At 68.7% G+C, this 55,508-nt stretch carries 52 protein-coding genes, 1 tRNA gene and 1 riboswitch (2 of these 54 only partly in view); of the genes, 20 read left to right on the top strand and 33 right to left on the bottom strand.

The window, feature by feature from the left end; translation table 11 throughout:
- The 6 genes from QZW52_RS00265 to bcsD form a co-directional block, all read right to left on the bottom strand.
- Window positions 1-589, bottom strand: the 5' end (the start) of a protein-coding gene (locus tag QZW52_RS00265) for a cellulose biosynthesis protein BcsC (RefSeq protein ID WP_293993841.1). Its footprint begins 3,566 nt before the window's first position; the window shows 589 of its 4,155 coding nt (coding positions 1-589); it begins with the start codon at window positions 587-589; its stop codon lies beyond the left edge, outside the window.
- Window positions 586-1,875 carry a cellulose synthase complex periplasmic endoglucanase BcsZ gene (bcsZ, locus tag QZW52_RS00270; RefSeq protein ID WP_293993842.1) on the bottom strand — a complete coding sequence of 430 codons (1,290 nt, stop codon included), beginning with the start codon at window positions 1,873-1,875 and terminating at the stop codon, window positions 586-588. The genes QZW52_RS00265 and bcsZ overlap by 4 nt, the downstream gene beginning before the upstream one ends.
- Window positions 1,841-4,237 (bottom strand): cellulose biosynthesis cyclic di-GMP-binding regulatory protein BcsB, encoded by a 2,397-nt coding sequence (locus QZW52_RS00275; protein ID WP_293993843.1) that lies wholly within the window; start codon window positions 4,235-4,237, stop codon window positions 1,841-1,843. Before QZW52_RS00275 ends, bcsZ begins: the two co-directional genes overlap by 35 nt.
- 65 nt (window positions 4,238-4,302) lie before the next feature.
- On the bottom strand, window positions 4,303-6,453 hold the full coding sequence (gene bcsA, locus QZW52_RS00280) for a UDP-forming cellulose synthase catalytic subunit (RefSeq protein WP_434738249.1): 2,151 nt from the start codon (window positions 6,451-6,453) through the stop codon (window positions 4,303-4,305).
- A gap of 144 nt (window positions 6,454-6,597) precedes the next feature.
- Window positions 6,598-7,035, bottom strand: a complete 438-nt coding sequence (locus tag QZW52_RS00285; RefSeq protein ID WP_293993845.1) for a hypothetical protein — start codon at window positions 7,033-7,035, stop codon at window positions 6,598-6,600.
- 52 nt (window positions 7,036-7,087) lie between these two features.
- The gene (gene bcsD, locus QZW52_RS00290) at window positions 7,088-7,555 is read right to left on the bottom strand and encodes a cellulose biosynthesis protein BcsD (protein ID WP_293993847.1); all 468 of its coding nucleotides are present in this window, start codon (window positions 7,553-7,555) and stop codon (window positions 7,088-7,090) included.
- Between the two features lie 268 nt (window positions 7,556-7,823).
- Between bcsD and QZW52_RS00295 the strand changes: the two genes are divergently transcribed.
- The 4 genes from QZW52_RS00295 to QZW52_RS00310 are packed head-to-tail and all read left to right on the top strand — an operon-like array spanning window position 7,824 to window position 11,654.
- Window positions 7,824-8,630 (top strand): response regulator, encoded by an 807-nt coding sequence (locus tag QZW52_RS00295; protein ID WP_293993849.1) that lies wholly within the window; start codon window positions 7,824-7,826, stop codon window positions 8,628-8,630.
- A gap of 15 nt (window positions 8,631-8,645) precedes the next feature.
- Window positions 8,646-10,472, top strand: a complete 1,827-nt coding sequence (locus QZW52_RS00300) for an ATP-binding protein (protein WP_293993850.1) — start codon at window positions 8,646-8,648, stop codon at window positions 10,470-10,472.
- Window positions 10,473-10,494: 22 nt separating this feature from the next.
- Complete coding sequence (locus QZW52_RS00305) at window positions 10,495-11,418, top strand: branched-chain amino acid transaminase (protein ID WP_293993851.1); 924 nt, start codon at window positions 10,495-10,497, stop codon at window positions 11,416-11,418.
- 23 nt (window positions 11,419-11,441) lie between these two features.
- Entirely contained in the window at window positions 11,442-11,654 is a 213-nt protein-coding gene (locus QZW52_RS00310; protein WP_293993852.1) for a zinc-finger domain-containing protein, read from the top strand.
- Window positions 11,655-11,691: 37 nt separating this feature from the next.
- Here QZW52_RS00310 and QZW52_RS00315 read toward each other — a convergent pair whose 3' ends face one another.
- Together QZW52_RS00315 and QZW52_RS00320 are read right to left on the bottom strand one after the other, a co-directional pair.
- A complete protein-coding gene (locus QZW52_RS00315) occupies window positions 11,692-12,399 on the bottom strand; it encodes an anti-sigma factor (RefSeq protein ID WP_293993853.1) in 708 nt (235 codons plus the stop codon).
- Between the two features lie 3 nt (window positions 12,400-12,402).
- The gene (locus tag QZW52_RS00320) at window positions 12,403-13,056 is read right to left on the bottom strand and encodes a sigma-70 family RNA polymerase sigma factor (protein WP_293993854.1); all 654 of its coding nucleotides are present in this window, start codon (window positions 13,054-13,056) and stop codon (window positions 12,403-12,405) included.
- A 130-nt stretch (window positions 13,057-13,186) separates the two neighbouring features.
- On the opposite strand from QZW52_RS00320, the gene QZW52_RS00325 reads away from it, so the two are divergent.
- From QZW52_RS00325 to QZW52_RS00335, 3 genes are read left to right on the top strand one after another with little or no spacing between them, the layout of a single operon-like run.
- Window positions 13,187-13,603, top strand: coding sequence for a YybH family protein (locus tag QZW52_RS00325; RefSeq protein ID WP_293993855.1), 417 nt, complete (start codon window positions 13,187-13,189; stop codon window positions 13,601-13,603).
- Window positions 13,604-13,619: 16 nt separating this feature from the next.
- Window positions 13,620-14,636, top strand: a complete 1,017-nt coding sequence (locus QZW52_RS00330; RefSeq protein WP_293993856.1) for a YheT family hydrolase — start codon at window positions 13,620-13,622, stop codon at window positions 14,634-14,636.
- Window positions 14,637-14,651: 15 nt separating this feature from the next.
- A complete protein-coding gene (locus QZW52_RS00335; protein ID WP_293993857.1) occupies window positions 14,652-15,197 on the top strand; it encodes a DUF2946 family protein in 546 nt (181 codons plus the stop codon).
- A gap of 46 nt (window positions 15,198-15,243) precedes the next feature.
- On the opposite strand, the gene QZW52_RS00340 is transcribed toward QZW52_RS00335, so the two are convergent.
- Complete coding sequence (locus tag QZW52_RS00340) at window positions 15,244-15,765, bottom strand: c-type cytochrome (protein WP_293993858.1); 522 nt, start codon at window positions 15,763-15,765, stop codon at window positions 15,244-15,246.
- Window positions 15,766-15,915: 150 nt separating this feature from the next.
- Here QZW52_RS00340 and QZW52_RS00345 point away from each other — a divergent pair.
- From QZW52_RS00345 to lysM, 4 genes are all read left to right on the top strand, one after another.
- Window positions 15,916-15,991: transfer RNA gene (locus QZW52_RS00345), tRNA-Arg, on the top strand.
- A gap of 74 nt (window positions 15,992-16,065) precedes the next feature.
- Window positions 16,066-17,094, top strand: coding sequence for an alkaline phosphatase family protein (locus QZW52_RS00350; RefSeq protein WP_293993859.1), 1,029 nt, complete (start codon window positions 16,066-16,068; stop codon window positions 17,092-17,094).
- Window positions 16,994-17,470 (top strand): alkaline phosphatase family protein, encoded by a 477-nt coding sequence (locus tag QZW52_RS00355; RefSeq protein WP_293993860.1) that lies wholly within the window; start codon window positions 16,994-16,996, stop codon window positions 17,468-17,470. The genes QZW52_RS00350 and QZW52_RS00355 overlap by 101 nt, the downstream gene beginning before the upstream one ends.
- A gap of 160 nt (window positions 17,471-17,630) precedes the next feature.
- A complete protein-coding gene (gene lysM, locus QZW52_RS00360) occupies window positions 17,631-18,140 on the top strand; it encodes a peptidoglycan-binding protein LysM (protein WP_293993861.1) in 510 nt (169 codons plus the stop codon).
- A gap of 98 nt (window positions 18,141-18,238) precedes the next feature.
- Here the strand turns inward: lysM and QZW52_RS00365 are convergent, their stop codons facing one another.
- From QZW52_RS00365 to QZW52_RS00410, 10 genes are all read right to left on the bottom strand, one after another.
- Window positions 18,239-20,365: a xanthine dehydrogenase family protein molybdopterin-binding subunit gene (locus QZW52_RS00365; RefSeq protein ID WP_293993862.1), complete on the bottom strand. Its 2,127-nt coding sequence runs from the start codon at window positions 20,363-20,365 to the stop codon at window positions 18,239-18,241.
- Between the two features lies 1 nt (window position 20,366).
- Entirely contained in the window at window positions 20,367-20,834 is a 468-nt protein-coding gene (locus tag QZW52_RS00370; RefSeq protein WP_293993863.1) for a (2Fe-2S)-binding protein, read from the bottom strand.
- Between the two features lie 121 nt (window positions 20,835-20,955).
- Window positions 20,956-21,681, bottom strand: a complete 726-nt coding sequence (locus QZW52_RS00375; RefSeq protein WP_293993865.1) for a pirin family protein — start codon at window positions 21,679-21,681, stop codon at window positions 20,956-20,958.
- A gap of 52 nt (window positions 21,682-21,733) precedes the next feature.
- Entirely contained in the window at window positions 21,734-21,901 is a 168-nt protein-coding gene (locus QZW52_RS00380) for a hypothetical protein (RefSeq protein ID WP_293993866.1), read from the bottom strand.
- Window positions 21,901-22,668, bottom strand: coding sequence for an AAA family ATPase (locus QZW52_RS00385; RefSeq protein WP_293993867.1), 768 nt, complete (start codon window positions 22,666-22,668; stop codon window positions 21,901-21,903). The genes QZW52_RS00380 and QZW52_RS00385 overlap by 1 nt, the downstream gene beginning before the upstream one ends.
- Before the next feature lie 117 nt (window positions 22,669-22,785).
- A complete protein-coding gene (locus QZW52_RS00390) occupies window positions 22,786-23,130 on the bottom strand; it encodes an NIPSNAP family protein (protein ID WP_293993868.1) in 345 nt (114 codons plus the stop codon).
- Window positions 23,127-23,537, bottom strand: coding sequence for a GFA family protein (locus QZW52_RS00395; RefSeq protein ID WP_293993870.1), 411 nt, complete (start codon window positions 23,535-23,537; stop codon window positions 23,127-23,129). The genes QZW52_RS00390 and QZW52_RS00395 overlap by 4 nt, the downstream gene beginning before the upstream one ends.
- An 81-nt stretch (window positions 23,538-23,618) precedes the next feature.
- Window positions 23,619-23,834 carry a DUF4287 domain-containing protein gene (locus QZW52_RS00400; RefSeq protein WP_293993872.1) on the bottom strand — a complete coding sequence of 72 codons (216 nt, stop codon included), beginning with the start codon at window positions 23,832-23,834 and terminating at the stop codon, window positions 23,619-23,621.
- Window positions 23,835-23,945: 111 nt separating this feature from the next.
- Window positions 23,946-24,449, bottom strand: coding sequence for a hypothetical protein (locus QZW52_RS00405; RefSeq protein WP_293993874.1), 504 nt, complete (start codon window positions 24,447-24,449; stop codon window positions 23,946-23,948).
- Between the two features lie 39 nt (window positions 24,450-24,488).
- Entirely contained in the window at window positions 24,489-28,142 is a 3,654-nt protein-coding gene (locus QZW52_RS00410; RefSeq protein WP_434738248.1) for a DUF748 domain-containing protein, read from the bottom strand.
- A 104-nt stretch (window positions 28,143-28,246) separates the two neighbouring features.
- Window positions 28,247-28,379: riboswitch (TPP riboswitch) on the top strand.
- A gap of 80 nt (window positions 28,380-28,459) precedes the next feature.
- Between QZW52_RS00410 and thiC the strand changes: the two genes are divergently transcribed.
- From thiC to QZW52_RS00435, 5 genes are read left to right on the top strand one after another with little or no spacing between them, the layout of a single operon-like run.
- Window positions 28,460-30,340 carry a phosphomethylpyrimidine synthase ThiC gene (gene thiC, locus QZW52_RS00415; protein ID WP_293993878.1) on the top strand — a complete coding sequence of 627 codons (1,881 nt, stop codon included), beginning with the start codon at window positions 28,460-28,462 and terminating at the stop codon, window positions 30,338-30,340.
- Window positions 30,337-31,428, top strand: coding sequence for an FAD-dependent oxidoreductase (locus tag QZW52_RS00420; RefSeq protein ID WP_293993880.1), 1,092 nt, complete (start codon window positions 30,337-30,339; stop codon window positions 31,426-31,428). Before thiC ends, QZW52_RS00420 begins: the two co-directional genes overlap by 4 nt.
- Window positions 31,429-31,432: 4 nt before the next feature.
- Complete coding sequence (thiS, locus tag QZW52_RS00425; protein WP_293993882.1) at window positions 31,433-31,639, top strand: sulfur carrier protein ThiS; 207 nt, start codon at window positions 31,433-31,435, stop codon at window positions 31,637-31,639.
- A gap of 4 nt (window positions 31,640-31,643) precedes the next feature.
- Entirely contained in the window at window positions 31,644-32,459 is an 816-nt protein-coding gene (locus QZW52_RS00430; RefSeq protein WP_293993883.1) for a thiazole synthase, read from the top strand.
- Window positions 32,456-34,108, top strand: a complete 1,653-nt coding sequence (locus QZW52_RS00435) for a bifunctional hydroxymethylpyrimidine kinase/phosphomethylpyrimidine kinase (RefSeq protein WP_293993884.1) — start codon at window positions 32,456-32,458, stop codon at window positions 34,106-34,108. The genes QZW52_RS00430 and QZW52_RS00435 overlap by 4 nt, the downstream gene beginning before the upstream one ends.
- Before the next feature lie 35 nt (window positions 34,109-34,143).
- On the opposite strand, the gene QZW52_RS00440 is transcribed toward QZW52_RS00435, so the two are convergent.
- Complete coding sequence (locus tag QZW52_RS00440; RefSeq protein WP_293993886.1) at window positions 34,144-35,472, bottom strand: GGDEF domain-containing phosphodiesterase; 1,329 nt, start codon at window positions 35,470-35,472, stop codon at window positions 34,144-34,146.
- Window positions 35,473-35,680: 208 nt separating this feature from the next.
- Between QZW52_RS00440 and QZW52_RS00445 the strand changes: the two genes are divergently transcribed.
- Entirely contained in the window at window positions 35,681-36,793 is a 1,113-nt protein-coding gene (locus QZW52_RS00445; RefSeq protein WP_293993888.1) for a hypothetical protein, read from the top strand.
- A gap of 16 nt (window positions 36,794-36,809) precedes the next feature.
- On the opposite strand, the gene QZW52_RS00450 is transcribed toward QZW52_RS00445, so the two are convergent.
- Window positions 36,810-37,766 carry a caspase family protein gene (locus QZW52_RS00450; RefSeq protein WP_293993890.1) on the bottom strand — a complete coding sequence of 319 codons (957 nt, stop codon included), beginning with the start codon at window positions 37,764-37,766 and terminating at the stop codon, window positions 36,810-36,812.
- Between the two features lie 276 nt (window positions 37,767-38,042).
- Here QZW52_RS00450 and QZW52_RS00455 point away from each other — a divergent pair, with 276 nt between their 5' ends.
- Complete coding sequence (locus tag QZW52_RS00455; protein WP_293993892.1) at window positions 38,043-39,020, top strand: GMP reductase; 978 nt, start codon at window positions 38,043-38,045, stop codon at window positions 39,018-39,020.
- Here the strand turns inward: QZW52_RS00455 and QZW52_RS00460 are convergent.
- From QZW52_RS00460 to QZW52_RS00480, 5 genes are all read right to left on the bottom strand, one after another.
- On the bottom strand, window positions 38,968-41,862 hold the full coding sequence (locus tag QZW52_RS00460; RefSeq protein WP_293993893.1) for an EAL domain-containing protein: 2,895 nt from the start codon (window positions 41,860-41,862) through the stop codon (window positions 38,968-38,970). The two genes, QZW52_RS00455 and QZW52_RS00460, sit on opposite strands and share 53 nt — an antisense overlap.
- A complete protein-coding gene (locus QZW52_RS00465; RefSeq protein WP_293993895.1) occupies window positions 41,859-43,256 on the bottom strand; it encodes a FecR domain-containing protein in 1,398 nt (465 codons plus the stop codon). The genes QZW52_RS00460 and QZW52_RS00465 overlap by 4 nt, the downstream gene beginning before the upstream one ends.
- A 119-nt stretch (window positions 43,257-43,375) precedes the next feature.
- A complete protein-coding gene (locus tag QZW52_RS00470) occupies window positions 43,376-44,320 on the bottom strand; it encodes a Dyp-type peroxidase (RefSeq protein WP_293993897.1) in 945 nt (314 codons plus the stop codon).
- Between the two features lie 44 nt (window positions 44,321-44,364).
- Window positions 44,365-45,213 carry a segregation and condensation protein A gene (locus QZW52_RS00475; RefSeq protein ID WP_293993898.1) on the bottom strand — a complete coding sequence of 283 codons (849 nt, stop codon included), beginning with the start codon at window positions 45,211-45,213 and terminating at the stop codon, window positions 44,365-44,367.
- An 8-nt stretch (window positions 45,214-45,221) separates the two neighbouring features.
- On the bottom strand, window positions 45,222-45,422 hold the full coding sequence (locus tag QZW52_RS00480; RefSeq protein ID WP_293993900.1) for a DUF3460 family protein: 201 nt from the start codon (window positions 45,420-45,422) through the stop codon (window positions 45,222-45,224).
- A 74-nt stretch (window positions 45,423-45,496) separates the two neighbouring features.
- Between QZW52_RS00480 and QZW52_RS00485 the strand changes: the two genes are divergently transcribed.
- On the top strand, window positions 45,497-46,435 hold the full coding sequence (locus QZW52_RS00485; protein WP_293993902.1) for a CYTH domain-containing protein: 939 nt from the start codon (window positions 45,497-45,499) through the stop codon (window positions 46,433-46,435).
- Here QZW52_RS00485 and QZW52_RS00490 read toward each other — a convergent pair.
- On the bottom strand, window positions 46,398-48,155 hold the full coding sequence (locus QZW52_RS00490; protein WP_293993903.1) for a SulP family inorganic anion transporter: 1,758 nt from the start codon (window positions 48,153-48,155) through the stop codon (window positions 46,398-46,400). The two genes, QZW52_RS00485 and QZW52_RS00490, sit on opposite strands and share 38 nt — an antisense overlap.
- Before the next feature lie 97 nt (window positions 48,156-48,252).
- Here QZW52_RS00490 and QZW52_RS00495 point away from each other — a divergent pair, with 97 nt between their 5' ends.
- Window positions 48,253-48,447: a DUF2256 domain-containing protein gene (locus QZW52_RS00495; protein WP_293993905.1), complete on the top strand. Its 195-nt coding sequence runs from the start codon at window positions 48,253-48,255 to the stop codon at window positions 48,445-48,447.
- Here QZW52_RS00495 and QZW52_RS00500 read toward each other — a convergent pair.
- From QZW52_RS00500 to QZW52_RS00525, 6 genes are all read right to left on the bottom strand, one after another.
- Entirely contained in the window at window positions 48,440-48,991 is a 552-nt protein-coding gene (locus tag QZW52_RS00500; RefSeq protein WP_293993907.1) for a DUF3237 domain-containing protein, read from the bottom strand. The genes QZW52_RS00495 and QZW52_RS00500 overlap by 8 nt on opposite strands.
- Before the next feature lie 119 nt (window positions 48,992-49,110).
- Complete coding sequence (locus QZW52_RS00505) at window positions 49,111-50,292, bottom strand: GIY-YIG nuclease family protein (protein ID WP_293993908.1); 1,182 nt, start codon at window positions 50,290-50,292, stop codon at window positions 49,111-49,113.
- Window positions 50,285-52,411: a DEAD/DEAH box helicase gene (locus tag QZW52_RS00510; RefSeq protein ID WP_293993910.1), complete on the bottom strand. Its 2,127-nt coding sequence runs from the start codon at window positions 52,409-52,411 to the stop codon at window positions 50,285-50,287. Before QZW52_RS00510 ends, QZW52_RS00505 begins: the two co-directional genes overlap by 8 nt.
- Window positions 52,412-52,416: 5 nt before the next feature.
- On the bottom strand, window positions 52,417-52,824 hold the full coding sequence (locus tag QZW52_RS00515) for a type II toxin-antitoxin system VapC family toxin (protein WP_293993912.1): 408 nt from the start codon (window positions 52,822-52,824) through the stop codon (window positions 52,417-52,419).
- 9 nt (window positions 52,825-52,833) lie between these two features.
- The gene (locus QZW52_RS00520) at window positions 52,834-53,064 is read right to left on the bottom strand and encodes a CopG family transcriptional regulator (protein ID WP_293993914.1); all 231 of its coding nucleotides are present in this window, start codon (window positions 53,062-53,064) and stop codon (window positions 52,834-52,836) included.
- Between the two features lie 76 nt (window positions 53,065-53,140).
- A protein-coding gene (locus QZW52_RS00525; RefSeq protein ID WP_293993916.1) for a class I SAM-dependent DNA methyltransferase crosses the window boundary here: on the bottom strand, window positions 53,141-55,508 show its 3' portion. Its footprint extends 410 nt past the window's final position; the window shows 2,368 of its 2,778 coding nt (coding positions 411-2,778); its start codon lies beyond the right edge, outside the window — the gene reads right to left on this strand; its stop codon occupies window positions 53,141-53,143.

Genomic DNA, 55,508 nt, shown 5'->3' on the forward strand with positions numbered 1-55,508 from the left:
GGCCGCGGCGTGCCTCGTCCCAGCCTTCGCGGGTGCCGCCGAGCGTCTGGTAGTACTCGACCGCGAGGTCGTCGCTGGGCGGCTGGGCGCCGAGGGCCTGCTTGTAGGTGCGTGCGGCGGCTTCGGTCTGGCCGGCCTGCGCATATTGGCGCGCGGTGGTGATGAGCGCCTGGTTCGAGGTCTGGGACTGCACCTGCTTGGCCAGCGCGCCCAGCCCCGGATGGTCGGGGCGCACCTGGCGCAGCCGGTTCAGGTAGGCGCTGGCTTCGTCGAAACGCCCCGCTTCGACGCTCTGCGTCGCCAGCCCGTACAGCGCCTCCGGCTGCCGCGGATCGACGCCGAGCAGTTTCTGCCAGGTCTGGCCGGCCAGATCCGCCCGGCCGCGCTGCTGCCAGTGGCGGGCCTGCTCGACCAGGGGCTGCACGGTCGCGGCCTGCGGAGCGTCGGGCGGCGCGGAGGCGGTCGCGGCGTGGGCCGTGGTCGCCAGCCCCGCCATCAGGCCCAGGCAGGCCAGCGCAACCAGGGTCGGTGCCGGACGGTGGAAGAAGCGGTCGGAGGACAGGGTGGTCGGGGTGGACGGGTGCGTCATGGGGTCGGGCAGCGGGGGGTCGAAGGAGTGGGGGTGCGCTGCAGCCGACCGTGGCGGTCGCAGCGCCAGCGTTGCTGCAGCCAGCCGGTGCTGAACAGCGCCAGGGCGTGGTCGTAGTAGCGCAGACGGGTGCCACTGGCGCAGGTGGCGGCGAGCCGCTCGGCCAGGTGCTGGGCGCCGGCGCAGTCGCCCAGCGCGGTGAGATAGGGTTGCAGCGCGGCGGTGAAGCCGGGCGGGGCGGTGCCGCGGGCCACGCTGGCCGGGTCTGCGCTGGCCGGGGCGCGGGTGGCCAGGCGCTCGGGCAGGGTGGCGGCGCGGGTGTGGCGCTGCATGCCCGCGAGTCCTTGCAGCAGCGCCGGCTTGAGCGGGTCATCGGTCGGGGCGACGCCGGCCCAGAGGTAGCAGCGGATCGCGTCGTAGCTGCCGGTGTCGCCCTGCTGCGTGTCGGCGGTCCAGCGGCCCCGCAGCGGCGCGCTGTGCTGCACCGACCAGGTGGCCCAGTCGGGGGCGAGTCCGTGTGGCGCCATGCCGGCCAGCGTGCGCGCGGATTGTTCGGCCAGCGCCGTCCACGGTCCGCCCGGATCGGCGCTGGCCAGCCCGCGCAGCACATGCAGCGGTGCGTAACTCGGGTTGAAGCGCCACTGCAGGCGGTCTTCGCTGACGAAACCCTGCGGACCCGGCAGCAGCATGGTGCCCAGCCCCGGCACCTCGGCGACCTCCTCGGCCCGGATGCGCGCCAGCAGCGCCCGGCCGTCCGTGGCCAGCGCGGGCGCGTTCCAGAGCCGGGCGGCCTCGATCAGCGTCCAGGCGAGCCAGAGGTCGGCGTCGCTGGCGGCGTTGGCGTCGAGCACGCCCCAGCGGCCATCGCGCTGGCGGCCCCACTGCCAGGCGGGCAGCCGCGCGGCGAAGTCCCCACTGCAGAGGTTCTGGCGGGTCCACTGCAGCACCCGGTCGAAGCGCGGGCGGTCGTCGGCCACCAGCGCGAAGAACAGCGCGTAGGACTGGCCCTCGGAGGTGCTGACACGGGCCTCGGTGTCGGGGTCGAGCACGCGGCCGTCGGGCTGCAGGAAGGTGCCGGCGAAGCTGCTCCACAGGGCATCGAAGTCGTCGCAGGCCAGCCGCCGCACGGGCGCCGCCGACGATGCGGCCGGGGCCGGCGCGGCACAGGCGGCGCTCGCGAGTGCGCCGACCCCACCGGCCAGGGCGCCGAGCCGCAGCAGCAGCCGCCTGCGCTGCGGCTGCCCCGGCGGCTCAGGCCGATGCCCCGGCATGGCGGCGCAAGGCATGGCGCTGGAGCAGCACATAGATCACCGCCGACAGCGCCAGCAGTCCCAGCATCAGCACCGCCCACAGCAGCACCGGCCGGTCCGAGAGCTTCCAGCGCAGCCAGCTCAGCCACGGCAGGTCGCCGCTGGCGTAGGTCGGGTCGGCGCGGAAGGGGGTGATGCGGCCGGATTCCTCGAACAGGGTGACGTGGCCGTGGATCTGCGCCAGACGGTCGCTGTCGAGCAGGGCGTCGGTGATGAAGGACAGGGCGGCGGGGGTGGTGGACATCAGACCCACGACGCTGCGGTTGCTCGCCAGCGGTGACTCGAAGCCGACCAGCGCCGCTTGCGGGTCCGTGCCGCGGAACGCCAGGGCGTCCAGCGGCGGGAGGTCGCCGCGTTGCCAGAGGGCGCGCAGCCAGTGCAAGCCCTCCGGCCAGATCCACTCCGTGGGTGACAACGACAACAGGCTGAAGCCGGCGTGTGCGTTTGCCGCTCGGGACGGGTTCGCGGCGGCAGCACGCACGGCGGCCAGGTCCTGGAAGGGCATCGCGCCCGCCCAGTCGGCGAACAGGCGCTGGTTGCCGGCGCTGCCGATGACGATCAGATCCCGGTCGGCCACCTGTGCCACGCCGCGGGCATGCACCACCTGCACCAGCCGCGCCGACAAGCCGGTGGCCTCGCCGGCCCGGCCCATCAGGGTCAGGAAGGCGTCGAGGTCTTCCCGCGAAGGCTGGTCGGGCAGGACCACGGCCGTTTCGGCCAGATCGGCCAGCCGGGTGTATGGGTGGGTGGTGTTGGCGAAGGCGGCCAGGTCCGGCAGGGGCAGGAAGTGCGGCGCGCTGGAAAAGTCGATGGTCGAGTTGCCGTCGAGCACGCTGCGCGGGCGGTCCAGTGCGGCATCGGCGCGGCCTTCGCGCAGGCACTCGCTGGCTTCGTCGGCGACGCCATGCTCCAGCGCCACCTCCAGGCGCGCGTAGGACTGCGTGCCCAGCGTGGCCACGGGGATGCGCAGGTTGCGGCGTGCCGAGCGGGTCAGCGCGTCGTCGCGCTCGCCGCGCAGGCTGCGCTGCAGGTTGTCGAGCCAGCGCGCGGTGACACTGGGTTCGAGCCGCTCGTCGAGCTGGGTCGTGCCGTTGAAGCGCACTTGCAGGGCCGCAGGGGCATCGTCCGGGCGGGCTTCGTAGCGCATCCGCAGATCGACCTGCACCTTGCGCTCGCGCCACGGGAACAGGTCGGGCGGCAGCCGCATCGGCACGCTCACCTGCAGCGGCCGGGTGTCGCGGGTGGTCAGCGCGGCGGTGGAGACCAGCTCGTCCAGGCGCACGGGGCGGTGGGTGGGTGTCCAGTGCGGGGCGTCCCAGGCGCGGCGCGGCGCGGCGTCGGTCAGGCGGTCGATCAGCGCGCTGCTGCCGTGGCCGGGCAACTGGCCGCGCACGAGGGCATCGGCGGCGCGGCGCAGTTCCTGTCCGTCGCGGCCGAGCAGGTAAAGCACCTTGTGCTGCGGATCGTCCGGGTGTGCGGCCAGCGTCACCGACGCGCCGGCGATCGGCGGCAGGACCACGCCGGGCGGCGCATCCTCGGGGGTGGCGAGCACGATGGCATTGCCGCTCGGCAGGCGGTCGCGCGCCTGGACCCGCACGCCCCGGTAAGCCGACAGCGCACCGAACCAGGACGCGACATTGCCCGCCGCCTGCAGCGTGGCGTCGCTGGCCCGCGGCGAGAGCACCAGCGTCAGCGCGTTGCGGCGCGGGTCATGCGGATCGAAGAAGGGTGCGGGCAGCAGCGAGAGATCGTCGGCCAGCGGCAGCGGGGCCATCACCAGGTTCAGCGACGAGGTCAGGGCGATCTGGGCCCACAGGCCGGCGCTTTCTGCGGCAGTGCAGTCGATCGGCTCGGTGAACTGCACGGTCAGCTCGTTCTGGTCGAGCACCAGGCGCGGGTCGATCGTGACCGTGTGGCGGGTGCCACGGGGACCGGCTGCGGGGGCACTGGCCGCGGTGGCGGTCGCGGCAGTGGCCTCCAGCCGGCTCACCAGTTCTCCATTGAGCCGCACCTCCAGCGCCCCGACCCGCCCGGCCAGCATCGGCGACTGCGCCAGATCCAGCTTGAGCACGGCGGACGACACCACCTCATCGGCCCGCAGCGCGAAGTGGAAGGGGTGGCGCGTGTGGCCGCGCTTGAGCATGACGGCATCGCGCTGGCCGAGCTGCGAGAAGGGCAGGACGAGGTCGCGGCCTGGTGTGGCCGCCACCGCGCTCGGCCATGCCCATGGCCCCCCCAGCGCGAGCGCCAGCGTCAGCAGCGCAGTCCCTGCCCGGCGGGCCACTGGGTGCCCTGTGCGCAATCGGCGCACCCGCGCCGTGTCGGTTCTCTTGTCCATCCCCAGCCATCCTTGTTGTGTCGCGTCAGGCCATGCCGTGCCGTGCCGCTGTACCGTGCTGTTGTTCAGGCGCGCACCGAGGCGGGCCGGCGTGGCGGTGCCGCGTGCTTCGATTTCCAGCCGAACACCTTGGCGCAGCCCCGCACCCCCAGGCCGATGATCTGCCGCAGCGCGTGGGCCGGTCGGTCGGGCGCGTGGCGGGTGGCGTGGTCGATCCAGGCGTCGGCGCGGGCGAAGGTGATCTCCACCAGGTCCATCTGCTGCTGCAGCGTCATCGGGTCGAAGCGCAGGCCGTGGTGCTCGCCCTGGCGGAACACGATCAGCGCCGAGAACAGCGCGGCGTGGTCGCCCCGCAGCAGCGCCAGCGTCACGGGGGTCTGCTCCTCCAGCATCACGCCAGGGGGCAGCCGCACGCGCAGGCCGCCTTCCGAGAAATCTTCGGTCTCGACGTGCCAGACGCGGCCGTCGGCGGTTTCCATGCGCGCCGGGATGCCGAACTGCACGCGGTGGGACTGCCGGACCTGCCGGGTCTCCGACGCCGCTGCCGCCGCTGCGCCCAGGATGACGAGGTTGTAGAGCGTCCACAGCATGTTGAGCAGCACCGTGTCCAGTTCATGCGTGTTCCACCAGAACAGCCGCGCGATGCCCACCACGAAGCCGACCAGGTTCAGCGACAGCAGCACCACATACGGCCGCGCGATGCCCCAGTCGAAGAAGTCGCGCTCGATGTAGCCACCCTTGGCGGTGACGTTGAAGCTGCCGGCCTTGGGGTCGATCAGCGCGAGCATCGTCGGGCGGAAGATGTACCAGGCCAGCACCGCCTCGTAGACCTCGGCCCAGAACGAATGCCGGAACTTGCCCTGGGTGCGCGAGTTGACGAGGTTGGCGTGGACCAGGTGCGGCAGGGCCATCGCGGCGATCATCACGGCCGAGGCGTGGATGACGTGGGCGGCGAAGAACAGGTAGGCCAGCGGCGCGGTCAGGAACACGAGCCGCGGCAGGCCGTAGAAGAAGTGCAGCATCGCGTTCGAGTAGCACAGCCGCTGTGCCCAGGTCAGGCCCTTGCCCCACAGCGGACAGTCGGTGCGGAAGATCTGTGCCATGCCGCGCGCCCAGCGGATGCGCTGGCCGACGTGGGCGGAGAGGCTTTCGGTGGCGAGTCCGGCGGCTTGCGGGATGCCGATGTAGGCGGTGTTCCAGCCCTTGCGGTGCAGCTTCAGCGCGGTGTGGGCGTCCTCCGTCACGGTCTCGATCGCCACGCCGCCGACCTCCATCAGCATGTCCCGCCGCAGCACCGCGCAGGAGCCGCAGAAGAAGGTGGCGTTCCAGAAGTCGTTGCCGTCCTGCACCAGTCCGTAGAACAGCTCGCCCTCGTTGGGCACGTTGCCGAAGGTGTCGAGGTTGCGCTCGAAGGGGTCGGGCGAGAAGAAGTGGTGCGGCGTCTGCAGCATCGCCAGCTTGGGATCCTTGTAGAACCAGCCGAGCGTCATCTGCAGGAAGGAGCGCGTGGGGATGTGGTCGCAGTCGAAGATGGCGACGAACTCGCCATCGGTGCGCGCGAGCGCGGCGTTGATGTTGCCGGCCTTGGCGTGGCGGTTGTCGCTGCGGATCACCCACTCGATGCCGACCTCCTCGGCGAAGTCGCGGAATTCCTCGCGCCGTCCGTCGTCGAGCAGGTGGATGCGCAGCTTGTCGAGCGGCCAGTCCAGCGCCATCGCGGCCAGCACGGTCGGCTTCACCACCTTCAGCGGTTCGTTGTAGGTGGGGATGAACACGTCGATCGTCGGCCACTCCTCCACCGGCATCGTCAGCGCCACCGGACGGCGTTCCAGCGGCCAGATCGTCTGGAAGAACCCCAGCACCAGCACCAGCCACGCGTAGACCTCGGCGGCGATCAGTCCGCTGCCGAAAAACAGGTCCAGGCCGTTGTCCATCTGCAGCGTCTCGGTCATGCGCCAGTAGAGGTAGCGGCTCGACACGGACAGCGAGATGAAGGTCAGCAGCAGGGTGACGAACCGGCCCGGCGAGCGGTTCAGCAGCAGCGCGCACACAAAGCACAGCACGCCGAACACCACCTGCTCCCACAGGTCGAGCGGCACCGAGATGACCGTGACCATCAGCAAGGCGCCGCTGAGCAGCATCGCGAGCTGCAACGCCCGGTACTCCCAGGTGTTCCAGTGCCAGCCGGCCGTGCGCCAGGCGCCGACCGGTGACATCAGCGGGCGCGCCGCAGCGGGCGGGTGGTGGAGAGAAGACAGATCCGGCGATTCGGCCATGGCGGGTAGGAAGGTCGGACAGGCAGACAGATCCCGCTGTCGCCGCGCACAGCGCGCGCACGGCCAGCAGCGGGGCGGAAGGGATCAGCGGGTCAGGTAGCCCGACGTTCGGGTCGCCAGGCGACCGAACAGGCGGTCCAGCCGGGTGGAGGGGGCTGCGGTACCGGGGGTGGTGCCGGTGTCGGTCGGACGGGACGGTGGGCTGCCATGGCCGGTGGCGGTGGCGGCGGGCGGCTCGCTCGGGCTGGCCAGTCGGTGCAGGATCGACGAGAGCGTCGACGGCCCGGTCTGCGTGTCCTGGCCCACGCGCAGCACCCGCGGCAGCTCGCTGGCCGATGGCGGCACCGCAGGCACCGGCTCCGCACTGGCGGCGAGCGCGGTCAGCGCCGGATCGACCGTGCGGCCCATCGCCGCGCGGCGCACCGCTGCCCGCGAGGCGTTGTACTTGGCCAGATCCTGGTAGATGCCGGCGTCGTGGCCCAGCGTCTTCAGCAGGTTGTGGATGTCGTCACCGTTGTTCATGGAAAGGCTCTTGCTCGTGCTGCGACAGGACAACTGGGCCTGATGCGCCGGATCAGGCGGCCAGGGCAAAAACGTACACGGGTTCGGCGCTGGCGGTGTCGGTGGCGATCTGCTGCACGCGCAGGCGGTCGCCTGCACCGGCCGCCCGCAGCCACTGTTCATACGCCCCCTCCAGTACCGCCGGGGACCACGCGCGGCTGCCGGACCCGAAGGCGGCTTCGATGGGGGCGCAGTGGTGGACAATGCGCAGCGCATCATTGGTATCGTTGAGTTCCACCCAGCCCCAGTCCATGCCGGCCCAGACGCTGTTCATGGCGGCTTCCAGGTCGGGCAGCAGCTCCAGCGTGGGCAACGGCGCGTTGCGGGCCATCGAGGCACCGAGGCGGCGCATGAGCGCGCGGGACTGGTCGGGTTCGATCCGGGTGTTCATCTCATGCGCCAAGGCCCCCAGGAAGGAGCGCCACTGCGCAGAGCACCGGTATCGCAGGTGATAGTCATGATCGGATTGCGGACGGTTCATCGGCGATTGATCTGCAAAAACCGGTTAAAGTAAGCAAAATTGTGCAAAATTACACTTATTCGGGGGATGGTACCATGGTGAATATTGATGTATTGCAAACACTTTCATTCCGTTGCAGTTTGTGGCGAATGCGGAATGCAAGCTGAATCCAGGGTGAACATTTCCGGTTTTTGCACTCCCTCTTGTGGGGGACACAGACTGCGCTTGAGGGGGTTGGCGCGCCGCTACCATCGATCTGCCGTGACTGCGGTGCTGTCTGGAGAGTTCGATGAAGGTACTGCTGATCGATGACCACCCACTGATCCTGTCGGCGATGCAGAGCGTGATCCTTGGCCTGGGCGCCAACGTCGAGGCGCTGGGGGTGGAGACGGCGGCCGAGTGCCGTGCGCTGTTGCGGCAGGACTCGGATTTCGACCTGGTGCTGCTCGATCTGCACCTGGACGACGCCAGCGGCTTTGACGTGCTGGACGAGTTGCGGATGGGCTATCCGGCGCTGCCGGTGGTGGTCGTGTCGGCTTCCGACCGGGCCAGCGACGTGATCCGCGCCATCGACTCGGGTGCCATGGGATTCGTGCCGAAGCGTGCCAGCAACGAGCTGCTGTTCGAGGCGCTGCACCTGGTGATGTCCGGCGGCATCTATGTCCCGCCCATGACGCCCAGCCTCGGGGACTCGGCGCTGTCCACCGGCTTGTCGGGTGCGGGTGCGGGTGTCGGGCCGCTGATGCCGGGTTCGCTGGGTGCTTCGGTGGAGGACGACCGGCTGGCGTTCGGTGGCCACCGCGCGGCAGGCCGCCGTGTCGGAGAGGTGGCCGAGCGCGACGCGGCGCTGGACCGGCTGGGCATGACGCCGCGCCAGCGCGAGGTGCTGGCGCTGCTGCTGGATGGCAAATCCAACAAGATGATCGCGCGGGATCTGGCCATTTCGGTCGAGACGGTCAAGGACCATGTCGCCGCCGTGCTGCGCACGCTGGGCGTCAACTCGCGCACCCAGGCGGTGCTGGCCGTGGGCCGTCTGCATGCACCGGCAGGCAGCGACACCCGTGGCACCGGGCTGCGCGGCATGGTGCTGCGCTGAGCAGGGGCGGCTCCGATGAACTCCCCTGCGTCGGATGCGCCGGCCGATCGGGTCGGCGCGCTCTATGCGCAACTCCCCGCCAGCCTGCTCGGCCAGGCGCTGGCCATGGCCGCGATCGGCCTGCTGTTCGTGGTGTGGCCCCAGGCACAGGCACAGGCGCAGGCGCAGGTGCTGCGTGTCGGCACGTGCTGGTTGCTGCTGGCGCTGCTGGCCTGGGCCTGGCGCTGGCGGCTGCACCGCTGGCACCAGACCCAGCCCGCGCTCCAGGTGTCGGACTGGCGGGTCTGGTGCCGCCGCTGGGCGCTGTCCACGCTGGTGTGCGCGGGGGTGTGGGCGCTGGCGGTGCTCTGGCTGTACCCGCTGGGCACCGATTGGCAGCGTGCCGGGCTGCTCGCGCTGCTGGCGTGTCTGGGCATCGGCTCGGCGGCTGCCGGGCATGGCGCCACGCGGGCCGGCACCGCGCTGGTGGCCGTGGCGACGGTCTGGCAACTCTGGGCCACGCACACCGGCTCCCACTGGGCCGGCACGCTGGCGGTGGTGGGTGTCTGTGTCGGCATTGCCCTGGTGGGCCACCACCAGCGCCAGGACTACCTCCGGCTGCTCTCGTTCAAGCACCGCTCCGAGCGGCTCGCCGCGCTGCTCGCCGCCGAAAAAGACATCGCCGAGGAAGCCAGGCTCGACGCCGAAGCCGCCACCCGTGCCCGTACCCAGTTCTTCACTGCCGCCAGCCACGACCTGCGCCAGCCGCTGCACGCGCTGGTGCTGTTCACCGAGTCGCTGCGCCTGCGCAACCGGGACAGCGCGCTGGAGCCACCCATCGCCAGCATCGGCGAGGCGGTCGATGCGCTGGAGGCGCTGTTCGACAAGCTGCTCGACCTGACCAGCATCGACAGTGGCGCCATCGTGGTCGAGTCCAAGCTGTTCCACATGCGCGAGCTGTACGCCCGGTTGAAACTCCACTTCGAGCCGCAAGCCTTCGACAAGGGACTCGGGCTGGACTTCGTGGGCGGGCGCCACGCGGTGCGGGCCGATCCGCTGCTGGTGGAGCGCATCCTGCGCAATCTGGTGTCCAACGCCATCCGCTACACCGAGGACGGCGGGGTGCTGGTGAGCTGCCGGGCGCGCGCGGGGCGGCTGCTGATCCAGGTCTGGGACACGGGGCTGGGCATCGATGCACGGCTGCTGCCCAGCATCTTCGACGAGTTCTACCAGGTCGTGGCGGCGCGCGGGCCGGACAACTCGCCACGCAAGGGACTCGGACTCGGTCTGGCGATCGTGCGGCGGTTGGCGGAGCTGCTGCAGGCACCGATCAGCGTGCGCTCGCGTCCTGGGCATGGCACGGTGTTCAGCCTGCTGCTGCCGCTGAGCAGTGCGGCACAACCGGGGGAGCTGGCGGAGCTTGCTGCTGCGCCATGGGCCACGACACCGACCTGGACCGGGCCGACGCTGGTCGGGCGGCATGTGGTGCTGGTGGGTGCCGAACTCGATGCCGGTCCCGACACCCCCGGTGCCATGCTGCAGCACTGGGGCGCGCAGACCAGCGCTTTCTGCCACGCGGCGCAGGTGCTCGACTGGTCGGCCAGCCAGGCCCGGCTGCCGGATCTGGTCCTCATCGGCCGCATGCCGGCACACGAACGCGGTGGGGTCGATCTCGTGCGCGCGCTGCGGCAGGTCTTCGGTGCGCCGCTGCCGGCCGTGCTGGTGAGCGACGGCGAGGCCGATCTGGGCCATGGTGCCGAGCCGGACATCCACCTGCTGGCCCGCCCGGTGGCGCCCAACCGGCTGCGCGCCATGGTGAGCTTCAAGCTCTCGACCCGTACAATCTCGCACCCCGACCTGTAGGCACTGTAGGCAAGCACACACCATGTCGATGCACGACCGAGACGGAAAAATCTGGATGGACGGACAACTGGTGGACTGGCGCGACGCCAAGATCCACGTCCTGTCCCACACGCTGCACTATGGCTGCGGCGCCTTCGAGGGCGTGCGCGCCTACAAGACGCCGGACGGCACGGCGATCTTCCGCCTGCGCGAACACACCGAGCGCCTGTTCAACTCGGCCAAGATCCTGCGCATGAAGATCCCCTTCTCGTTCGAGGAGGTGGTGGAGGCGCAGAAGGCCGTCGTGCGCGAGAACCAGTTGGAGAGCTGCTACCTGCGCCCGCTGACCTGGATCGGCTCGGAAAAGCTCGGCGTCAGCCCGAAAGGCAACACCGTCCACCTGATGGTCGCCGCCTGGCCCTGGGGCGCCTACCTGGGCGAAGAGGGCCTGAAGCGCGGCATCCGCGTCAAGATCAGCAGCTACACCCGCCACCACGTCAACATCACGATGACGCAGGCCAAGGCGGTGAGCAACTACACCAACTCGATCCTGGCCAACATGGAAGCGACCGAGGACGGCTACGACGAGGCCATGCTGCTCGACGCAAGTGGGTTCGTCTCCGAAGGCGCCGGCGAGAACCTGTTCGTCATCAAGAACGGCATCGTCTACACGCCCGACCTGTCCGCCGGCGCCCTCAACGGCATCACGCGCAACACGATCTTCTCGATCTGCGCCGACCTGGGCCTGAAAGTGGTGGAAAAGCGCATCACCCGCGACGAGGTCTACATCTGCGACGAAGCCTTCTTCACGGGCACCGCGGCAGAAGTCACCCCCATCCGCGAACTCGACCGGATCGAACTCGGCTGTGGCTCGCGTGGCCCGCTCACCGAGAAGATCCAGGCAGCCTTCTTCGACATCGTCGGTGGCCGCAACCCCAAGTACGCCGAGTGGCTGACCCCGGTCTGAGCCGGTCTGAGGAGCATCAAGACATGAGTGACAACAAAGCTGCTGCCGTCGTGGAAGTGCTGGCCGCCGATCTGCAAGGGCCGGGCGTGGTGTTCTGCCCCAACCCCAAGCAGGCCCTCTGGAGCAACCACCCCAGGGTCTACATCGACCTCAGCCACAGCGGTGAAGGCAAGTGCGCCTACTGCGGAACTGTCTACCGCCTGAAGGCCGGCGAAACGGTCCACGCGCACCACTGACCCGTGACTCGGGCCACGGAGTTGCGCGGCCCGCCGCTCAAAGCTCCAGATGGCCCACCGACACCACCGGCCCCGTCGGCGCGCCGGTCGGTGATCCTCCCGTCGGCTCGACGCTGACGGCAAACGCGGCAGTGCCCTGCAGCAGGTGCTCGCGCAGCACCGTGGTGGCGCCCTGGTTCGACACCAGCCCCAGCGAACGCGGCGCACCCTTCGGTGGCACCGCCCAAAGCTCCAGCGCCTGCGTAGTCGTCACCGCCACGCCCGCCAGCGGCTTGAGCACCAGACTGCGGCCATCGGCGCCGACGCTGGCGACGAAGCTCGCCGGCCCTTGCCCGGTCCCGGTTCCCATCACCACGACCACGGGTGGTTGCACCGGGCCGGGCAGGGTCAGCGCCACGGCCAGCGCGAGCGTGGCCAGACTCGCCGCCCCGGCCAGACCTTGCCAGAGTCCGAGGCGCTCCCACCAGCGGGTGATGCGCTGCTGCACCGAGGCCGAGGCGCCGGCCATGGTGGCGTCGCCGAAGAGCCGTTGCTCGATGCCTGTCCACACGGCGGCTGACGGCGTCACCGGCGGCACGCTCGCCGTCAGGGGCACCAGCCGGTCCTGCCAGCGCCAGACGGCCTGGCGCAAGCCGGGATGCGCCGGCAACAGGGACTCGAAACGGCGGCGTGCGCCCCCGTGCAAGGTGCCCAGCACATATTCGGCGGCCAGGCGATCGCTCAGTTCACGGCGGCTGTAGTCCATGGCTCAACCCCGCGGCCCGGTCACGGTGGCGGTGGCTGGCCCGGCGTCGCCACCCAAGCCGGCACGCTCCAGACACGTGCGCAGCGCCAGCAGGCCGCGGCGCACCCAGCTCTTCACGCTGCCCAGCGGCTGCGTCATCTGTTCGGCCACCTCGGCGTGCGACAGGCCCTGGTAGAAGGCCAGCGCGAGGCACTGTTTCTGGTCGCCGCTCAAGGCGTCCAGACACACCCGCACGGCGCGGGACTCGACGGCGTGGCTGAGCAGCGTCTGGGGATCGGGGTCATCGGAGGCGAAATCCTGCAACATGTCGTGGTCTTCCTCATCCTCCCTGCCGGGGCGGTGGGTGCTGACGGTTTCCGGTTCGGTCTGGCGTCGGCGCAGGCTGTCGATGGCGCGGTTGCGCGCCACGCTCGACAGCCAGGTCAGCGCCTGGGCGCGGCTGGCATCGAATCCCGCTGCGCTGCGCCAGACGTTCACGTAAACCTCCTGGAGAAGCTCTTCGGCGAGATCCCTCTGCCGCTGGATACGCAGGATCACTCCGAGCAGATGCGCGCTGGTGCGCTGGTAGAGGGTGGAAAACGCGGCGCGGTCGCCCAGACCCGTTCTGGCAAGGAGATCGGCCAATTCCTGCGCACGTTCCGGGGAAGTTGCTGCCATGCGTTGGTCCTCGTCGAAGTCGGCGGATTCTAGAGGCCCCACGGGCGCCATGGTGGCTGCGTAGAATCCGGACCATCCTCTGCCGCTAAGGAACCCCATGCCCCGTGCCAAGCCCTTGCAGGCTGCCTTGATGGCGACTCCTGACGAAACCGAAACCCAGTTCTACGAGGCGCTGCAACAGGCCGACCTGGAGCGCGTGATGTCGGTCTGGTCGGACGACGAGGACATCGCCTGCATCCATCCGGGCGGGCCGCGGCTGGTCGGCGCGCAGGCGATCCGGTCGGCCTTCGAGAGCCTGTTTGCCCATGGCCGTGTCGATGCCCGCGTCTCGCAGGTGCGGCGCATCGTGGCCGGAAGCTGCGCCATCCACCATGTCCTCGAAGAGATCCGTGTCACCACCCCCGAGGGGCCGCAGCGCGCCTATGTGCTGGCCACCAACATCTTCGTGAAAACCCCGCAGGGCTGGCGCCTGCTCGCCCACCACGCCAGCCCCGGCAGTCCGCGCCAGGTGCAGGAGTTCAGCGACGAGCCTTCGACGCTGCATTGACCGTGCCCCGCGGTCTGTGCTGACCCTCGACCCCGCTCCGGCCTGGCTGCCCGGCGGCCAGGCGCAAACCGTCTGGCCGGCGCTGTTCTCGCGCCGCCACGATCCTGCCGAGCCGATCGTCTACCGACGCGCGCGCCACACCACGCCGGACGGGGATTTCATCGACATCGACTGGCTGGACCACGGCATCGGCGGCGCTGCGGTCGGCGAGGGTGCGGGCGCCGGCCTGCTGGTGCTGTTCCACGGACTCGAGGGCTCCTCGCGCAGCCACTACGCGCTGGCCTTCGCCGACTGGGCGCGCCGCAATGGGTGGGCGTATGCCGTTCCGCATTTCCGCGGTTGCTCGGGGGAGATGAATCTGGCCCCGCGTGCCTACCACTCGGGCGACCACGCCGAGATCGGCTGGATGCTGGACACGGTCCGCCAGTCGCACACGCACGCGCACCACGGCGGTGGTCCGGTCGTCGCGGTTGGCGTCTCGCTGGGTGGCAATGCCTTGTTGCGCTGGGCGCAGGAGTCAGGCGCGCAGGCAGGGCGGGTGGTGCAGGCAGTGGCGTCGGTGTGTTCGCCGATCGATCTGGCGGCGGCTGGCCACGCCATCGGCCGCGGCCTGAACCGCCACCTCTACACGCCGATGTTCCTGCGCACCATGAAGCCCAAGGCGTTCGCCAAGCTCGCGCAGCACCCCGGCCTGTTCGACGCCGACCGACTCCGTCAGGCGCGTGATCTCTACACCTTCGACAACCTCTTCACCGCCCCGCTGCACGGCTACCGGGACACCGAGGACTACTGGCTCCGCGCCTCCGCCCAGCCGCGGCTGGCCGAGATCCGCATTCCGGCGCTGGTGCTCAACGCCCGCAACGACCCTTTCGTGCCAGCCGAGAGCCTGCCCGCTGCGCACGAAGTCGGGCGCCACGTCACCCTGTGGCAACCCGACCACGGTGGACATGTCGGCTTTGCCAGCGGGGCGCTGCCGGGGGATGTGCGCGGATTGCCGCGGGCCGTGATGGGCTGGCTGCAGGCGGCGTGCTGAGGCAAGATCGGCCGCATGGATGACATCGTTCGACAAGCCCTGAAGAAGTGGCCCAACGTGCCCGACTGCCGCGGCTGGCTCGCGCTGGACGCCCGCGGCGACTGGTACATGCGCGACGACCGCACGCAGGCGGCCGGCCCGTTCCCGCAAGTCAAAGGCAGCCGCATCCTGCACGACAAGCTGCGGGAGTTCATTGGCCGCAACTACGAGGCCGATGCCGACGGTTGCTGGTTTTTTCAGAATGGGCCGCAGAAGGTGTTCGTCGAGCTGGAGGCGGCGCCGTGGGTGTTCGGCGTGCAGTGGCTGGATGGCCTGTGGCGCGTCGAGACGCAGACCGGGCGGGTGGTGCCCTCGGTGGACGCGGTGCTGGTCGATGAGCAGGGGCGGCTATTCCTGGACACGCCGATCGGCCTCGGGCTGGTGCGCTCGGCGGACATGGACGCGGCGGCGGATGCGGTGATCGGCGGGGTGTGGGTGCCGCAGGAGGTGCCGTTTGCCGGGTTGCCTGCGCGCTTTGGCTACTACCTCAGTCCGCAGCAGCGCGTGCGCGTTCCGCCATGAAAAAAGCCGGTCGATGACCGGCTTTCGGTGTTCTGAGCGGAGCGGATTACTTCGACGCGGCGTCCGCCGGCGCAGCAGCAGCCTTCGGCTCTTCGAACTTGGCGCCACCGGCGTTGGCCATGTAGACCACGGCGCGGCCGATTTCAACGTCGCTGAAATCACCACCACCCTGTGCGCCCATCGCGCCTTTGCCCTTGAGGGCGGACGTCAGCAGGGCTTCATACCCCTTGCCGACGCGCGGACCCCAGGCGGCCGCGTCACCGAACTTCGGCGCGCCCGCCAGGCCGGCGGTGTGGCAGGCCGTGCATTGGCCCTTGAACACGTCTTCGCCCGACTTCAGTGGGCCGCCTTCGAGCTTGATGTTCACCGCACCGACAGGCTGGATGCGCGCGGCCGTGGCTTCGGCGCTCAAGGCGTCGGCACCGGCACCGGCGCGGGACTCGCTGCCGACGTTCTTCACCAGCAAGACAATGGCGAAGATGGGCACAACAAAGGCAAAGATCACCGCCAGGATGAGTTGCTTGGGGGTCTTGATCGGGCTTTCGTGCTCGTCGTGGGCTTGGCTCATGGATTCCTCAGGGCTGTTGAACGCGGTGTGGGCACTGTTCGCGTGCAGGGCAGGCAGGGTGCGCAAAACCGTCGAATTATAAGGGGCGGATGCATCTCGGCCGTGTTGCGTGCATGCTGCGTTGCAATAACTGCTAGAATCGCATTCGCTGCGCCCGTAGCTCAATGGATAGAGTATTGGCCTCCGAAGCCAAGGGTTGCTGGTTCGATCCCAGCCGGGCGCACCACCCGATCCGTGAAACGCCAACCACCGCCGGTTGGCGTTTTCGCTTGTGCGGCGGTTTTCTGTCCCGGAGTGCCTGTGACTGCAGCAAAACGTCTGGCCTCGGTGGCCCTTCTGGTCGCCGCGTGGAGCGGGGTGGCCGCACCGGCCTGCGCTGTGCCATATGACCACATCGTCATCGTTGTGCTCGAAAACCGCTCGGCCGACGCCGGCGGCGAGCAGCGCATCTGGGGCAACCCGGCGATGCCCTTCCTCAACGGACTCGCCAACGACCCGCAGCACGGCGCCCGTTTCTCCAACGCCTTTGCGTCCGAGACCCCGTACCGCCGCATCCCCGCCGGCTTCCGGACGCCGTTGTCGGCCCGGCCCAGTCAGCCGAACTATCTCTACCTGTTCTCGGCCAGCCACCAGGGCGTGCTGCCGGCGTGGTTCCTCGACCCGACCTCGCCCTACCGAGGCGATGTGCGCATGGAGAGCAACGGCGACGCCCTGTCGGCCAAGCGCAGCGACCAGCCGGCCGGCATCGGCAACCTGCTGGTGCCCGCGGCCCGCCGCCCCTTCCGCACGGCCAACCTGGGCGCCGCCCTGCGCAACGCCGGCAAATCGTTCCTGACCTTCTCCGAAAGCCTGCCGCACCCGCTCTGGGACGGCGAGGGCGACCTCAACCCGCTGACCGACCACTACCGCCGCAAGCACAACCCGGCCATCAACTGGATCGACTTCGGCCCGGCGCACACCCCGCGCAGCGTGCCCGAGGCGCAGCGCCGCTTCCTGCTGCCGGTGGACGTGAACCTGGGTTTCCGGGCCACGCAAGACCCGACCGGCCGCCGCTGGCGCGGGTTCATGGAAGACGAACACGGCCGCCCGCTCGACTTCGCGAAGCTGCCCACCGTCTCCCTCGTCGTCCCCGACGAGCAGCATGACGCCCACAGCGCCCCGCTCGCCGACGCCCACAGCGCCCCGCTCGCCGACGCCGATGACTGGCTGCACCGCCACATCGGCCCCTATGCCGCCTGGGCGCGCACGCACAACAGCCTGCTCATCGTCACCTTCGACGAGGACGGCTCCACCGGACGCCCACAGCGCCCCGCTCGCCGACGCCGATGACTGGCTGCACCGCCACATCGGCCCCTATGCCGCCTGGGCGCGCACGCACAACAGCCTGCTCATCGTCACCTTCGACGAGGACGGCTCCACCGACACCTCGCAAGGCGACGGCTACCGCACCGGCCGCCACACCATTGCCACGCTGCTCCACGGCGCTGGCGTGCGCCCCGGCGTCTACGGCGAGCGCATCGACGCGCTGAACGTGCTCGCCACAGTGCTGCACGACCAGGGACTGCTGGAGGGCTTCCGCCGCGACTTCCTGGCGACCTGCACCGAGGACCGCCCCACCTGCGAGCGCGAGCACGCCAACCTGCGCCCCATCGCGGATGTGTTCGGCCGAGGCGAGCCGCTGGTCGAGCTGCCTGCCGTGCGTTGAGATCGGGTGAGGGTGGCCCTATACCGCGGTATGGGGGTGATTCTGGTGAAACAAGTCACGCTTGCCATGTGATCGCGGTGCGTCTACCCTGTCTGTCCAGACGTGCCGCGCTGGCACGTTGTCTACCCACCGAAGCAAACTGCGTGAAGGAACCGAGACCATGGGATTGATGAGTTTCATCAAGGATGCCGGCGAAAAGCTCTTTGGCAGCCACAACCCTGAAAAAGCCGCTGCCGAGGCCGCGACTGCCGCCGATCCTGCCGCTGCACAAGCCAAGCTGGAAGCGGCCAACGCCGGCGCGGCGGCTGCCATCGAGAAGTACATCGGGGCGCAGGGCTTGAGCGTCGATGGTCTGCAGGTCGCCTTCGACGGCACCACCTGTGAGGCCACCGTCTCCGGCTGCGCCAACGACCAGGCGACGAAGGAAAAAGTCCTGCTGTGCTGCGGCAACGTCGCGGGCGTCAACGGCGTCAACGACCTGATGACCGTCAACGAGCCGGCGGACGAGTCGCGCTGGCACACCGTCGTGCGTGGCGACACCCTGTCGGGCATCGCCAAGGCCGAATACGGCAACGCCAACGCCTACATGAAGATCTTCGAGGCCAACAAGCCCATGCTCAGCCACCCGGACAAGATCTATCCGGGCCAGACGCTGCGCATTCCGGCCTGAACCAGGACATCCCGTTCTGCCTGCGCAAGCGGGCCACCACGGCGACCGAGCGATCGGTCGCCGTTTTTCGTGGTGCGCCGCTCGCATGGCGGCACGGGTCAGGTCCGCTTCAATGCCGCCGTGTCGAACGGCATCGCCCGTAGCCGCTTCCCCGTCGCCGCAAAGATCGCATTCGCCACTGCCGGCGCGATCGGCGGCGTTCCCGGCTCGCCAATCCCGCCAGGCGCCTCGCTGCTCTCGACGAGGTGAACCTCCACCGCCGGCATCTCGGTCATGCGCAGCACCGGGTAGTTGTGGAAGTTGCCTTGCTCGACGCGCCCGTCGGCGTAGCTGATGCGGCCGTACAGCGCCGCCGACAGCCCGAAGGCGATCGACCCCTCGATCTGGCGCCGGATGATCGCCGGGTTGACCATCAGGCCGCAATCGACCGCCGCGACGACGCGGTGGACCTTGGGCGTGCCGTCCGCCGCGACCGAGACCTCGGCGACCTCGGCCACATAGCTGCCGAAGCTCGACACCACCGCGATGCCCCGGTGCATCCCTGCTGGCAGCGCACCACCCCAGCCCGCCTTCTGCGCTGCGACCTCCAGCACCTTCAGGTGGCGTGGCGACTTGCCGAGCATCCCGCGCCGGAACTCGAACGGGTCTTTCCCCGCTGCGTGCGCCAGTTCGTCGATGAAGCTTTCCATGAAGAAGCTGTTCTGCGAGTGCCCGACCGAGCGCCAGAACCAGACCTGCGGACCCGGTTCGCGGCGGACGTAGCCGATGTGCTCGTGCGCGATGTCGTAGGGGTGGTCGGCGATGCCCTCGACGGCGAAGTGGTCCACGCCGCTCTCGGGGATCTTCATGAAGCCGGAGCCGCCCATGATCGACGGCGAGGCGACGTTGCTGCGCAGCAGGACCGCTTTGCCCTGCGCATCCAGCCCGCCGCGGAAGGTGGTGACGGACGCCGGCCGGTAGAAGCCCGCCGCCATGTCGTCCTCGCGGCTGTAGATCAGCTTGACCGGCGCGCCCGCGATCTTCGACAGCAGCGTCGCGTCGATCACGAAATCCGGGGCGAAGCGGCGACCGAAACCGCCGCCGAGCATCATCGTGTTGACCTTCACCTTGCCCGGCTGCACGGACGCGATCTGGCCGAGGATGCCTTGCAGCGGACCCTGGCTCTGCGTCCCGGCCCAGATCTCGACCGCATCCGCCGTGACCGACGCCGTGCAGTTCATCGGCTCCATGCAGGCGTGCGCGAGGTAGGGTGCCTCGTAGGTGGCATCGAGCGTGCGGCTGGCCTGCGCCGTGTCCGGGGTACCGCCGGTCTTGGCGACGGCGCCGGTGCCACGCGCGGCGGCCTCGTGCAGCGTCGCGCTGATCTTCGCGGACGACAGCCCCGCCTTGTCGCCGAAATCCCAGTCGATCTGCAGCGCATCGCGGCCCTTCTTCGCCGCCCAGTAGCCGCTGGCGAGAACGGCCACGCCGGACGGAATCGCGATCACCTTCTGCACGCCCTTGACCGCCCGCGCCGCGCTGTCGTCGAACTTCGCGACCTTGACACCCGGCAGCGGCGCCCGCGCCATCACCGCCACCAGCATCCCCGGCACCTGCACGTCGATGCCGTAGCGGGCCGTGCCGTTGACCTTGGCCGGCGTGTCGAGCCGTTTCAGCGGCTGGCCGAGCAGGCGGAACTCCTTCGGGTTCTTCAGCGGTGGCTTCTCGGGTGGTGTCTGTCGGCGCGCCGCCTCGACCAGATCGCCGTAGCGCAGCCGCCGGCCATCGGCGTGGATCACCTCGCTGTTCTCGGTGCGGCACTGGTCAGGGGTGGTTTTCCACGTCTCGGCGGCGGCGGCGACGAGCATCGCCCGCGCCGCCGCACCGGCCTGACGCACCACCTGCCAGTGGCCGCGCACGGTGGACGAGCCGCCGGTGGCCTGCATCCCGAAGGCGGGGTTGGCATACGCCTGGTCCACGGGGGCCTGCTCGACCTGCACGGTGCGCCAGTCGGCGTCCAGCTCTTCGGCCACCATCATCGGGATGGCGGTGAGCACGCCCTGGCCCATCTCGGCCGAACCGCAAACGATGGTGATGCGGTGGTCGGGCGTCAGCCGGAGCCACGCGCTGGGCGCGAATGGGGTGTTGCCTTGTGCCATCGCCCGGCGCGAGAGCAGGGGCAGCGTGAAACCGAGAACCAGCGCGGAGCCCGAGCCGGCGAGGAAGGTGCGGCGGGTGGTGTCCATCTCAGGCTCCCCGTTGCAGCGTGACCGCGGCGACCTGGATGGCGGCGCGGATCTGGTGGTAGGTGCCGCAGCGGCAGAGGTTGCCGCTCATCGCGCCGTCGATGTCGGCGTCGCTGGGCTTCTTGTTCTGCGCGAGCAGGGCGCAGGCGCTCATCACCTGGCCGGACTGGCAGTAGCCGCACTGCGGCACATCGCCCGCGTTCCACGCCGCCTGCACCGCCTGGCCAACCGGGCTGGCGCCGATGCCCTCGATCGTGGTGACGCGCTTGCCTGCCGCGGCCGACAGCGGCGTCTGGCAGGCGCGCACTGCCTGTCCATCCAGATGCACCGTGCAGGCGCCGCACAGCGCCATGCCACAGCCGAACTTGGTGCCGGTGAGCTGCAGCTCTTCGCGCAGCGCCCACAGCAGTGGCATCTCGGGATCGGCATCGATCGACACCGCTTTGGAATTCACGTTCAACGAAACCATGACCACCGACTCCTCGTGGTGTTGCCAGGCGGGAATGCCCGGCGCGCGACCATCGTAGCCCTGCAACTGCGGTGTAGACAGTCGCCCAGGTGTCGATTCCACCCCAGGAAAACCCGCAAGTTCAGCGCGTCGGTGGATGCTCGGTGCGTCCGTCGGCGTGGCGGGCAAAGCGGGTCGGGTCGCTGCCATGCACCGGGGCCGTGTCCGGCCACTGCCAGCCGCCGAACTGCGTGCGCTGGTAGTCCGCGAACGCTTGCCGGATCTCGGCCTCGGTGTTCATCACGAAGGGTCCGTACTGCGCCACCGGCTCGCCGATCGGGCGGCCCTGCAGCATCAGCAGCTCGGCGGGCGTGGCGGCACTGTTGACATCGCCGGCCCACAGCATCGTGAAATGTGGTGCCGCGAACTTCTGGCGGGCGGGCAGGTTCAGCCAGATCTGGAACAGGTCGAGCGGGTTCGGCGTGGTGGTGGACAGCAGCGGGAACATCTCGCTGTGCTGGATGCCGCGGCCTGCGGTCAGCCACTGCACGTCGCCGTCGCCATAGCGGGCGGCAGCGCCCATCGAGTCGGCGTGGTCGATGTGGCCGGTGCGGACCAGCGTGACGGTCTCGAAGCCGCGGTGCGGGTGGGCGGGGAAGCCGGGCACCTGCCGGCCGTGGTACATGCTCCAGCCGTCGCGGCAGGAGAAATCGCTGCCGACCTGCCGACCGGACAGCGACGCGGCCGGGCCATAGCGGCCGTTGCCCTGCGGGTAGCGGTCGTCGTGGTGGACGCAGAAGAGGAAGGGATCCTGGGTTGGCCAGGGGAAACCGAGGGGGTGGAGGGTCAGCATGGCGGTGGTGGGCATGGGGTGGTCCCGGTTCTGTTGGGCAAAGGCTTGCAGTGGTGCCGACCGTGGCTCAGACGGTGAACACCTGATTCAGCCAGTGGGCCAGTGGCTGATAGCTGCTGCCACCGGTGTCGAACAGGCCATCCTGTACTGCGCGGTCCAGACCCTGTCCCGGCCAAGCCTGCCATGCCAGCTGGCCTTGGCCTTCGACGACCAGGATGCTCGAATGGCTCGCCATCAGCGCACCTCCACATCGGATTGCGTGATGCTGTAGAGCGCATCTTCATCGAACACGGTGGCGATGACGCGGCCCCGGTCACTGGTGCGCACGCTGCGGCCGACGCGGAACAGCACGCCTTCGGTGTCTTGCCGGTCGTGTGCCACCTTCGAGAAGCTTTCGATGCAGTCCCAACTGTGGGTGGTGGCGAAGACCTGGATGTCGAGTTGCTCGGCCATCTCGATCAGCAGGAAACCGCCGCGGGCCGAAACCAGCTTGAGCGCGATTTGCAGGATACGCAACATGCCGTCGCCGAGGCTTTTCAGGGCGACTGGGGCGGGGGTGTTCGACAGCTTGACCTTGGCGCTGCGCCGCATGGGCGGCCGGGTCTTGATCGGATCAATCGGGCCGTCGTCGATGCGCACGAAGGTCAGGTTCTCGAACTCGGGCGTGATGATCTTCAGGGCGCGGCGGACGATGTCCTCGTGCTCGGTGAACACGATCCGGTCCCAGTCGTCGGCCAGTTCATCCATCGACATCCAGCGTGTCTGGACGAAGCCGCAGGGCACGAGGGGCGTGGTGTCCTGCGTGGGTGGATTCGGATGGATGCGGATCGTCGCGGCCGGGTTTTGTGGATCACCCATCTGGATGGCGTGGTCCACGGCGTCATCCGCAGGCAAGCGCCGCCCGGTGAACAGGTCTTGCAGGGTTTCGTCATGTTCAAGGGCGATGCTGTCGAGCAATGCCTTGTTGGCGTGGCCTGCGCAGATCCTGAGAGCCTCCAGCACGGAGCTTTTGCCTGCATTGTTCTTGCTTCTTGCCGACGATCAGGTTGATGCGGCCGAGCTTGGAGACCTCGAAATCGGCCAGTGCCCGGAAATTCCTGATGGCGAGTGAATTGAGCATCATGCCGTCCGGTTGAGTTCTCTCAGGCTGTCAATCGCGCTTTCCTCAGCCCAGATGAGCGTGTTCATGTACGTGTCAATCCGGCTGACCAACTCGTTTCGGGGGCCGATTCTCCAGTCATCTGAACCATAGAACTCGGCCTGTTCCTTTTCGAGGGCTTCGCGACTGGCATAGGCGCGGGCCAAGAAATAAGTTTCTTCCTCGTGATCGGATCGACCGTAGGCCACGACATCCATTCCCTTTGACTTGAGCAGGGGGACGGCCTTTGTCTGCACGGCATGGTGGAATGCATCCATTTCACCTGGTTTCAGGCGATAGGTGCGTATTTCGAGTAATTTGGTCATCGAGGGCGATCCACGGGATGGTTGACGCCATCATAGGTTGGAATCCCCTCGATCTTGAGGGGATTGATGCCATCGAGGCAAGCCACATTGAAACCGTATTGGGCAGGATTCGAGCGGCGCTGGTGATGTGTGTAGATGCCGCAGTTGGCGCAGAAAAAATGCTGGGCTGTTTTTGTATTGAATTGATAAAGCTTGAGATGTTGATTGCCTTTGATGATGTTGATGCCGGAAAGCGGCACCGAAGCAACAATGGCACCACGGCGGCGGCACAAGGAGCAATCACAGCGCCGCACATCGACCAAGCCGTCGGGTAACGAAAGCTCCAACTCGACTGCGCCACAATGGCAAGTTGCTTTGTGTCTTGGTCTTATGGGGACGCCATCGACTTCCTTGAGATTGATCGGCATGATTTCTCCTGGGGAACAAGGCTATTTGTTGGGTGAAGTGTTGTCACGGTGGAGTGAATCACCATGGCTGCTTGCCATCGATTATTTTTTTGTTTTCGAGAGCGCGTGGGCCACGATGGCATTTGCATGACCGTGCCCCAGGTGGTGCTCGGTCTTCAGCCAGTTCACGATTTCCATGTGCTTCATGCCCTTGGCTTGGCTCACGAGGTCCAGCCAGTGGCTGATCGGGTGGCCGTGCTTCTGCTCGATGGAGGGGAAGTAGGAGGCGGGGCCTTTGGGCTTCTCATCGGTGGTCATGGCGGGCTTTCAATCGGGGCTGTTCTCGCGGTACGTGCCGGCCTGCAGGTGTTGTGTTCCATTTTTGAATCCGCCCAGGCTGTTCAGAATAGCGAAACTTCAATTTCAGGTCTACGCCCACCACCCCCGAACCCGCCTCCCAACCCCCCGCCGAATCCACCGCCCCACCCGCCACCCCCGCGACGCCCGCACCCGCGCCACCGCCATCTCCTTCCACGCCGTCCATCGCCCATGAACCCGCGCAAACCACGCCATCTGCATCAACGCCGGCTGCGTGAGTTGAAAGATCCGGGCGACGAGCGCGGTGCCGATCAGCTTGGCCAGCACGATCACGGACACCCCGGTGAAGACGTGGCCATGCGTCATCAGCGCCAGCGCGGCAAGCTTGACCGGCAGCAGCATCAGCCCCGGCGCGAGGAATACCGCCAGCGCCCACCCCGGCGGCAACCCGGCAATGCGGCGCTCCAGCCAGCCGATCAGCGGCCACCGCGCCAGCCGCGCCATCAGCCGGGCCAGCGGCTCCCAGCCCCATTCCTCGAACAGGACGACCAGGGCCACCAGCCACTGGAGCAGCCAGCGCAGCGGGCGGGTGAGCAGGGCGATCAGTTCACGCATCGCCGCAGTCTGGCACAGCCCGCGCCCGTTCGGGTCGGCTCAGTGCGCCGACAGCGTCAGCTCGGCGCGGGGCTTGCCGCTGGTGTCGGCCTGGGTCTTGGGCGCCGCCAGGAACAGCCGCTCGTTGGGCAGTTGCCGCGCCAGCAGCGCATCGCGCACCGCCTCGCCGCGCTGCGCCGCCAGCGTGCGCCAGGTGTCGGGCGTGACCGGCACGGCGTCGGCGAGAACGGCGGCCGGATCGGCATCGGCAGGCCGGGACGCCGCGGTGGCCGGCGCGCTGGCCCGTGCAGCCGGTTTTGCGGCAGCCGCTGTGCGGGCCGGTTGGCGCAGCAGGGCGTCGAGCAAACGCACCCGGTCGGCCGGTGTCGGCACCGCGTCGGCGGCCACCTCGGGGGCATCGCCGGCCTTCTCGCGCTCCTGCCGCCACAGCGCCTGCACCTGCTGCTCCACCGCCGCGCGCTGGTACGCCACGCGCTCGGTCAGCCCGTCGGCGTGGCCGGTCAGCGTGAGCCGGAGCGCCGGGCGGTCCAGCAGTGATTGCACCACCTTGCCCACCGCCGCCTGCCCCTCGGGCGTCAGCACCGCTGTGCCCGGCTCGAACGTGACCACGCTCAGGTCATCGCCCCCACCGCCCGACAGCAAGGAAAACGGCGCCGTGATCGCCTTGGTCAGCACGTTGCCGATCACCTTCAGCACCAGCCCGAAGACACTGAACTGCGGGTCGTTGAGCGAGCCGCCGATGGGCAAATCCAGGTCGATCACCCCGTTCCGGTCCTTCAGCAGCGCCACCGCCAGCAGCACCGGCAACTGCGTCGCGGTCGGGCTTTCGACCCGTTCGCCGAAGGTGAGCTGGTTCAGCACGAGCTTGTTGGTCGCGGTGAGCTGGCCTTCGGGCGTGATGCGGTAGGCGACCTCCATCGTCAGCTTGCCGCGCTCGATGCCGTAGCCCGCGTACTTGCCGGCGTAGGGCGACAGCGGCGTCAGCTCCAGGTCGGCGGCGCGGGCACGCAGGTCCATCACGGGCGGGTTGGCAGTCGGGTTGATCTGGCCGCTGAGGTCGAGCGTGCCGGTGCGCGCCACCTTGCCCCGCAGCGTGATGTCGGCCATCTCGCGGGTGCCGGCGCGCAGCGCGCCAAGGGTGCCTTGCAGCTCGCTCAGGTCGGCGCTGTAGTTCGGGCGGATGAAGCGGTCGGTGAAATCGACGCGGCCGTTGCTCAACCGGGTTGCGGTGATGGTCAGGTCGATCGGCAGCTCGCTGGCCTTGGCGGGCGCGCTGGCGGGTGTGGCCGGGGCCGGGGCGCTGGCTGTGGCGTCGGGGGCCGTCGCTGGCGCGGGGCCGACATCCTGCAGGTTGAAGCGCCCCTCCTCGGTGATGACGAGCTTCGAGTAGAAATCGTTCAGCCCGAGCGCGCCGATGACCACGCGGGGTTTCTGCGGCGGTTTGAGCACCACGTCCAGCCCTTGCAGCGTCAGCGCCTGCCAGCGCAGCAGTTCGTCGCTGGTGTGCTGCGCGGTGCGGCGGGTGTGGAGCTGCACGTCGCCGACGCGGCCGTCGCCCTTGAGCGTGACATTCAGCCCGGTCGGCCCATCCTGCAGCGCCAGATCACCGTCGTAGCCCAGGTTCGCCCGCAGCAGGCTCAGCCCGAGCGCCTCGCCGAAATACGGCTCCAGCGCGTGGACCGGGAAGTTCTGCACCTTGAGCTTGCTGGCCAGCCGCAGCGGGGCGAGGCTCAGCTCGCCACGGCCGTCGAGCGTGCGGACCACGGGGCCTTTGCCTTTCGCGGCGGGTGCGCCGGTCGCCGTGGCGGGGGTGACGTTGGCGCCGAGTTGCCAGCGCAGCGGCGTGGTGAGCTGGTCGCCGCGCAGGGCGAGGTTCTGCAGCCCGACCGTGAGCTGGGCGATGTCGAGCTGCACGGGGGTGGCGACCTGTGCGTCGGCGAACTGGAGGCGACCGTCCCGCAGTTGCGCATCCTTGAGCGTCACCTGCCAGGGCGGCGACGCGGGCGGGCTGGGCGGCTGGGGCACGGACCACTGCAGCACGTTCCACTCGCCCTTGGTGCTGCGCGCGAGCCGGGTGTCGAGGCGGTCGATCTGCACGCGGTCGAGCGCCACGGTGTGGGCGTGCAGATCGATCGCGGCGCTGTCGAGCTGCAGCTTGCCCAGCGTGGCCAGTGCGACCAGTGGGGTGTTGCGGTCGCTGAGCTGGAGCGCCTCGATGGTGGCTTGCTTCAGGTCGAGCTGGAGTTGCGCGGGTTGCGGGTCCACTGCGGCGACCCAGCGCAGTTGCCCGCTGGCCGACAGCGCGCCACCGAGCTGGGGCTTGAGCGTGGCGTTCAAGTAGGGCTGCAACGCGGCGAGGGCGAGGCGCTCGATCTGTAGGTCCACCCGTGCGCTGCGTTCTCCGGCCTCGCCTTGTGCGGTCAGCTTGCCTTGGGCGGGTGCGTCGGCACCGGGGCCATGCAGCGTGGCGCTCAGCTTGAGCGGGATCGGTGCGACCAGCGGCCATTGCACGGCGCCGGTCTCCAGATCCAGCCCCTGCAGTGTCAAGGTGGCGGCAGGTTGCGTGGTGGCATCGCGCCAGTGGACGCGGGTGTTCTGCAGCGCGAGCGACTCGACCTTGACCTGCCACTCGGGCGCGACGGCGGAGTCGGTGGCGGATGCGGGCGTGGCATTGGCGGGTCCGGCGATCTGCTGCAGGCTCAGCCGGCCTTGGGCATCGCGCGACACGTCCAGCGCCAGGCCATCGAGCGTGACCGCGCCGAGCGTGATCTGGCGCGCCAGCGGCTGCACATCGCGCAGCGCCACGTCCAGCGCCTCCCAGCCCACCAGCGCCGCGCCACCGCGGTCGGTCAACGCCAGGTCGCGGGCACCGAATGTCCCGGTCACGCGCAGGTGCGGCGTGCCCGTGGCGGGCGTGTCGAAGTGGAGCGCCAGATCGGTCTGCAGCGACCCTTTCTGCAGCTTCACCGGCAGCGCGTCCGGCCAGTAGCCGAGCCAGGGCGCGAGGTCGAACGGCGCGAGCTTGAACTGCGCCTCGGTCGCCCGCGTGGCGGTGAAGGGTTTGGCCTTGGCGGCGGAATCAAACGCGGTGCCATCCAGGTTGAACGCCAGCCGGGGCGTGACCTCGATGTCGATCTGCGACGGCAGGTTCGACAGGAAGGGCACGGCGAGCGTCAGGTCTTTGAGCACATGCTGGCGCTGCAGCGGCTGGTCATCGAACACGACGTGGCCGCCACGCAGTTGCACGTTGTAGAGCGCGAACTGCGCGGGTTTCGATTCAGGCTTCTCGGGCGTCGGCGTGCTGAACCGGGCGATCAGGTCGTCGATGTCGTAGTGGCCCTCGGCGGTGCGGGTCAGGCGGACCTCGGGCTGGTCGATCTCCAGCGCGGTCAGCACGGGCGCGAGGTTCACCAGCGAGCGCAGGTCGGCGTCGGCGTGGAGCTTGGCGATCTTCAGCAGCGGCTCGGTGGACGCGCTGCCGGGCGCGGCGCCGATGGTGAGCTGCTCGGCGGTCAGCGCCAGCGTCCACGGCTTGAAGTCGATCCGCCCGACCTGCACTGGGCGACCGAGGGCCACGCTGGCGCGCTGCTCGGTCTGCGATTTCAGCAGCGGCGGCACGCCCAGCCACGCCACACCTGCCAGCACGGCCAAGGCCAGCAAGCTCCAACCGATCCATTTCGCCACTTTCAACATTCGCTGCACAGCGCCTCGCTTGTTGTCGAAACAACGTTGAACAGGGAACCATGGTGCCTCAAGTGGGTGCGGCTTGACGCCCCCACTTCACCTCCCGACAATGCGGCCACGCTCCGGGGTGCCCCGGGTCGGCAGTTCTTCACTGACTGCGGCCCGACGTGCTGAGATGGTCGAAAGACCGAACCCGCTGTACTTGACCCGGTTAGTACCGGCGTAAGAAGAGCCCGCACCAGACCACATGGCGTCCGACCCTGGATCGCCGGCCCGGGGCACCCTTCGGAGCGTAGCCATTCCGCCCGCCGAAGGAGATCCGCCCGATGAACGCCCCCGACAAGCTCCAAGAACTGCTCACGCTCACCCGCGAGCCTTTTCCCGCGTCCACCAAGGTCTATGTGGACGGCACGATGCCCGGCGTCAGGGTGCCGATGCGCGAGATCGCGCTGACCAACGGCGAGCGCGTCACGGTGTACGACACCTCCGGCCCCTACACCGACCCGACCGCCGACATCGACGTGCGCAAGGGCCTGGACTCGGTGCGCGCCGGCTGGATCGAAGGGCGTGGCGACACGGAAACCTACACCGGTCGCACCCGCATCGTGCTCGATGACGGCGGCAAGAACGAGGAGCGCGACAGCGGCCGCATCGAGGCCCTGCGCGCCGAAGCGGTCGCCCTGCAGCGCACGCCGCGCCGCGCCAAGGCCGGGCAAAACGTCTCGCAGATGCACTACGCCCGCCAAGGCATTGTCACGCCGGAGATGGAATACATCGCCATCCGCGAGAACGGCAAGCGCGAGTGGATGCGCGAATACCTCGGTGACGCCGAGCGCGAGGCCCGCTTGAAGGGCAACGCGATGGGCGCCCGCATCCCCGAGATCATCACGCCGGAATTCGTGCGCGATGAAGTCGCCCGTGGCCGCGCCGTGATCCCCGCCAACATCAACCACCCCGAAGTCGAGCCGATGATCATCGGGCGCAACTTCCTCGTGAAGATCAACGCCAACATCGGCAACTCGGCCGTCACCTCCTCGATCGAGGAAGAGGTCGAGAAGCTGGTCTGGTCGATGCGCTGGGGCGGCGACACCGTGATGGACCTGTCCACCGGCCGCAACATCCACACGACCCGCGACTGGATCATCCGCAACTCGCCGGTGCCGATCGGGACCGTGCCGATCTACCAGGCGCTGGAGAAGGTCGGCGGCGTCGCCGAAGACCTCAACTGGGGCATCTTCCGCGACACGCTGATCGAGCAGGCCGAGCAGGGGGTGGACTACTTCACCATCCACGCCGGCGTGCGCCTGCCGTTCATCCACCTGACGACCAAGCGCCGCACCGGCATCGTCTCGCGGGGCGGCTCGATCCTGGCCAAGTGGATGATCACGCACCACAAGGAAAACTTCCTGTACACGCACTTCGACGAGATCTGCGAGATCATGAAGGCGTATGACGTGACCTTCTCGCTGGGCGACGGTCTGCGCCCCGGCTCGTCGGCGGATGCGAACGACGAAGCGCAGTTCGCCGAGCTGAAGACGCTGGGCGAGCTGACCAAGGTGGCGTGGAAGCACGACGTGCAGACCATGATCGAAGGGCCGGGCCACGTGCCGATGCACCTGATCCAGGCCAACATGGACGAGCAGATCAAGCACTGCGACGAGGCGCCGTTCTACACCCTCGGCCCGCTGACCATCGACATCGCGCCCGGCTACGACCACATCGCCTCGGCGATCGGCGCGGCCATGATCGGCTGGATGGGGACCGCGATGCTGTGCTACGTGACGCCGAAGGAGCACCTGGGCCTGCCCGACCGCGACGACGTGAAGCAGGGGATCATTGCCTACAAGATCGCCGCCCACGCCGCCAACAACGCCAAGGGCCACCCCGGCTCCCGTGCCCGCGACGACGCGATGAGCAAGGCGCGCTTCGAGTTCCGCTGGCGCGACCAGTTCGCGCTCGGCCTCGACCCGGAAACCGCTGAGTCCTACCACGACGAGACGCTGCCGAAGGACTCGTCGAAGGAGGCGCATTTCTGCTCGATGTGCGGCCCGAAGTTCTGCTCGATGAAGATCACGCAGGACGTGCGCGACTACGCCGACAAGCTGGGTGTGGACGCACAGGCGGCGCTGGCGCAGGGCATGGCGGAGAAGTCGGCCGAGTTCAAGGCGGTGGGTGGCGAGCTGTACATCCCGATCCATCCGGCATGACGCTGGGCATGAACACCGCCCGCATCGGCATTGCCGGCGCGGGCGTGCTCGGGCGGCTGCTCGCGTGGCAGCTCTCGCACGCCGGGCACCGGGTCGAGGTCTTCGATCCGGCCAGCGGGCCGGAGGCGCGGCGAGACGGACTGGGTCCGGCCGGGTTCACGGCGGCCGGGATGCTCAGCCCGCTGGCCGAACTGGACGCCGCCGGGCCGGAGGTGGCGACACTCGGGCTGCGCTCGGTGCCGCTGTGGGCGGACATCGCGCAGCGGCTGGCGGCGCTGGACGGGCAGGGCGACGCGGGGCGGTATTTCCGCCAGCACGGCAGCCTGATGCTCGCGCACGGGCCGGACCTTGGCGCGGCGCAGCGGGTGCTGTCGCGGTTGTCTACCGCGCCGGCTGGCATGGTGGCACCGAAGCGGTTGACGCGGCCCGCGCTGGCCGAACTGGAGCCGGCGCTGCTGCCGGGGCTGCACGCGTGGTACCTCGACGGCGAGGCGCAGGTGATGCCGCAAGCGGTGCTGCCGGCGCTGTGTGCCTTCGCCCGCGACGTGCAGTGGCACTGGGGCCGCACGGTGCAATCGACCGCGCCGGGCTGCATCACGCTGGATGACGGCGCGGTGGCCGGGTTCGACCTCGTGTTCGACGTGCGCGGTCTCGGTGCCCGGCCGGAACCCGGTGCGGCCTTGCGCGGGGTGCGCGGCGAGGTGATCTGGCTGCATGCGCCCGGTGTGTCGCTGACGCGCCCGCTGCGGCTGCTGCACGCCCGGCACCGCGTCTACATCGTGCCGCGTCCGGACGACCACATCGTCATCGGCGCCAGCGAGATCGAGAGCGAGGATCGCTCGCCCGTGAGCCTGCGCTCGGCGGTCGAGCTGATGGCGGCGGCGCACAGCGTGCTGCCCGCGCTGGCCGAGGCGCGCATCGTTCACATGGAAACCAACCTGCGCCCGGCCTTGCCCGACAACGCGCCGAAGCTGGCGGTCGAACCGGGGCGGGTGTGGCTCAACGGGCTGTTCCGCCATGGCTGGCTGCTGGCGCCGGCGCTGATCGAGCAGGCGATGCGCCAGGTATTGGCATCGACATCGACATGACCCCATGACGTTCACCGTGATCCTCAATGGCGAGCCGGTCGAGTTGCCCGACGGCACCACGCTGGCCGCCCTCATCGCGCAGCGCGGCCTGTCGCCCGAGGCGGTCGGCACGGCGGTCAACGGCCGCCATGTGCTGCGCGCCGCCCGCGCCGAGCGGGTGCTGACCGACGGCGACACCGTCACGCTGTTCCAACCCATCGTCGGAGGCTGAGGCCATGAACCTCGCGCTGAACCCATCCCCGTGGACCGCCTACGGCGTCACGCTCCACAGCCGCCTGCTGCTCGGCACCGCCGGCTACCCGTCGCCCCAGGCGCTGCACGAGGCCATCGTGGCTTCGGGTACCGAGGTGGTCACGGTCGGCCTGCGCCGCATCCACGCCGGTGCCTCGGGTGCTGGCGACAACGGCCACATCGCCGCGATCCAGTCCGCCCTGCGCGAACGCGGTGCCCGGCTGCTGCCCAACACCGCCGGCTGCCGCACCGCCCGCGAGGCGATCGAGCTGTCGCACCTGGCCCGCGAGCTGTACGGCACGCCGTGGATCAAGCTCGAAGTCGTCGGCGACGAACAGACGCTGCAGCCCGACCCATGGGAGCTGGTCACGGCGGCGGAACAGCTCATCCGCGACGGCTTCGCGGTCTTCCCGTACTGCACCGACGACCTTGTCACCTGCCAGCGCCTGCTCGATGTGGGTTGCGAGGTGCTGATGCCGTGGGGCGCGCCGATCGGCTCCGGTCAGGGGCTGATCAACCCGTGGGCGCTGCGCACGCTGCGCGAACGCTGGCCGGACGTGCCGATGGTGGTGGACGCCGGCATCGGTTCACCCGCGCACGCGGTGCAGGCGATGGAGCTGGGCTATGACGCGGTGCTGCTGAACTCGGCGGTGTCGCAGGCGCGCGAGCCGGTGCGGATGGCGGCGGCGTTCGGTGCGGCCGTGCAGGCGGGGCGGCTCGGGCATGAAGCTGGCGTGATGGCGCCGCAGGCGATGGCGGTGGCGACCACGCCGGTCGGCGGCCGGCCTTTCCTGCTATGACTCACCCGATTGTCTGGAGCGTCGCCGGCAACGACAGCGGCGGTGGCGCCGGCCTGAGCGCCGATGCGCGCGCTGCTGAAGGCTGTGCGGTCCACCTCTGCCCGGTCGTCGCGTCGATCACGGCGCAGAACTCGCTCGGCGTGCAGTGCGTCGTGCCGGTGGCACCCGAGGTGCTCGGTGCGCAGCTCGCGGCGCTGGCGGACGACCTGCGCCCGGCGGTCATCAAGACGGGACTGATCGGCAGCGTGGACGGTGTGGCCGTGCTGGCGCGCTGGCTGCGCCGGTTCGATGCGGACGGCGGCACGCGGGTGCGGCTGGTGATCGATCCGGTGCTGGGCGCGAGCGCGGGTGGTGCGGCGTTCGCGGATGCGGCCTTGATCGACGCCTACCGCACGCACCTGCTGCCCCGCGCCGATCTCGTCACGCCGAACCGGCGCGAAGCGGCGCGGCTGCTGGGCGTGCCGGAGGCGGCGACACTGGCAGAAGTGCCCGCACAAGCGGCTGCGCTGCGCGCACTGGGCGCGGCGGCGGTCTGCATCACCGGCGGCGACAGCGTGGATGGCGCCGACGCCCTCGACTGGCTCGACACGCCGCATGCCCGTGGCTGGCTGGCGCTGCCGCGGCTGGACGTTCGGCACACGCACGGCACGGGCTGCACGTTTGCGACCACGGCTGCTGCGGCGATGGCGCGCGGTTTTGTCACCGCCGACGCACTGGTGCTGGCCAAGATGGCGACGACCGCAGGGCTGGCGATCGGCCATGCGGCGGGGCAGGGGGTCGGACCGGTCGGCTTCGACGCCGGCTTTGCGTCGGAGGCCCGTTGGCTGCCGCGGCTGGGCTGCGACGAGACGCCGGTGTCCGGGACCAGCGGTGCGGCGCTGCCCTGGCCGTCCGGGCTGTACGCGATCGTGGATGCCGCTGCACAGGCCGAACCGCTGCTTGCCGCTGCCGAGCCGTTGCTGTGTGCGCTGCAACTGCGCATCAAGCGGGTGGCGCACGCGGTGCTGGACGACCGTGCCTTTGCCGCCGAAGTGTGCGCCCAGATCGACTGGACGCTGGCCCGCGCGGCCCCCTTGCCCGCCGAGGCGCGGCCGGTGATCGTCGTCAACGACCACCACGCGCTGGTGCTCGACGCGATCGACGCCGGGACAATCGATCCAGCGGACATCGCGCTGCACCTCGGGCAGGAGGACGTGCTGGCGCTGGGCGCGGACGGTCGGGCGCGGCTGGCTGCCGTGCAGGCGCGCGGGCTGCGGCTGGGGGTGAGTTCGCACAGCCTGTGGGAGCTGTGCCGGGCGGCGGCGCTGGCGCCGTCGTATGTCGCCTGTGGCCCGGTCTGGGCGACGACGACCAAGGACATGCCCTGGCACCCGCAAGGTCTGCACAACCTGCGGTGGTGGGCGGCGATGGCGCCGGTGCCGGTGGTGGGCATCGGCGGGCTGCTGGTGACGGCGCAGGTCGAGGCGGTGGCGGGCAGCGGGGCCGCGTGTGCCTGTCTCGTGCGGGCGCTGGCGACACGGCCGGGCGAGTCCGAACCGGTGGCCGAGCGGCTGGCGGCGGCGGTGGCCGCATGGCGCTGTGGCGTCGCTGCGGTCAAGCAGTCTGCGCCGGACTGGCCGCGGCCGAGTCTCGGTCCGTCGATCGCCTGACGCCTGACGCCACCCGACGGGAGTCGCCGCCGTGTTCAGCGGCTGCTGGGCGGATGGGTCAGCACCGAGCGGCCCTGGTGCCCGGCGCACCAGGCGCGCACCTGCTCGGCGGGCATGGCCTTGCCGCTGGCGTTGCCCTGCGCGCCGTCGCAGCCCAGCTCGCCCAGCCAGGCGAGGGTGCCCAGATCGTCCACCCCGTCGGCGACCACCCGTGCGCCCCAGCCGCGTGCCAGTGCCATCAGGGCGCGCACGACCGCAGCCCGCTGCTCCATCCTTGGCAGCAGGGACAGCGCCCCCACGTCGAACCGGAATTCGCTCACCGGGTCCAGCCCGGCCAGCGCCACATGCAGGCTCAGGCCCGAGCCGCCGTCGTGGATGGCCAGCGCCACGCCCGCCTGGGTCAGCGCCTCGATGACATCGCCGCCGCGCTGGGCGATGGCGGCGGCGTGGGCTTCGACCATGAAATGCCGCGCTGGCCAGCGGTGGCGGTCGAGCAGGTCCAGCAGCGTCTGTGCCAGCCCCGGCTCGTCCAGCAGCCGGCCCGGCAGCGGCAGCGACAGCCGCTGGACCAACCCCTGCTGGCGCCACGGCACCGCGTGGCGCAGCGCCACATCGGTGACGGCCAGCAGATGGGCGACCAGCTCCTTGCGGCTCGTCTGGCCGGCACCGCCCATCTCGGTCGGGGAGAAATCGTCCTGTGCCGGAGACAGTCCCTGGGTCGAGATCTGCAGCCGCGCAACACCGCCTTCGCGCAGATCCAGCACGGGCTGGAACACGGCGCGGGCGTTGCCATCGGCGGTGGTGGTGTAACCGGATGGTGTCGGAGCGGAGCGTGGTTCGAACAAGGCGGTGATCACCTGCGCTTGCCGCGCCTGGTCCAGCGCACTGCGGGCCTGCACGAGCAGGGTGTCGGCGTCGTGTGCGTGCCGCGGGCACAGCACCACGCCGATGTGGACCTGCACCCGGTCGGAGAACTCGGCCGCGATCTTCTGGCCCATGGCCATCAACCCCGCCACCGACGGGTTGCCCGGCAGCAGCGCCGCGAAGTCGCAGGGACTCATGCGCGAGAAGCTGTCGGTGCGCCGGCTGAGGCGGTGGAGCTGGCGGGCGAGCTGCTGCATCACGGTCTCCATCGCGCTGGCGGACATGCCGGGGATGGCCGGGCTGGTGCCGATGTACATGAGCGCGAAGGCCGACCCACCGCGCGCCACGCCCGCAGTGGCCTGCCCGAGGCGGTCGAGCAGCAAGTCGCGGTGGGGCAGTCCGGTGCGGGCGTCGATGAGGCCGAGCTGCCGCATGGTGGCGTCGTGGTCCTCCGCGAGCAGGGGGCCGTTTTCCATGACCACGATGCGCAATTGATTCATGAAATGCAGTCCGGCGGAGGAGCGTCTAGGGATGGAAAAAATGCTAACACAGGCATTCGGACTCGCTAGAAACGAAATCGTTCCAGGCTGGGCTATCAGGTGCGCTTCATAAAATATGTGAACATTTTCACGATAGTAGGCACACCAAACGGAGTTACAAAACGTAACTGCTGACGCGACGGGTCGGATCGGACCGAGGAGGTGTGCCATGGGTGTTCTGGGTCAAATGGGGTGGCTGGGTGTGCTGCTGGGTGGATTGGTGGGTGGGCTGCTGGGGAGCGTGCTCCAGACGCTGCGGTTGCGCCAGTTGCATCTGGTCGAGATCGACGCCTTGCACCGGCGCTGCTGGGCCGAGCAGGACCGTTGGCTGGAGGAGCACGAGGCCCGACTCGACACCGCGGAGCAGGACCGCGTGGCGGCGCTGGCGCAGGCGCAGGCCGCTGTGCAGGCGTGTGATCTGGCCAGCGAGGTCCACACGCAGGCCATGGACCGCGTGCGGCGCGAGATGGACGGCGCCCGCGTCGGCTACTGCCAGGCCGAGCAGGCGCTGTGCCAGCAACTGCTGTCGATGGAGCGCCAGGTGGCCGGCGAGCGCACGGCGCACCGGCGCGAGATCCAGGCGCTGCGGATGCAGTGCGACGAGCTGGGCGAGCGGCTGGCCGCCGAGCGCCAGATGGAGCGCATCGACGTGGACCGCCACCAGCAGGTCTGCGAGGCACGGGATGGGCTGCGTGCCGAGGTGGTGAAGCTGCTGGACCTGCTCGACCAGTCGGACACGGCGCAGGCCGCCTTGCAGCACCGCGCCAATGTGCTGGAGCAGCAGATGGCGCTCGGCCAGCGCCAGCTCGAAGAGGTGCGGCAGGCGCTGGAGCGTGAGCGCAGCCGCAGCCCCGTGATGCGCCCCGTGGCCCAGGCGGCGCTCACGACCATCGCGACGGTGGCACGGGCCGCCAACGCGCACCCGCCCAGCGCACCTGGTGCCAGCGGGCTGCGCGCCTTCGAACGCCAGCCGGACAGCCCGCCGCCGGACAACCTGCTGCGCATCCACGGCATCGGACCCGCCAACCAGACCTGGCTCAACCGCTGCGGGGTCTGGTACCTGTGGCAGATCGCGGGCTGGAAGGCGCCGGAGCAGCAGTGGGTGGCCGGGCACCTGCCGCGCTTCGGTCGCCGCATCTACCGCGAGAACTGGGTCGGACAGGCCAAGGCTTTGCTGGACGAGCAGCGCGGCGAGCGGCGGGTCTACCCCGCACAACTGCCCCCCGGCCTGCCTGACCGGCGGCTCAATGCCCGCGAGACGCGCGAGCTGGCCGCGGCCTGAGGCCGGGTGGTGCTGCTCAGACCGCGAAGGGCCGCTGGGTCAGGAAGGTGGCGGCGCTGCCCAGCACGAACAGGTTCGGTGTCTGGGTAGGGGGCAGGCCGGCGACGATGACGTTGCGGAACTGGGTGTAGTTGCCGGTGAAGCTGCCGTTGTTCCAGACCTGCAGCAACCGGCCGGTGAAGGCGCCGTTGAAGTCGCCGTCCATCGAGGTCTGGTTGTCCTGGCAGCCCGAGATCAGGATCACCGAGGGCGCGAAGGTGCTGAGCACGGTGGTGAGGCGGCTGCTGGTGACGGCAACCTGCGCGAGCGCGGCATCCGGTTCGATGACACCCGCCTTGCCTGCTTCGGCGGCGACGGCGCGCTGCAGATCGTCGTAGAACGCCTGGTGCTGGCGGTAAGTGCGCCGGGCGATGGCCGGCGGCATCGTGCGCGGCCGGTGGGCGCCGTGCAGCGCCGGGGCGGGCGTGGCGTCGCGGGTGACGGTGCCGCTGTGGCAACTGTCGGAGAGCACGAGGATCCGCACACCGGCGGCGAACTTGCTCAGCTCCAGGTACAGCTCGTCGTCGATGAGCTGGCCGTCGAAGAGGCACCAGGTCTCGTCCTGGCGGTCAGGCTCCTCCCCGGTCACGTCGGCCACTTGTCCGCCATGGCCCGAGTAGGTCAGCAGGAACAGATCCCCCGATTTCAGCGCCTTGGCCGCCTTGCGCAGTGCCGCCAGCACCGCCGCCCGCGTCGCCTGCGCCGTCCGCAGCAGGGTCGGTTTCATGCCCTTGCTGGTGGCGATGGCCCGCATGTCGTCGGCGTCGGCCTCGCAGGCGGCCAGCTCGCCGCTCCAGTGGTTGTAGTGGTCGGGGTTGACGGCGTTCAGGCCGATGTGCAGCGACAGTGCCGTGGCCGGCGCGGGCGAGGCGGGGGGCTTGGTGGCGGTGACTTTCTTGCGTGCAGGCGCGGGGGAACGTGTGGTGGTGGTCATGACAGCAACCCGTGGTGAAGAATCCAGAATGTGATGGATTCATCACCTGTGGCACGGCGTCCAGTGCCGCCTCGGCGTGCAGTGTTCACGGCATTGCAACCGAATTCTGCGACCTGCACCCGTTCCCTGGCGCCCGGGACACGCCGCGTAGAATCGACCACCGGGCCCAAATTCTGCGGCCCGGTCTGTACCGTTCGACCGGGTCTCAGGTCAAGCGCTCGCAGCTTCGTGGCCGCACTGCCTCCCGCGGCCCGCATCTCCGAGAGCCTTTTCCCCATGGACATCTTCGACTACGACAACGTCCTGCTCCTGCCCCGGCGCTGCCGCGTGGACAGCCGCAGCGCGTGCGACACGGCGGTGGAGTTCGGCGGTCGCCGCTTCCATCTGCCGGTGGTGCCCGCCAACATGAAGACAGTGCTGGACGCGCCGCTGGCCGCCTGGCTCGCCGCCAACGGCTACTTCTACGTGATGCACCGGTTTGATCTGGACAACGTGGCCTTCGCGCGGTCGATGCGTGCGCAGGGCCTGTTCGTCTCGCTGAGTTCAGGGGTCAAGCCGGCCGACATGGCGGTGGTGGACCAGCTCGCCGCCGAGGGCGTGGGCGCCGACTACATCACCATCGACATCGCCCACGGCCACGCCGACAGCGTGCGCCGCATGATCGAGCACATCAAGGCGAAGCTGCCGAACACCTTCGTGATCGCCGGCAACGTCGGCACGCCCGAGGCGGTGATCGACCTGGAGGCCTGGGGTGCGGACGCGACCAAGATCGGCATCGGCCCCGGCAAGGTCTGCATCACGCGGCTGAAGACCGGCTTCGGCACGGGTGGCTGGCAGCTTTCGGCGCTGAAGTGGTGCGCCCGCGTGGCGACGAAGCCGATGATCGCGGACGGCGGCATCCGCCACCACGGCGACATCGCCAAGAGCGTGCGCTTCGGGGCGGCGATGGTGATGATCGGCTCGCTGTTCGCCGGCCACGAGGAGTCACCGGGCCAGACGGTCGAGGTCGATGGCAAGCTCTACAAGGAGTACTACGGCTCGGCCAGCGACTTCAACAAGGGCGAGTACCGCCACGTCGAGGGCAAGCGCATCCTGGAGCCGGTCAAGGGCAAGCTGGCCGACACGCTGCGCGAGATGCGTGAAGACCTGCAAAGCTCCATCTCCTACGCGGGCGGTACCCGGCTGGTGGACATCCGCCGCGTCAACTATGTGATTCTGGGTGGAGATAACGCGGGTGAGCATCTGCTGATGTGAGTGCCTCCCGGACGGCGTCCGGCGTGCCGGGGCGGCCGTAGAGGTAGCCCTGCACGATGTCGCAGTCGTGCTCGCGCAGGAAGCGGATCTGGGCCTCGTTCTCGACCCCTTCGGCGACGACCGGCACGCCCAGACCGTGCGCCAGCGCGATCGTGGCGCGCACGATGGCCGCGCCGTTCGGGTCGCGGTGGATGTCGGCGATGAAGCTCGGGTCGATCTTGATCTGGTCCACCGGGAACCGCTTGAGGTGGGCCAGCGACGAGAAGCCTGTCCCGAAGTCGTCCAGCGCGATGGCCACGCCGAGCTGGCGCAGTTGCATCAGCAGTTGCTTGAGGTGGTCGAGGTCGGCCATCGCCGTGCTCTCGGTGATTTCCACCTTCAGCAGCGAAGCCGGCACGTTGGCGTCCCTCAGGGCGCCTGCGATCACGTCGATCAGATGCGAGTCCATGCACTGGCGGGCCGAAACGTTGACCGACACCGGCACCGGCGTCACCCCTGCGTCGATCCAGCGCCTGACCTGCGCCGTGGCCTCGCGGATCACCCAGTTGCCGACCGCCACGATCAGCCCCGTCTCCTCGGTGATCGACAGGAAGCGTGCGGGTGCCCACAGCTCGCCGTCGTCCTGTCGCCAGCGCAGCAGGGCCTCCAGTCCGACCGGGCGCCCGGTGCGCAGGTCGGTCTGGATCTGGTAGTGCAGCACGAACTCGTTCGACTCCAGCGCGTGGCGCAGCCGGTTCTCCAGTGCCAGCCAGTCGCGGGTGAGCGTGGACATGCCGGAGGTGTAGAACTCGAAGCGCCCGCCGCCGGCCGCCTTGGCGCGCGCCATGGCGGTTTCAGCCATGGTCAGCAGACCGTCGGGCACCTGGGCGTCGTCCGGCGAGAGCGCGATGCCGACGCTGCAGGTGCAGGCGATGGCGGTGTCGTCCACCCGCAGATCGCGCGCCACCACGTCGATGAGCTGCGCGGCGAGCGCGGCAACGACTTCGCGTGAGGTCACGTCCTCGATCAGCACGACGAACTGGTCGTTGCCCCAGCGGGCGATGGTGTCGTGGGGACGGAACACGCGGCGCATCCGGGCGGCGACGGCCTCCAGCACCTCGTCGCCCTGGCGCTGGCCGAGGCTGTCGTTGATGCGGCCGAAGCGGTCGAGGTCGATGAACAGGACCGCCAGCGCCTGGTGCTGGTGGCGCCCGTGGGCCAGCGCGTGCGCCAGCAGATTGGTCAGCAGCACGCGGTTGGGCAGGCCGGTCAGTCCGTCGTGGGTGCTGCCGTGCTCGACGGCCTGTTCGGCGCGGGCGGTGGCGGTGATGTCGGTCAGCACGATCACCACGCCGTACTCGGTCTCGGTGGCCACGCGCATCGGGCTGATGACGGCGCGGGCCATGTGCTCGCCGTCGTGCGTGTGCAGGTGCAGGGCCAGTTCGACCGCCACGACCCGCTGCTGGGTCTGGCAGTCGGTGATGGCCTGCAGCAGGATCTGCTCGTCCGGCTGCGCCAGGCTCAGCACCGCCTGCAGAGGCTGCTCCCGCACGGCGATCTCCATGCCTTGCGGCCGCAGCAGCCGCTCTGCGCTGGGGTTGAGGTAGCGCACGCGGTGGCTGGGGTCGAGCGTGATCACGGCGTCGGTGATGGCCTGCAGCGTGACCTCGGCCAGCGTGCGCTCGCGCTGCAGGTCGGTGCGGGTGGCGTGGAGTTCCACCGCCCGGCTCAGCAGCAGCGCGATCGACCAGCCCAGCGCCATCGCCCCCATCGGCAGCCACAGGTGCCCCCAGACCAGGGCGGCGGCCTCCACCAGCAGCGGCAGCGGCAGCAACCACAGCATCACCTTGAACCTGACCCCCAGCGAGCGCATCGCCCAGCGCCCGAACAGCGCCGCGAACACCAGTGGCAGCACATTGGCCACGAACACGACTGACGCGCTGGCGATGGCGACGAGGCGGTTGCGCTCCATCGCCTGGTGGACCTGTGCCTGCCACTGCACGGCACTGAGCTGCGTGCTGCCACGCGGACCGGGCACGGTCACGGGAGCATCGATGCCGCTGGCCGTCAACCCGACCCAGACGACCCGGCCGGTGAGCAGCGTCACCAGGCTGGGATCGCGCAGCAGCTCGGAAGCCGAAATCTGCGTGACCTGGCTGTCGCCGGCGGGCAGGAGCTGCACCTGTTCCTGCCACCATGCCTCCTGCGCGTGCTGCTGCGCGTTGACGCCCGCCGGTCCCCCCGCGTGCGTGGCGCCGACCCGCTGCACGGCCAGCGGCATCGCCTCCCAGGCGGTTGCACCGAGTCCGGCCACCTTGGCGACCCGGCGCACTTGGCCATCGAGGTCGAGCGGCGCTTCGGCGTGGCCGAGTGCAGCGGCGGCTTTGCCCAGCATGGCCAGGGGCTGCAGCACGGTGGTCTGTCCATCCGCAGGCCGGCCCTGCGGCACCACGGGCAGCACGATCTGCCCGTGGGCGGCGATGGCCTGTGCCAGGCGAGCGTCCTCGGCAGGGTTGGCGGCAGGCTCGGAGAACAGCACGTTGTAGCCCACGGCCTGCGTGCCCGCGCTGCGCAGCACATCGATCAGCTCGGCGTGGCGCTGGCGCGGCCAGGGCCAGCGGCCGAGGGCTTGCAGGCTGGCGTCGTCGATGGCGACGACGATGCTGTCGGCGGCAGGCTTCGGGCTGGACCAGGGTGCAAGCTCTTCGCGGACCAGCAGGTCATGCACGGCCAGGTCGAACCGGTCCACCACCGGACGTGCCGCGAGCAGCAGCAAGGCCGCCACCATGGCGGCGAACCACCATGGGGCGGGCATCAGCCACAGGGCGAGGGTTCTCCGGGCGAAGGGCGGGGGCTGGATCACGGGGGTGACTCCTGGGGCGAGCGTGGGTCGAAGACACGCGGCTCGGACCAGCCACTGCGGCCACCACTGGGCTGCAGTACACGAACGCGGATGTGGTGAAACTCCTGCCGCTGGGGCCAGGGCAGGAGCAGATGGGGGTGCGGCGTCGGCTCGTCCAGGACCAGCGACGTGAAAGCCGGGTCCAGGGCGATCTGCACCTGGAAGCAGTCCTGTGCATCCTCCAGTGGCGACCAGCGCAGCGCCAGCCGCTGGTCGGCGCGGCCAATGTCCAGGCGTGGGGCGGCCGGCAGCGGTGGTGGCGGCGCAGGCGTGGTGACCGCCAAGGCGCGTTCAGCCGACAAGCCTTCCAGCCCCATGGCGTCGATGCCGCGCATCCGCAGCCGGTAGCGGCCATCGGGCAGGTCCGGGAACTGCGGCTGCGGCGTCTCGCGCACCGACTCTTGCAGCAGGTCGGCGGGGCTGGTGTCGGTCAGCCACTGCACCCGGTAGGCGACCGCGCCGTCCAGCGCCGGCAGGGTCAGCGTCTGGAGCTGGGCAGGGCTGGCCGGTTCGGTGATCGACTGGACGTCTGGTGCGGGCAGCAGCGGCACTGCGGCGGTGGGCTGCACCCCTGCGTCGGCGCGCGAGCCAGTGGCGGTGGCCAGCTCGACCGCACCCAGCGGGTTGCCGAAGGCCACGGCACCGTGGACCACCTCGGCGCGGCTGGTCTGGCCGTCGGTGGAGATGCGGAACTCGGTGCCGCGCACGGTGGTGATGGCCGAGGGCGTGCGGATCTCGAAGCGGTTCTTGCCGGCCTGTGGCTGCACGGCGTTTTCCAGACCGCCACGCAGCAGCTCGATGCACAGCGGCGCCGTGGCTTCGGTGGTCTGGCCCGGCGGCGGCGCAGGGGCACCGGCTTGGGCCTTCAGCCAGGCGTCGCGTTGCGCAGGCTCCAGCGGCAACACGCGCAGCTCGCTGGCCGGCCGCACGAGCACCCGCGTGCCGTCCTGCAGCACCAGCGTCGCCGTGCCGTTGTCGGCGGTGCGCAGCCAGGTGCCCGGCGGCAGGACGGTGTCAGCGCGGGCGGCGGTCCAGCCGGTGCCGCTGTCGAGCATGACCTCACCCTGCAGCCCGGTGAGCCGGGCTTCGGGGGTGGTCAGCCGCAGCCAGGGGGTGGGGATGCGCAGCACCTGGCCGGGTCGCAGCAGGTCGCTGCGGAGCTGGTTGCTCTGGCGCAGTGCCTTCCAGTTGCCCTGGTCGCGCAGGAAACGTGCGGAGATGGTCCATGCCGAGTCACCGGGCCGCACGGTGTAGAGAAACTCCTCTGCGGTTGCTCCATCCACGGCAGCGTGCCCGGCGGCAGACAGCAGCAGGGCGAGCAGGCAGGCGGAAGCGGGGCGGAGCAGGCAATGCATCGGTGCGGGTGGTCAGCGGCTGGCCGGAACATGACCCGGAAGTGACAGATTCGCTGCGGCTATCTTATGCGCTGCTTCTGCGGCATTCACGGCATGAACACGGCAAATCGGGGCGATCTTCAGCGGATGTCGAGCAGATCTTGCGCCTGCAGCGGTCCGTTGGCGCCGAACGTGTCGCCCAGCACACGCCGCAGATCCAGGCCCTGCCGGTCCACCGGAGGGCACCAGTAGTAGGCCCCCGTCACGGGCTGGCTGAAGCGGAAGAGGTCATCGACCACACCGTCCTCGACCCCGGCCATGCGCGCAAGCTGGGATTCGAAGGCGTCGAAGCCGGTGGCGAAGGCGGTGAACAGCAGCCCGCAGCGCCCGCCCTCGGCCCACGGCATCGAGCGCCGCACGACGAAGGCTTCGGGCGCGAAGCTTTCCTGGGCGGTGCGCTGGACGTGGGCGCTGGGCGGGGCGTCGTCGAGTTCGACGTTGTCGTCGCGGCGGCGGCCGATCATGCGGTCCTGCGTGGTGCGGTCAAAGCGGTCGAAGCGGTCCAGCGCATGCTCCCATTGCTGGACCGCGACGAAGCTGCCGCCGTCCAGCCCCGCGCCCTGGCCCTGCACGCCAAGGGTGTCGATCATGTCGCGGCCGGTCGGGTTCTCGGTGCCGTCCTCGTAGCCGGTGAGGTCGCGCCCGCCCTGGTGGCGGAAGGCGGCGAGTTCGTGGACCACGTCGAAGGCAGGGGCCAGCAAGCGCGCCAGCGCCCGGCCCCGCTGCAGCAGCACGCCGGGGTCGTCCTCGCTGCGCAGCCACAGCCACAGCTCGGCGGGCGTGGCGGGCAGATCGACGCGGCTGGCCGGCGGTGCGCTGAAGCTGCGCAGGCCGGGCACGGCGGCATCCAGCCGGGCCACCAGCGTGGCGCCCAGTCCCACGACCGTGTGCAGCCCGTCGGCTTCGGTGGCCAGCGCCTGCAGCGTGCTGCGCACCACGGCATCGGCGCCGGGACGCAAGGCCAGGCTCAGGTAGCGGCCATGGGCGGGGACACGGGCGGCGAGGCCGGCTTGGATCGTGGACATCGGCAGACTCCTGGGTGATTTTCACCCAGTGTAGGACGACCCGCTCAGATCGGTGCGGTGGCGGGTGCTGCGGTCGGTGTGTAGGTCAGGCGCACATAGATCGGCGCGAATGCCTCGGCCTGCGTGATCTCCAGCAGCCGCTCGCGGGCCAGCTCCAGCAGGGCGATGAAGGTCACGACCAGCACCGGCACACCGCGGGTCATGTCGAACAGCTCGTGGAATTCGACGAAGCGCCGCCCCTGCAGCGCCCGCAGCACCAGCGTCATGTGTTCGCGCACCGACAGCGCCTCGCGGCCGATGTGGTGGCGCTGTGTCAGCTTCGCGCGCTGGAGCACATCGGCCCAGGCGTTGCGCAGGTCGATGGGACGCACCTCCGGCAGAGGCACCTCCAGCGCCTGCTCGATGTGGACCGCCGCCGCCAGCAGGTCGCGCCCAAGCAGCGGCAACTGGTCGATCTTGTGCGCGCCGAGCTTGATGCGCTCGTACTCCAGCAGCCGCCGCACCAGCTCCGCCCGCGGATCGGCCGCTTCCTGGTCGGCCGTCACCTGGCGTGGCGGCAGCAGCATGCGCGACTTGATCTCGATCAGCATCGCGGCCATGAGCAGGTACTCGGCGGCGAGTTCGAGGTGGCGCTCGCGCAATTCTTCGACGTAGGCGAGGTACTGGCGCGTCACCTCGGCCATCGGAATGTCGAGGATGTTGAAGTTCTGCCGGCGGATCAGGTAGAGCAGCAGGTCCAGCGGCCCCTCGAAGGCGTCGAGGTAGACCGCCAGCGCCTCGGGCGGGATGTAGAGATCCTGCGGCAGCGCGAACAGCGGCTCGCCATACAGATGCGCCAACGCCAGCGCCGCCGGGTCGGCGTGCGACGCGGCGGCGCTGGTGTCCGGGCGCATGCCGGGGATCAGCCCTTGGTCTGGTAGACGTAGGGCTGCTGCGGCACCTTGGCCGTGTTGAATTCGCCCTGGGCGCTGCGGTTCTGTTCGCGGTCCCACAGCAGGCTGCGGCCTTCGCGCTGGCGCTGCTCCAGCTTCGGATCCTGCTGCTTCAGGCTCTCGATGAACTGGGTGGTCTCGGACTTGTAGTGCTTCCAGAAGAGCGGCATGGCGGTGTGGCGACGGAGCGTGCGTCAGAGATAGAGTGAGCGGTTGATTTTACAGGCCCACCGGGTCCATCCCCATGCAAGAAATCGAACTCAAGTTCCAGGTGCCCCCCGAGGCCCGCGCCCGCCTGACCGAGGCACTGTCCGGCGCCGACGCCCGCACGACCCGCCTGCGCGCCCGCTACTTCGACACCGACGACCGCCTGCTGGCGCGCTCGGCCTTCGCGCTGCGGCTGCGGCAGGAGGGGGACGGGTGGGTGCAGACGCTCAAGGGCCGCGGTGATGGTCTGATGACGCGGCTGGAGCACAACGCCCCGCTCGGCGCCGACTCGGGTGACGCAACGCCCGTGCTGTCGCTGGAGCGCCACGCCGACACGCCCGCTGGTGCGGCGCTGCTGGCGCTGCTGACCCGCGCGGGGCGCACACCCGCCGATCTGGCGCTGCAGTTCTCCACCGACATCACCCGCACCCACGCCGAGGTGCAGGCCGAGGGCGCCGTGGTCGAGCTGGCGCTGGATGTCGGGCAGATCGACGGCGGTGGCCAGACGCTGCCGGTGTGGGAGATCGAGTTCGAGCTGGTCAGCGGGCCGGCGGAGGGCTTGCTGTCGCTGGCCTACCTGTGGACCGAGGCGTTCGGTTTGTGGCTGGACGTGCGCAGCAAGGCCGAGCGCGGCGACCGGCTGGCGCAGCGACGCCCGCATGGCGAGGCTCCCGCGATCCGGCCGGTGGACGCCGCGCTGCCCTGGCCGCAGCAGGTGGCACTTGCGCTGGCCCCCGTGCTGGCACTGGCCAGCGATGTGGCCGACGGGCTGGCATCGTCAGCGCAGCAGGTGGCACTGGCCCAGGCGCTGGTGGTGCTGCTGGACGTGCTGCGCCGCGACCCTGCTGCGGCCGATGTGGTCGAACCCGTGACCTTGCTGGCCGGGCTGGTGTTTGACGCGGAGGTCTGGCGCATGGGTGGCACGCAGGCGTTGTGGTTCAACCTGCTGGATTGGAGCCTGCCGGACCCGCGTTGACCGCTGCCAGCGCTGCCAACGCCGCCAACGCCGCCAACGCCGCAGCCAGCGTGGCAGCGTGGCCTTGCGCTCCCAGCAGCGTGTCGAAGCCGGAGCGGCTCAGCAATGAGCGCGGCTGCTCGTTCAGCGCCGCCACGATCAGCCGCACGCCGTGGCGCTGCAGTTGCCGGTGGAGCTGCACCAGCGCGTCCACGCCGGACGTGTCGATCGAGATCAGCCGGTGCATCTCCAGCACCACGGTGCGGGTGTCGCCGCGCAGCCGCTCGGGCAGCGACTCGATCTTGCCTACCGCGCCGAAGAACAGCGTGCCGTAGAGACTGTGGACCTCGACGCCCGGCAGGGTGCAGGCCAGCGGCTCCACCTGGAACAACTGCCCCATCCGCCAGATGAAGAACCCGCACGCCAGCAGCAGCCCGACCTCCACCGCGATCGTCAGATCGAAGACCACGGTGAGGAAGAACGTGCCGAGCAGCACCGAGCGGTAGGGCAGCTTGAAATGCCGCAGCCGGGCGAACTCGTGCCATTCGCCCATGTTCCACGCCACGAACAGCAGGATCCCGGCCAGCACCGCCAGCGGCACGTTCATCGCCAGCGGCGCCGCCACCAGCATGATCACCAGCAGCGCCACGGCATGCACCATCCCCGCCACCGGCGACACCGCCCCGGCGCGCACGTTGGTGACGGTGCGGGCGATGGTGCCGGTGGCCGGGATGCCGCCGAACAGCGGCACGACGAAGTTGGCCACGCCCTGCGCCATCAGCTCCTGGTTCGGGTCGTGGCGCTGGAAGTCGCCCATGTTGTCGGCCACGCGGGCGCACAGCAGCGACTCGATCGCCCCCAGCAGCGCGATGGTCAGCGTCGGCATGAGGAGTTGCTTGGCGGTGGCCCAGGTGAACGCAGGCAGAGCGAACGCGGGCAGTGCCTGCGGAATGCCGCCGAAGCGCGAGCCGATGGTCTCGACCGGCAGGTGCAGCAGCCAGCTCGCCAGCGTCAGCGTCACCAGCGCGACGATCGGCCCCGGCACGCGCGAGATGGCCCGCGCGCTGCGGCCCTCGACGAGTTCGGCTGGCAGGATGGTGCCCGGCTTGAACAGCCGCAACCACGCGAACAGCCCGCCCAGGCACAGGCTGCCGAGCGCGAAGGCGTAGAGGTTGAAGCTGTCCCGGTGTGCCCAGAGCGTGTGGATCTGGGCGAAGAAGTCGGCCGGCATCTTGTCGATGTGCAGGCCGAACAGATCGCGCAGTTGCGACAGCGCGATCAGCACCGCGATGCCGTTGGTGAAGCCGATGACGATCGACACCGGGATGTAGCGCACCAGCCCGCCCAGCCTGAGCAGTCCCATCGCGAACAGCAGCACGCCCGCCAGCATCGTCGCGATCAGCAGGTTGGGCAGGCCGTAGCGTTCGATGATCCCGTAGACGATGACGATGAACGCGCCCGCCGGACCACCGATCTGCACCTGCGAGCCGCCGAGTGCGGAGATCAGGAAGCCGGCGAGGATGGCGGTGTAAAGCCCTTGTTCGGGCTTGACCCCCGAGGCGATCGCAAACGCCATCGCCAGCGGCAGCGCCACGATGCCGACCGTGGCCCCGGCGCCCAGATCGGCCAGCAGGCGCTCGCGTCCGTAGCCGCCGCGCAGGGTGTCGAGCAGGCGTGGGTGGAAGGGCTGCAGGCGTTGCAACCACGCCGGTTTGGACAGGAAGGTGGACCAGTTCAGCACGCGGGGTGTCTCCAGCGGATGGTCACTGCAGTGTGCGCCCGCAGGATGCCGACGCGCTTACAACGCAGGCGTGCTGGCAGCCGGTATCGTGCGGCCCATGCAGAAACCGACCCGTCCGCCCAGCCCGCCCACCTCCGGCCATTTCAAGGGCAACAAGCTGGCTTTGCCTAGCAAACCTTGCGCCACCTGTGGCCGCGAGATGACGTGGCGGCGGGCATGGGCGAAGAACTGGGCCGAGGTCAAGCATTGCTCCGACGCGTGCCGTGTCACGGCCAAGGCCCGGATCAGATGATGCGGAAGACCCGGATCAGCACCGCGTTGCGCTTGGGGCGCAGGCTGTCGAGCGTGCCGGTGTAGACGCAGTCGTTGAGCCAGCCGTACTTGCCGTTCGGTGCGCTCAGGCGGATGTGCGAGGCGGCGTAGCGCGGCTCGCCCTGCGGCGTGCGGACGAGTACCTGGTTGTGGACGGTGACGACCACGCCATCGTCGGTCTTGAGTTCGTAGAGCGCATCGAGCAGCCGCGCGCCGTCCTGGCGCACGAGTTGGCGGTCGGCCCCACCCGGCAGCACGACCCCCTTGATCCCCGGCCCGGCGAACTCGCCCCCGGTGATCGGCACGATGCGGCGCTCGCCGAGCGGGCCGGTGCCCATGTTGACCATGTCGGCGATGTCCACGATGGATTCGTAGACGAACTCCGTGCGCGGGAACACCATCGGCACGTCGGTGCCCAGTGGCGAAGCCGGCGAGGGGGCCTGCTGCGCCTGGGCGGGCAGGGTGGCGGTGGTCGCAGCGGCGGCAGCGCCGAGGAGCCAGTGGCGGCGGGTGGGCTGGGTCATGGAGTGAGGGGGCAAGCGGACAAGGCAACCGGACAACGGTCTGGTTTTGTGTCCGACCACTGTAGATAGCCCGCTCGGACGCCTCCATGGGCACAAACCCGCGCGTGCAGCAGGCGGGATCAGCCTACCAGCCGGGCTTGTTCCCGGTCGTAAGTGACTTCGGTGATCGACCCATCCTGAATGCGCCGAACGGCTTCGTCGATCACCTGCAGGGGGACCAGAAACCATTCCCTCGGTTTGACCGGATGGCCGAATCGGTCCTCGATCGTCAGATCCAGCTGGGCGGCGCCGAAGAGGCGGTGGAAGAGATTTTCCAGCCGGGTGCGGTTCAGGTTGTGCAGCTTGTAGGTCGCGACCACCTCCACGTCGGCCAGGAGATAGGTGGCGTCTTTCTCGGCCCCCGCGATCCGGGTGTCGACCTTGCCGCCGGTCACGCCGATCTTGTGGATCAGCTCGCGGTGCGCGGCCACGAAGGGATGGCGGGAGTGGCTGCGCAGGACATAGATGGTCCCGGTCTCGATGTCATCAGATTCCGATGCGTCACCGAACAGCGGCCCCATGTCGGGGTCGGTCAGGCGGCGGCCGGTATCGTCCTTGTAGAGCGCCCGTTGCAGAGAGCGGCGCAGCAGGTTGCTTTGCGTGCCGTTGGCGTAGACGACGCGCAGACGTGCATCGCTTTCGCCGTTCGGCGCCTTGATGGGGTCGCCGACCTCGGCCACATACGCGAGCTGCCCGCCAACGATGAAGTAATGGCCGCTGGCGACGCTGGTGTCCCGCCCGAAGCGCAGCGTCTTGCGGATGTCGGCCTTGAGTTCGCGCTCCACCTGCTCGAACAGCGGCTGAAACTTCTCGAAGTCCGGACAGGGGGTGCGATCCGCGACTTCCTCGGCCATGCGCCGCTGCGCGGTGGAGCGCACATGGCGCAGCACAGTGATGTCCTTGGGGTCGCTCGGCGCATCGCCCAGTCCGAGCGCCGCCAGCAAGGCGTCCTCGTCCATGTCTTCTGTCTGGGGTGCGGCTGCGGCTGTGCCCGTCAACAGGCCGGGCGCATCCAGTTCGGCCAACAGGGGTTGTGCTTCGGGCAACTGGCGCAGTTGGTCCAGGCGAACGGCGTACAGGCGCTCGAAGATGTCCCGGTCCTCGCCATGCTGCGGGGGGCGTCCATGCGTCTGGTGGAAGCGCAGGATGTCCTCGAAGCCCGCGATGATCCGCTCTTCGCGTGGCGTGCGGCTCGGTGCCTTCAGCGGGGCGACTTCAACCCCGAGTGCCTCCAGCAGTTCGTCATCGTCCAGGTCAGCCATGGCGGATCGCCTCTTCACGGGCCTGTGCCGCCTTGGCCTGTGTACGGTAGCGGGTCAGTGCAGCCACCCCTGCGGCCATGCGCTGCTCCCACGCATCGGCCGAGTGGAGGTCCGGCAGGCGGCCTCGCTCGTTCTTGAACAGCAAGGCCCGCTTGGTCAGTTCGCGGGCCTCGTCTTCGGAGAGGTTGATTTTCTTGGCCGCGATGCTGGTCTGCACTTGCCGCAAGGCGTTTTCGTCCATCGCCCTGGCCAGCACGGCATACGCCGCTTCAAACGGATTGATCCGGTCGATCAGGTCGATGTCCAGGTCGTGTACGTTCACGAACTTGCGCACGCCATCCAGCAGGGCCGTGCTGCCTTGCTGCTGCTGCTGTTGCTGCTGTTGCTGCAACTGCTTGACCTGCTGGGTGATGTTCATGGCGGCGACGGCGTGCTGGCGGATGGATTCCTGGTCTGCCTCGCTCAGGTTTGGGTACCGTTCGCGCACGATCTTGCCCATGCGCAACTGCGTCAGCTCTTCGGGCACGGTGTTGTCCCGGTCGAACAGGCCGCGCTCCAGCACCGTCTTGTCCTGCAGAAACCCCGTGACCACCTCGTTCAGGTCTTCCTTGCAGATGCGGGTCGCTTCCGCGGACTCGGGCAGCTTCAGTCCCTTGATCTCGATGTGGTACTGGCCGGTGGCTTCGTTCACGCCCACGTTGGTGTGATCCGGCTGATAGCCGTCCGGGCCGTAGTCGAACCCTTCCTTCTGGCCGGCATCTCCCGATCCGGTGTTCTTCGGCGTGAACTCGTAGCGCGGTGCCAGCACCTGCTCCATCAGCAGGCTGGCAGAAATCGCCTTGAGCAGGTCGTTCACCGCTTCGGCCACAGCGGATTGCTCTGCTGCTGGTTCGGCAATCAGGTTGGTGAAGCGTGTCCGTTCCTTGCCCTCGGCATCGCGGGTGGCGCGCCCGATGATCTGCACGATCTCGGTCAGGCTGCTGCGGTAGCCGATGGTCAGGGCGTGTTCGCACCAGATCCAGTCGAAGCCTTCCTTGGCCATGCCCAGGGCGATGATCACGTCCACATGGTCGCGGTGGTGCTTCTGCGCGGGGTCTTTCAGTGCTGCCACCACACGGGAACGCCGGGCCGCATCGCTGTCGTCCACCAGATCGGCCACCTTGAGCGTGCGGCCTGCCTGGGTTTGCACCAGATGGAAACCGGTGCCGGGGTCCACGCCTTTCCACTCACCCAGCGCGCTCATGATCTCGTTCACCTCGCGCTCCTTGTCCTGCAGACTTTCGCGCGAATTGACGCTGGGAATGTGGACGATGGTCTTGAGTGTCGGGTCGAGCACCTTGGCCACGGCGTCCACGTAACGGCCGGTGTAGAAGAAGTAGCCGATGTCCAGCGACTTGAGCCAGCGGTAGCCGTTGAGCTGCTCGTAGTAGGTGTAGGTCACGGTGTCGAACCGGGCCTCGTCCGCCGGGGTCAGCACGGCCTCGCTGTCGCCCCGGAAGTAGGAGCCGGTCATTGCCACCAGATGCACCTTGTCGCGGGCGATGAAGTCGCCCAACTGGCTGCCGAGCTTGTTGTCGGGGTTGCTGGACACGTGGTGGAACTCGTCGATGGCGATCAGCCGCTCATCGAACGCCTCGATGCCCAGCTCCTCGACGGCGAAGCGGAAGGTGGCGTGGGTGCAGACCATCACCTTGTCGGGGCTGGCGAGGAATTTGCGCACGGCGTCCACCTTGGATTTGGCGATGCGCGGTTCGTCCACGCCGGGGGCGTTGCACAGGTTCCATTGCGGGGCGACCTGCCAGTCCCAGTGAAAGCCGTGCTGGGTCAGTGGCTCGTCGGCAAAGCTGCTGCCGATGGACCGCTCCGGCACCACGACGATGGCCTGCCGCAGACCCTGGCTGTGCAGCTTGTCGAGTGCGATGAACATCAGTGCGCGGGATTTGCCTGATGCTGGCGGTGACTTGAGCAGCAGGTATTGCTCGCCGCGCCGGGTGTAGGCGCGCTCCTGCATGGTGCGCATCCCCAGTTCGTTGGCCTTGGCGGATCGGCCTGTGCGGGCGGTGGTGATGGACACCGATGGCACGGTGGTGGCGTGGGTGGGGTTGGCTGGGGTGTTCATCGGGTTCAGGTGGTCTCGTGCCAGTTGAGCCATTGCAGACCCGGTACGCGAGCGAATTCACGCACATTGCGTGTCACCAGCGTGGATTGGTGGCGCAGGGCGGTGGCGGCAATCAGGGTGTCGTGGGGGCCGATGGGCGTGCCTTTGGCCTCCAGATCGGCGCGAAGGCGGGCGGCGCAGGTGGCGCATTCGCTGTCAAAAGGCAACTTCTGCATGGGCCGCAGCAGTTGCGCCAACGCTGCCAAGCGTGGGGCGGCTGCTTCCGGGGGCAGGCGCAGCAGCCCATAGCGCAGCTCGTACTCCACGATGGCCGGCACGCCCACGTCGGCGGGGTGCAGTGCTTGCAGGCGTGGCACCACCTGCGGGTCGCCCCGAAAGTAGTAGCTGATGGTGTTGCTGTCGAGAATCAGCATGGCCGGCCTTCAGAACCCCAAGCGCACGGTGTCGGCGGGCAGGGTGGCGGCACTGTCCTCGCGCAGCGGGAAATCAGCGAAACAACCGGCGAGGTCGAGGCAGTCCTGGGGCCACTCGTGGGCGGCGTGCTTGCGGATGATCTCCGCCACCCAGCGGCTTTTCGACATCCCGTTGGCCTTGGCCGCCTGCTCCACCAGCGCCTGGGTGGCATCGTCCAGATACAACGTGATTTGTGACATCGGGTGGCTCCTTTGGTCAGTCTGAGCAAGTATATGTGCAGGTGTATGTGCGACGTGGGCTGTGAACCTCATGCACTCACGACGTTTTCCGGGCGCGGGGGGCCTTCTTCGCGGCGGGTGTCCGGGGCTTCGCTGCTTCGGCGGCGGTCATCCTGGTGTACAGCTCGAACAGCTTTTCCAGCCGCTCGGTGTCGTTCTTGAAGCGGCGGCCGATGTAGATGCGCTCCAGCAGCTCGTCGTTGCGGTCGTGGGCTTGGCGCAGGTTGTCCGGCATGTTGTCCGGGTCGTACAGGTCGGCGATGGTGGCGGGGAAATGCGCTTCGCGGGCCAGCAGGATGTTTTCGGCGCAGCGGGTCAGGTCGGTTTTGTTTTGCTCGGTCAGGAATGGAACGGGGAAGGTGTTCCAGCCGAGGGTGTTGGAATAGCGGAAATCTGTCTTCATCTTTCCGCAAACCGTGCCAATCCAAACCAGATGCAGGCGCGAGGCGATGAGTGCCATATTCCAGAGGGGTGCGTCGTAAAGAGCGAGTGCTAAGTTGGAAACGCGCACCTCAGGGGGCAATAATCCGCAGGGGAGATAGGGGCGGCGTTCTGATGAAACGCTGGGTATAATTATTGTATGGGTATTTCCTGTAATCGTTCGTTCAAATTTGTATGGTGTATCGAGACCCGCCCGCCCGCGTTCGCTACCGTGAAGGCGATATTTAATGATCTGATCAAGTCGCGACTTGATTGGTGGGACTGAATAAGCAAGGCGCGCCTGTTCATCAGTGATCCAGAGGCAATATCGTCCTAGGCCATTAATAAATTCTTTTGAACCCATTACTGGTTTTATCAATTCCGCCGTTGCTGGATATGAAGTAATTAAGTCGCCAGCCTCATCAGGGCTGAGTAGAAGATTTCCCTGATCCCTTGGAATGTTGCCGCCAAACATTGTTGAAATATTGGAAATCGGTTCATTCTCCCTTTCAATAATAATATCCTTGCCAGATGCTAAATAAAAATTTATGCAGTCAACGTCTTTTCGTGCTTCTCCATCGAATATATATTTCGGTTTGGATTCTGAGGATGCTATGCCAACTATAATGCATGTGACTTGTGCGTTTTTGGTGGCATTGTTTCCCCAGATGAAGTCCTTGTGGCAAAATAATATACTCTGCCCCGCGGCGGCTATTATTGGCCAGATCAGCGGAACCTGAGCACCTTGACAGATTGAATTGGTGGATACGAAGGCAAACCGCCCGCCGCATTTTATATAGGCGGAAGCCTTCCATAACCAGCCGGCGATATAATCGACTGCGCGAACGTCTTTTGTGGCTAAGGCTTTAATGTCTCCTTTTTGATCTTTTGTTTGGTATTTGTCGCCGACATAAGGAGGATTGCCGCAAATATATGTTTCGCCGCCCTCATTTTCAAAATCAATTTGCCCCTGCTGCAATGGGGTCTCAAACAAATCATCTGCTACCAGCTTCACACCCATCCCCTCTGGCGGGCAAATGCTCAACCAATCCAGCCGCAGCGCATTCCCGCAGACGATCCAGTTCTGGGTATCCAGCGGCAAGAACGCCAGCAGCGCATCTTTCTGCCCGCGGTACAGCACGTTGCACTGAAACTCGGCAATGATGAGCGCCAGCCGCGCAATCTCGGCCGGAAAATGCCGCAGCTCGATGCCCCGGAAATTGGTCAGCGGAACTTCGCTGCCCAGATCCAATTCCCCCCGGCGCCGATTGATCTCGGCCTCGATCTCGCGCATCTGCTTGTACGCAATCACCAGGAAATTGCCCGAACCACACGCCGGATCAAACACCCGGATGCGCGCCATGCGCTTGCGCAGATTCAGCAGCTTGCGCTCGTTGTCCCCCGCCTCTGCCAACTGCGCCCGCAGACCATCCAGAAACAGCGGATTCAGCACCTTCAGGATATTGGGCACGCTCGTGTAATGCATCCCCAGCGCGCCGCGCTCCTCGTCGTCGGCCACCGCCTGGATCATGCTCCCGAAAATGTCGGGATTGATCTCCTTCCAGTTCAAACCCCCCGCGTGCATCAGGTAAGTGCGCGCCATCCGCGTGAACCGAGGCACCACGGTAGAACCCGAAAACAGCCCCCCGTTCACATACGGAAAACCCAGCGCATACACCGGCAGCCGCGGCTGAGCCTGGGCACGTTCCGCCACCTTGAGGTTCATCGCCCGAAAAATCGCCTGCAACACCTCGTGGGCATTGCCGCCATCGCTGGCGCTCGTCTGGTCCACGGTCTGCGTGAACAAGCCCGTGCGCTCGAAAATCCCCGTGTCTTCCGCAAAGAAACAGAAGATCAGCCGCGCCATGAAATGGTTCATGTCGGCCCGGCGATCGTCACCCGCCCACGCCGGGTTCTCGCGCAACAACTCCACGTACAGCTTGTTCAGCCGCCCCGTGGCCCGCACGTCGATCGGGTTGTCCTTG

The organism is Sphaerotilus sp., from assembly GCF_013299175.1.
Classification (GTDB): domain Bacteria; phylum Pseudomonadota; class Gammaproteobacteria; order Burkholderiales; family Burkholderiaceae_C; genus Sphaerotilus.

What these genes read in the sequence shown, in the direction of transcription:
- bcsZ (WP_293993842.1), bottom strand. Translation starts at nt 1,875, where the DNA reads ATGCCTTGCGCCGCCATGCCGGGGCATCGGCCTGAGCCGCCGGGGCAG.
- QZW52_RS00275 (WP_293993843.1), bottom strand. Translation starts at nt 4,237, where the DNA reads ATGGACAAGAGAACCGACACGGCGCGGGTGCGCCGATTGCGCACAGGG.
- bcsA (WP_434738249.1), bottom strand. Translation starts at nt 6,453, where the DNA reads ATGTCACCGGTCGGCGCCTGGCGCACGGCCGGCTGGCACTGGAACACC.
- QZW52_RS00285 (WP_293993845.1), bottom strand. Translation starts at nt 7,035, where the DNA reads ATGAACAACGGTGACGACATCCACAACCTGCTGAAGACGCTGGGCCAC.
- bcsD (WP_293993847.1), bottom strand. Translation starts at nt 7,555, where the DNA reads ATGAACCGTCCGCAATCCGATCATGACTATCACCTGCGATACCGGTGC.
- QZW52_RS00295 (WP_293993849.1), top strand. Translation starts at nt 7,824, where the DNA reads ATGAAGGTACTGCTGATCGATGACCACCCACTGATCCTGTCGGCGATG.
- QZW52_RS00300 (WP_293993850.1), top strand. Translation starts at nt 8,646, where the DNA reads ATGAACTCCCCTGCGTCGGATGCGCCGGCCGATCGGGTCGGCGCGCTC.
- QZW52_RS00305 (WP_293993851.1), top strand. Translation starts at nt 10,495, where the DNA reads ATGTCGATGCACGACCGAGACGGAAAAATCTGGATGGACGGACAACTG.
- QZW52_RS00310 (WP_293993852.1), top strand. Translation starts at nt 11,442, where the DNA reads ATGAGTGACAACAAAGCTGCTGCCGTCGTGGAAGTGCTGGCCGCCGAT.
- QZW52_RS00315 (WP_293993853.1), bottom strand. Translation starts at nt 12,399, where the DNA reads ATGGACTACAGCCGCCGTGAACTGAGCGATCGCCTGGCCGCCGAATAT.
- QZW52_RS00320 (WP_293993854.1), bottom strand. Translation starts at nt 13,056, where the DNA reads ATGGCAGCAACTTCCCCGGAACGTGCGCAGGAATTGGCCGATCTCCTT.
- QZW52_RS00325 (WP_293993855.1), top strand. Translation starts at nt 13,187, where the DNA reads ATGGCGACTCCTGACGAAACCGAAACCCAGTTCTACGAGGCGCTGCAA.
- QZW52_RS00335 (WP_293993857.1), top strand. Translation starts at nt 14,652, where the DNA reads ATGGATGACATCGTTCGACAAGCCCTGAAGAAGTGGCCCAACGTGCCC.
- QZW52_RS00340 (WP_293993858.1), bottom strand. Translation starts at nt 15,765, where the DNA reads ATGAGCCAAGCCCACGACGAGCACGAAAGCCCGATCAAGACCCCCAAG.
- QZW52_RS00355 (WP_293993860.1), top strand. Translation starts at nt 16,994, where the DNA reads ATGCCGCCTGGGCGCGCACGCACAACAGCCTGCTCATCGTCACCTTCG.
- lysM (WP_293993861.1), top strand. Translation starts at nt 17,631, where the DNA reads ATGGGATTGATGAGTTTCATCAAGGATGCCGGCGAAAAGCTCTTTGGC.
- QZW52_RS00365 (WP_293993862.1), bottom strand. Translation starts at nt 20,365, where the DNA reads ATGGACACCACCCGCCGCACCTTCCTCGCCGGCTCGGGCTCCGCGCTG.
- QZW52_RS00370 (WP_293993863.1), bottom strand. Translation starts at nt 20,834, where the DNA reads ATGGTTTCGTTGAACGTGAATTCCAAAGCGGTGTCGATCGATGCCGAT.
- QZW52_RS00375 (WP_293993865.1), bottom strand. Translation starts at nt 21,681, where the DNA reads ATGCCCACCACCGCCATGCTGACCCTCCACCCCCTCGGTTTCCCCTGG.
- QZW52_RS00380 (WP_293993866.1), bottom strand. Translation starts at nt 21,901, where the DNA reads ATGGCGAGCCATTCGAGCATCCTGGTCGTCGAAGGCCAAGGCCAGCTG.
- QZW52_RS00390 (WP_293993868.1), bottom strand. Translation starts at nt 23,130, where the DNA reads ATGACCAAATTACTCGAAATACGCACCTATCGCCTGAAACCAGGTGAA.
- QZW52_RS00395 (WP_293993870.1), bottom strand. Translation starts at nt 23,537, where the DNA reads ATGCCGATCAATCTCAAGGAAGTCGATGGCGTCCCCATAAGACCAAGA.
- QZW52_RS00400 (WP_293993872.1), bottom strand. Translation starts at nt 23,834, where the DNA reads ATGACCACCGATGAGAAGCCCAAAGGCCCCGCCTCCTACTTCCCCTCC.
- QZW52_RS00405 (WP_293993874.1), bottom strand. Translation starts at nt 24,449, where the DNA reads ATGCGTGAACTGATCGCCCTGCTCACCCGCCCGCTGCGCTGGCTGCTC.
- QZW52_RS00410 (WP_434738248.1), bottom strand. Translation starts at nt 28,142, where the DNA reads ATGTTGAAAGTGGCGAAATGGATCGGTTGGAGCTTGCTGGCCTTGGCC.
- thiC (WP_293993878.1), top strand. Translation starts at nt 28,460, where the DNA reads ATGAACGCCCCCGACAAGCTCCAAGAACTGCTCACGCTCACCCGCGAG.
- QZW52_RS00420 (WP_293993880.1), top strand. Translation starts at nt 30,337, where the DNA reads ATGACGCTGGGCATGAACACCGCCCGCATCGGCATTGCCGGCGCGGGC.
- thiS (WP_293993882.1), top strand. Translation starts at nt 31,433, where the DNA reads ATGACGTTCACCGTGATCCTCAATGGCGAGCCGGTCGAGTTGCCCGAC.
- QZW52_RS00430 (WP_293993883.1), top strand. Translation starts at nt 31,644, where the DNA reads ATGAACCTCGCGCTGAACCCATCCCCGTGGACCGCCTACGGCGTCACG.
- QZW52_RS00435 (WP_293993884.1), top strand. Translation starts at nt 32,456, where the DNA reads ATGACTCACCCGATTGTCTGGAGCGTCGCCGGCAACGACAGCGGCGGT.
- QZW52_RS00440 (WP_293993886.1), bottom strand. Translation starts at nt 35,472, where the DNA reads ATGAATCAATTGCGCATCGTGGTCATGGAAAACGGCCCCCTGCTCGCG.
- QZW52_RS00445 (WP_293993888.1), top strand. Translation starts at nt 35,681, where the DNA reads ATGGGTGTTCTGGGTCAAATGGGGTGGCTGGGTGTGCTGCTGGGTGGA.
- QZW52_RS00450 (WP_293993890.1), bottom strand. Translation starts at nt 37,766, where the DNA reads ATGACCACCACCACACGTTCCCCCGCGCCTGCACGCAAGAAAGTCACC.
- QZW52_RS00455 (WP_293993892.1), top strand. Translation starts at nt 38,043, where the DNA reads ATGGACATCTTCGACTACGACAACGTCCTGCTCCTGCCCCGGCGCTGC.
- QZW52_RS00465 (WP_293993895.1), bottom strand. Translation starts at nt 43,256, where the DNA reads ATGCATTGCCTGCTCCGCCCCGCTTCCGCCTGCCTGCTCGCCCTGCTG.
- QZW52_RS00470 (WP_293993897.1), bottom strand. Translation starts at nt 44,320, where the DNA reads ATGTCCACGATCCAAGCCGGCCTCGCCGCCCGTGTCCCCGCCCATGGC.
- QZW52_RS00475 (WP_293993898.1), bottom strand. Translation starts at nt 45,213, where the DNA reads ATGCGCCCGGACACCAGCGCCGCCGCGTCGCACGCCGACCCGGCGGCG.
- QZW52_RS00480 (WP_293993900.1), bottom strand. Translation starts at nt 45,422, where the DNA reads ATGCCGCTCTTCTGGAAGCACTACAAGTCCGAGACCACCCAGTTCATC.
- QZW52_RS00485 (WP_293993902.1), top strand. Translation starts at nt 45,497, where the DNA reads ATGCAAGAAATCGAACTCAAGTTCCAGGTGCCCCCCGAGGCCCGCGCC.
- QZW52_RS00495 (WP_293993905.1), top strand. Translation starts at nt 48,253, where the DNA reads ATGCAGAAACCGACCCGTCCGCCCAGCCCGCCCACCTCCGGCCATTTC.
- QZW52_RS00500 (WP_293993907.1), bottom strand. Translation starts at nt 48,991, where the DNA reads ATGACCCAGCCCACCCGCCGCCACTGGCTCCTCGGCGCTGCCGCCGCT.
- QZW52_RS00505 (WP_293993908.1), bottom strand. Translation starts at nt 50,292, where the DNA reads ATGGCTGACCTGGACGATGACGAACTGCTGGAGGCACTCGGGGTTGAA.
- QZW52_RS00510 (WP_293993910.1), bottom strand. Translation starts at nt 52,411, where the DNA reads ATGAACACCCCAGCCAACCCCACCCACGCCACCACCGTGCCATCGGTG.
- QZW52_RS00515 (WP_293993912.1), bottom strand. Translation starts at nt 52,824, where the DNA reads ATGCTGATTCTCGACAGCAACACCATCAGCTACTACTTTCGGGGCGAC.
- QZW52_RS00520 (WP_293993914.1), bottom strand. Translation starts at nt 53,064, where the DNA reads ATGTCACAAATCACGTTGTATCTGGACGATGCCACCCAGGCGCTGGTG.